The organism is Actinoplanes sp. NPDC026619 (assembly GCF_040638295.1).
Taxonomy (GTDB): Bacteria; Actinomycetota; Actinomycetes; order Mycobacteriales; family Micromonosporaceae; genus Actinoplanes.
The window spans coordinates 338121-393436 of the sequence record NZ_JBEZYA010000001.1 but is presented as its reverse complement, the minus strand read 5'-3'; the positions used below and the strand labels follow the sequence as shown (position 1 = coordinate 393436).

55 protein-coding genes and 2 pseudogenes (2 of these 57 cut by a window edge) are annotated in these 55316 nt (G+C 71.5%); 39 read left to right on the top strand and 18 right to left on the bottom strand.

What is annotated here, in order from left to right:
• The 7 genes from AB0E90_RS01925 to AB0E90_RS01895 form a co-directional block, all read left to right on the top strand.
• A protein-coding gene (locus AB0E90_RS01925) for an FGGY family carbohydrate kinase (RefSeq protein WP_360397943.1) crosses the window boundary here: on the top strand, positions 1–1220 show its 3' portion. 157 nt of this gene lie to the left of the window's left edge; only the last 1220 of its 1377 coding nucleotides appear in the window; its start codon lies beyond the left edge, outside the window; it ends in the stop codon at positions 1218–1220.
• Position 1221: 1 nt separating this feature from the next.
• Positions 1222–2208 carry a TIM barrel protein gene (locus tag AB0E90_RS01920; protein WP_360397941.1) on the top strand — a complete coding sequence of 329 codons (987 nt, stop codon included), beginning with the start codon at positions 1222–1224 and terminating at the stop codon, positions 2206–2208.
• A gap of 39 nt (positions 2209–2247) precedes the next feature.
• Positions 2248–3711 (top strand): ATP-binding protein, encoded by a 1464-nt coding sequence (locus AB0E90_RS01915; RefSeq protein ID WP_360397939.1) that lies wholly within the window; start codon positions 2248–2250, stop codon positions 3709–3711.
• 87 nt (positions 3712–3798) lie between these two features.
• Complete coding sequence (locus AB0E90_RS01910; protein WP_360397937.1) at positions 3799–4965, top strand: MFS transporter; 1167 nt, start codon at positions 3799–3801, stop codon at positions 4963–4965.
• A gap of 29 nt (positions 4966–4994) precedes the next feature.
• Positions 4995–6692 carry a hypothetical protein gene (locus AB0E90_RS01905; protein ID WP_360397935.1) on the top strand — a complete coding sequence of 566 codons (1698 nt, stop codon included), beginning with the start codon at positions 4995–4997 and terminating at the stop codon, positions 6690–6692.
• 79 nt (positions 6693–6771) lie between these two features.
• Entirely contained in the window at positions 6772–7980 is a 1209-nt protein-coding gene (locus AB0E90_RS01900; protein ID WP_360397933.1) for a chitinase, read from the top strand.
• 77 nt (positions 7981–8057) lie between these two features.
• A complete protein-coding gene (locus AB0E90_RS01895) occupies positions 8058–8429 on the top strand; it encodes a LiaF domain-containing protein (RefSeq protein WP_360397931.1) in 372 nt (123 codons plus the stop codon).
• On the opposite strand, the gene AB0E90_RS01890 is transcribed toward AB0E90_RS01895, so the two are convergent.
• The 5 genes from AB0E90_RS01890 to AB0E90_RS01870 form a co-directional block, all read right to left on the bottom strand.
• Positions 8426–10060, bottom strand: coding sequence for a glycosyl hydrolase family 28-related protein (locus AB0E90_RS01890; RefSeq protein ID WP_360397929.1), 1635 nt, complete (start codon positions 10058–10060; stop codon positions 8426–8428). The genes AB0E90_RS01895 and AB0E90_RS01890 overlap by 4 nt on opposite strands.
• A gap of 412 nt (positions 10061–10472) precedes the next feature.
• Positions 10473–11147, bottom strand: coding sequence for an SGNH/GDSL hydrolase family protein (locus tag AB0E90_RS01885; RefSeq protein ID WP_360397927.1), 675 nt, complete (start codon positions 11145–11147; stop codon positions 10473–10475).
• On the bottom strand, positions 11144–12091 hold the full coding sequence (locus AB0E90_RS01880; protein ID WP_360397925.1) for an alpha/beta hydrolase-fold protein: 948 nt from the start codon (positions 12089–12091) through the stop codon (positions 11144–11146). The genes AB0E90_RS01885 and AB0E90_RS01880 overlap by 4 nt, the downstream gene beginning before the upstream one ends.
• Positions 12088–12690: a hypothetical protein gene (locus tag AB0E90_RS01875; RefSeq protein WP_360397923.1), complete on the bottom strand. Its 603-nt coding sequence runs from the start codon at positions 12688–12690 to the stop codon at positions 12088–12090. Before AB0E90_RS01875 ends, AB0E90_RS01880 begins: the two co-directional genes overlap by 4 nt.
• Complete coding sequence (locus AB0E90_RS01870; protein WP_360397921.1) at positions 12687–14378, bottom strand: phosphatidylglycerol lysyltransferase domain-containing protein; 1692 nt, start codon at positions 14376–14378, stop codon at positions 12687–12689. The genes AB0E90_RS01875 and AB0E90_RS01870 overlap by 4 nt, the downstream gene beginning before the upstream one ends.
• Positions 14379–14499: 121 nt before the next feature.
• Between AB0E90_RS01870 and AB0E90_RS01865 the strand changes: the two genes are divergently transcribed.
• The gene (locus tag AB0E90_RS01865) at positions 14500–15291 is read left to right on the top strand and encodes an alpha/beta fold hydrolase (RefSeq protein ID WP_360397919.1); all 792 of its coding nucleotides are present in this window, start codon (positions 14500–14502) and stop codon (positions 15289–15291) included.
• Here AB0E90_RS01865 and AB0E90_RS01860 read toward each other — a convergent pair.
• Genes AB0E90_RS01860 through AB0E90_RS01845 form a run of 4 tightly spaced genes read right to left on the bottom strand, consistent with a single transcriptional unit; the run spans position 15258 to position 19553 of the window.
• A complete protein-coding gene (locus tag AB0E90_RS01860) occupies positions 15258–15845 on the bottom strand; it encodes a copper resistance CopC family protein (RefSeq protein WP_360397917.1) in 588 nt (195 codons plus the stop codon). The two genes, AB0E90_RS01865 and AB0E90_RS01860, sit on opposite strands and share 34 nt — an antisense overlap.
• Positions 15842–17023 carry a Dyp-type peroxidase gene (locus AB0E90_RS01855; protein WP_360397915.1) on the bottom strand — a complete coding sequence of 394 codons (1182 nt, stop codon included), beginning with the start codon at positions 17021–17023 and terminating at the stop codon, positions 15842–15844. The genes AB0E90_RS01860 and AB0E90_RS01855 overlap by 4 nt, the downstream gene beginning before the upstream one ends.
• Complete coding sequence (locus AB0E90_RS01850) at positions 17020–17532, bottom strand: copper chaperone PCu(A)C (protein WP_360397913.1); 513 nt, start codon at positions 17530–17532, stop codon at positions 17020–17022. The genes AB0E90_RS01855 and AB0E90_RS01850 overlap by 4 nt, the downstream gene beginning before the upstream one ends.
• Positions 17533–17585: 53 nt before the next feature.
• Positions 17586–19553 carry a cytochrome c oxidase assembly protein gene (locus tag AB0E90_RS01845; RefSeq protein WP_360397911.1) on the bottom strand — a complete coding sequence of 656 codons (1968 nt, stop codon included), beginning with the start codon at positions 19551–19553 and terminating at the stop codon, positions 17586–17588.
• Positions 19554–19766: 213 nt separating this feature from the next.
• On the opposite strand from AB0E90_RS01845, the gene AB0E90_RS01840 reads away from it, so the two are divergent.
• The 5 genes from AB0E90_RS01840 to AB0E90_RS01820 all read left to right on the top strand — a co-directional run bounded on the left by AB0E90_RS01840 (position 19767) and on the right by AB0E90_RS01820 (position 23867).
• Positions 19767–21146: a PepSY domain-containing protein gene (locus AB0E90_RS01840; RefSeq protein ID WP_360397909.1), complete on the top strand. Its 1380-nt coding sequence runs from the start codon at positions 19767–19769 to the stop codon at positions 21144–21146.
• 90 nt (positions 21147–21236) lie between these two features.
• The gene (locus tag AB0E90_RS01835; protein ID WP_360397907.1) at positions 21237–21935 is read left to right on the top strand and encodes an energy-coupling factor ABC transporter permease; all 699 of its coding nucleotides are present in this window, start codon (positions 21237–21239) and stop codon (positions 21933–21935) included.
• Entirely contained in the window at positions 21932–22282 is a 351-nt protein-coding gene (locus tag AB0E90_RS01830; RefSeq protein ID WP_360397905.1) for a PDGLE domain-containing protein, read from the top strand. The genes AB0E90_RS01835 and AB0E90_RS01830 overlap by 4 nt, the downstream gene beginning before the upstream one ends.
• A complete protein-coding gene (gene cbiQ / locus AB0E90_RS01825) occupies positions 22283–23044 on the top strand; it encodes a cobalt ECF transporter T component CbiQ (RefSeq protein ID WP_360397903.1) in 762 nt (253 codons plus the stop codon).
• 67 nt (positions 23045–23111) lie between these two features.
• On the top strand, positions 23112–23867 hold the full coding sequence (locus tag AB0E90_RS01820; protein ID WP_360397901.1) for an ABC transporter ATP-binding protein: 756 nt from the start codon (positions 23112–23114) through the stop codon (positions 23865–23867).
• Between the two features lie 304 nt (positions 23868–24171).
• Here the strand turns inward: AB0E90_RS01820 and AB0E90_RS01815 are convergent, their stop codons facing one another.
• The gene (locus AB0E90_RS01815) at positions 24172–24711 is read right to left on the bottom strand and encodes a helix-turn-helix domain-containing protein (protein WP_360397899.1); all 540 of its coding nucleotides are present in this window, start codon (positions 24709–24711) and stop codon (positions 24172–24174) included.
• A gap of 54 nt (positions 24712–24765) precedes the next feature.
• Between AB0E90_RS01815 and AB0E90_RS01810 the strand changes: the two genes are divergently transcribed.
• Complete coding sequence (locus tag AB0E90_RS01810; protein WP_360397897.1) at positions 24766–26892, top strand: glycoside hydrolase family 3 C-terminal domain-containing protein; 2127 nt, start codon at positions 24766–24768, stop codon at positions 26890–26892.
• Positions 26893–26994: 102 nt separating this feature from the next.
• Here the strand turns inward: AB0E90_RS01810 and AB0E90_RS01805 are convergent, their stop codons facing one another.
• Entirely contained in the window at positions 26995–28290 is a 1296-nt protein-coding gene (locus AB0E90_RS01805; RefSeq protein WP_360397895.1) for a sodium:proton exchanger, read from the bottom strand.
• Between the two features lie 81 nt (positions 28291–28371).
• Here AB0E90_RS01805 and AB0E90_RS01800 point away from each other — a divergent pair, with 81 nt between their 5' ends.
• Positions 28372–29151 (top strand): SDR family NAD(P)-dependent oxidoreductase, encoded by a 780-nt coding sequence (locus AB0E90_RS01800; RefSeq protein WP_360397893.1) that lies wholly within the window; start codon positions 28372–28374, stop codon positions 29149–29151.
• 21 nt (positions 29152–29172) lie between these two features.
• On the opposite strand, the pseudogene AB0E90_RS01795 reads toward AB0E90_RS01800, so the two are convergent.
• Positions 29173–29760, bottom strand: a pseudogene (locus AB0E90_RS01795) (zinc-binding dehydrogenase); the annotation flags it as partial.
• 131 nt (positions 29761–29891) lie between these two features.
• On the opposite strand from AB0E90_RS01795, the gene AB0E90_RS01790 reads away from it, so the two are divergent.
• From AB0E90_RS01790 to AB0E90_RS01730, 13 genes are all read left to right on the top strand, one after another.
• The gene (locus tag AB0E90_RS01790) at positions 29892–30392 is read left to right on the top strand and encodes a SigE family RNA polymerase sigma factor (protein WP_360397891.1); all 501 of its coding nucleotides are present in this window, start codon (positions 29892–29894) and stop codon (positions 30390–30392) included.
• Complete coding sequence (locus tag AB0E90_RS01785) at positions 30379–30972, top strand: LytR C-terminal domain-containing protein (protein WP_360397889.1); 594 nt, start codon at positions 30379–30381, stop codon at positions 30970–30972. Before AB0E90_RS01790 ends, AB0E90_RS01785 begins: the two co-directional genes overlap by 14 nt.
• Before the next feature lie 52 nt (positions 30973–31024).
• Positions 31025–31564: a TetR/AcrR family transcriptional regulator gene (locus AB0E90_RS01780; RefSeq protein ID WP_360397888.1), complete on the top strand. Its 540-nt coding sequence runs from the start codon at positions 31025–31027 to the stop codon at positions 31562–31564.
• A gap of 39 nt (positions 31565–31603) precedes the next feature.
• Entirely contained in the window at positions 31604–32629 is a 1026-nt protein-coding gene (locus AB0E90_RS01775; RefSeq protein ID WP_360397886.1) for an aldehyde reductase, read from the top strand.
• Positions 32630–32699: 70 nt separating this feature from the next.
• Positions 32700–33572, top strand: a complete 873-nt coding sequence (locus AB0E90_RS01770) for an aldo/keto reductase (RefSeq protein ID WP_360397884.1) — start codon at positions 32700–32702, stop codon at positions 33570–33572.
• A gap of 28 nt (positions 33573–33600) precedes the next feature.
• Positions 33601–34023: a YciI family protein gene (locus AB0E90_RS01765; protein WP_360397882.1), complete on the top strand. Its 423-nt coding sequence runs from the start codon at positions 33601–33603 to the stop codon at positions 34021–34023.
• 48 nt (positions 34024–34071) lie between these two features.
• On the top strand, positions 34072–35319 hold the full coding sequence (locus tag AB0E90_RS01760; protein ID WP_360397880.1) for an RNA polymerase sigma factor: 1248 nt from the start codon (positions 34072–34074) through the stop codon (positions 35317–35319).
• A 34-nt stretch (positions 35320–35353) separates the two neighbouring features.
• Positions 35354–35734 carry a PPOX class F420-dependent oxidoreductase gene (locus AB0E90_RS01755; protein WP_360397878.1) on the top strand — a complete coding sequence of 127 codons (381 nt, stop codon included), beginning with the start codon at positions 35354–35356 and terminating at the stop codon, positions 35732–35734.
• A 242-nt stretch (positions 35735–35976) separates the two neighbouring features.
• Positions 35977–36948, top strand: a complete 972-nt coding sequence (locus AB0E90_RS01750) for an AraC family transcriptional regulator (RefSeq protein WP_360397876.1) — start codon at positions 35977–35979, stop codon at positions 36946–36948.
• Between the two features lie 28 nt (positions 36949–36976).
• Positions 36977–37438 carry a DNA polymerase ligase N-terminal domain-containing protein gene (locus AB0E90_RS01745; protein WP_360397874.1) on the top strand — a complete coding sequence of 154 codons (462 nt, stop codon included), beginning with the start codon at positions 36977–36979 and terminating at the stop codon, positions 37436–37438.
• 9 nt (positions 37439–37447) lie between these two features.
• On the top strand, positions 37448–38326 hold the full coding sequence (locus AB0E90_RS01740; protein ID WP_360397872.1) for a Ku protein: 879 nt from the start codon (positions 37448–37450) through the stop codon (positions 38324–38326).
• An 88-nt stretch (positions 38327–38414) separates the two neighbouring features.
• On the top strand, positions 38415–38936 hold the full coding sequence (locus AB0E90_RS01735) for a DUF1360 domain-containing protein (protein ID WP_360397870.1): 522 nt from the start codon (positions 38415–38417) through the stop codon (positions 38934–38936).
• 70 nt (positions 38937–39006) lie between these two features.
• Positions 39007–39288, top strand: coding sequence for a hypothetical protein (locus AB0E90_RS01730; protein ID WP_360397868.1), 282 nt, complete (start codon positions 39007–39009; stop codon positions 39286–39288).
• 60 nt (positions 39289–39348) lie between these two features.
• On the opposite strand, the gene AB0E90_RS01725 is transcribed toward AB0E90_RS01730, so the two are convergent.
• Both AB0E90_RS01725 and AB0E90_RS01720 read right to left on the bottom strand, forming a co-directional pair.
• Entirely contained in the window at positions 39349–39729 is a 381-nt protein-coding gene (locus tag AB0E90_RS01725; RefSeq protein ID WP_360397866.1) for a hypothetical protein, read from the bottom strand.
• A gap of 53 nt (positions 39730–39782) precedes the next feature.
• On the bottom strand, positions 39783–40532 hold the full coding sequence (locus AB0E90_RS01720) for an SDR family oxidoreductase (RefSeq protein ID WP_360397864.1): 750 nt from the start codon (positions 40530–40532) through the stop codon (positions 39783–39785).
• Between the two features lie 90 nt (positions 40533–40622).
• Here AB0E90_RS01720 and AB0E90_RS01715 point away from each other — a divergent pair, with 90 nt between their 5' ends.
• Complete coding sequence (locus AB0E90_RS01715; protein WP_360397862.1) at positions 40623–41207, top strand: TetR/AcrR family transcriptional regulator; 585 nt, start codon at positions 40623–40625, stop codon at positions 41205–41207.
• Here the strand turns inward: AB0E90_RS01715 and AB0E90_RS01710 are convergent.
• Positions 41193–42086, bottom strand: a complete 894-nt coding sequence (locus tag AB0E90_RS01710) for an NADP-dependent oxidoreductase (RefSeq protein WP_360397860.1) — start codon at positions 42084–42086, stop codon at positions 41193–41195. The two genes, AB0E90_RS01715 and AB0E90_RS01710, sit on opposite strands and share 15 nt — an antisense overlap.
• A 110-nt stretch (positions 42087–42196) precedes the next feature.
• Here AB0E90_RS01710 and AB0E90_RS01705 point away from each other — a divergent pair, with 110 nt between their 5' ends.
• The 7 genes from AB0E90_RS01705 (at position 42197) to AB0E90_RS01675 (ending at position 50346) form a co-directional block, all read left to right on the top strand.
• On the top strand, positions 42197–43087 hold the full coding sequence (locus tag AB0E90_RS01705) for a helix-turn-helix transcriptional regulator (protein ID WP_360397858.1): 891 nt from the start codon (positions 42197–42199) through the stop codon (positions 43085–43087).
• Between the two features lie 27 nt (positions 43088–43114).
• Positions 43115–43885 (top strand): universal stress protein, encoded by a 771-nt coding sequence (locus tag AB0E90_RS01700; protein ID WP_360397854.1) that lies wholly within the window; start codon positions 43115–43117, stop codon positions 43883–43885.
• A gap of 118 nt (positions 43886–44003) precedes the next feature.
• Entirely contained in the window at positions 44004–46022 is a 2019-nt protein-coding gene (locus AB0E90_RS01695; RefSeq protein WP_360397852.1) for an alpha/beta fold hydrolase, read from the top strand.
• A gap of 33 nt (positions 46023–46055) precedes the next feature.
• Positions 46056–46817 (top strand): MerR family transcriptional regulator, encoded by a 762-nt coding sequence (locus AB0E90_RS01690; RefSeq protein WP_360397850.1) that lies wholly within the window; start codon positions 46056–46058, stop codon positions 46815–46817.
• Positions 46814–47656, top strand: coding sequence for an ATP-binding cassette domain-containing protein (locus tag AB0E90_RS01685; RefSeq protein ID WP_360397848.1), 843 nt, complete (start codon positions 46814–46816; stop codon positions 47654–47656). The genes AB0E90_RS01690 and AB0E90_RS01685 overlap by 4 nt, the downstream gene beginning before the upstream one ends.
• Positions 47657–47875: 219 nt before the next feature.
• The gene (locus AB0E90_RS01680; RefSeq protein ID WP_360397846.1) at positions 47876–48775 is read left to right on the top strand and encodes an ABC transporter ATP-binding protein; all 900 of its coding nucleotides are present in this window, start codon (positions 47876–47878) and stop codon (positions 48773–48775) included.
• Positions 48772–50346 carry an ABC transporter permease gene (locus AB0E90_RS01675; protein WP_360397844.1) on the top strand — a complete coding sequence of 525 codons (1575 nt, stop codon included), beginning with the start codon at positions 48772–48774 and terminating at the stop codon, positions 50344–50346. Before AB0E90_RS01680 ends, AB0E90_RS01675 begins: the two co-directional genes overlap by 4 nt.
• Positions 50347–50401: 55 nt before the next feature.
• Here AB0E90_RS01675 and AB0E90_RS01670 read toward each other — a convergent pair whose 3' ends face one another.
• Together AB0E90_RS01670 and AB0E90_RS01665 are read right to left on the bottom strand one after the other, a co-directional pair.
• A complete protein-coding gene (locus AB0E90_RS01670; RefSeq protein ID WP_360397842.1) occupies positions 50402–50965 on the bottom strand; it encodes a protein kinase in 564 nt (187 codons plus the stop codon).
• Positions 50966–51288: 323 nt separating this feature from the next.
• Complete coding sequence (locus AB0E90_RS01665) at positions 51289–52689, bottom strand: cellulase family glycosylhydrolase (protein WP_360397840.1); 1401 nt, start codon at positions 52687–52689, stop codon at positions 51289–51291.
• 465 nt (positions 52690–53154) lie between these two features.
• On the opposite strand from AB0E90_RS01665, the gene AB0E90_RS01660 reads away from it, so the two are divergent.
• The 3 genes from AB0E90_RS01660 (at position 53155) to AB0E90_RS01650 (ending at position 55182) form a co-directional block, all read left to right on the top strand.
• Complete coding sequence (locus AB0E90_RS01660; RefSeq protein WP_360397838.1) at positions 53155–53877, top strand: DUF4142 domain-containing protein; 723 nt, start codon at positions 53155–53157, stop codon at positions 53875–53877.
• 142 nt (positions 53878–54019) lie between these two features.
• Positions 54020–54562, top strand: coding sequence for a MarR family transcriptional regulator (locus AB0E90_RS01655; protein WP_360397836.1), 543 nt, complete (start codon positions 54020–54022; stop codon positions 54560–54562).
• Positions 54563–54690: 128 nt separating this feature from the next.
• Positions 54691–55182, top strand: a complete 492-nt coding sequence (locus tag AB0E90_RS01650) for a BON domain-containing protein (protein WP_360397834.1) — start codon at positions 54691–54693, stop codon at positions 55180–55182.
• 120 nt (positions 55183–55302) lie between these two features.
• On the opposite strand, the pseudogene AB0E90_RS01645 reads toward AB0E90_RS01650, so the two are convergent.
• Positions 55303–55316: pseudogene (locus tag AB0E90_RS01645) on the bottom strand (IS701 family transposase) (its annotated part continues 892 nt past the right edge of the window); the annotation flags it as partial.

Below are 55316 nucleotides of genomic sequence, written 5' to 3'. Positions count from 1 at the left end.
TCGACAGCGTCCTGACCGCCGCGACCCGGTGTCTTGCCGGCATTCCGCGCGGCGCGGTCAAGGCGGTCGGTTTCAGCACCCAGCGCGAGTCGGCGGTGATCTGGGACCGGCACACCGGCCTTCCGGCCGGACCGGTGCTGGGCTGGCAGGACCAGCGCGCGGTGGGCGTCTGCGAAGGCCTCCGGGAAGAAGCCGACGGTGTACGGGCGATCAGCGGGCTCCCGCTCGACCCGATGTTCAGCGCGGCCAAGTTTCGGTGGCTTCTCGACCGTGAGCTGCCGGCGCGGCACCGGCTCGCGGTCGGCACCGTCGACTCGTGGTTGCTGTTCGCGCTGACCGGCAGCCATCAGATCGAAGTCGGCAACGCCTCCCGTACCCAACTGCTCGACGTGCGGGCCGCCCGGTGGAGCGACGAGCTGCTCGACCTGTTCGGCATCCCGGCGGCGGTGCTGCCGGCCATCACCCCGTCGTCCGGCGAGCTCGGCACGGTCGGCGAGCTCGGGGGAGTGCTGGCCGGGCTGCCGATCACTGCGGTGCTCGGCGACTCGCATGCGGCGCTCTACGCGCACGGCGCCGGCGACGGCGACGTCAAGGCGACCTACGGCACCGGCTCGTCGATCATGCGGCTCGGCGAGGTGGCGGGCGACGCCGTCTGCCTCACCGTGGCCTGGAACGACCGGCTCGCCGCCGAGGGCAACATCCGCTCCTCGGGGGCCACCGTCGCGTGGCTGGCCGAATTCCTCGGCGTCTCGCCGGCGCGAATCGGCGAGATGGCCACGAAGGCGACGAGTGACGGCGTACACCTCGTGCCCGGTTTCGGGGGTTTGGCCGCGCCGTGGTGGGACGACACCGCAGTCGGCCTGATCAGCGGCCTCACCCTCGGCACCCGGCCGGAGCAACTGGCCGCCGCGGCCGTCGAGTCGATCGCCCACCAGGTCGCGGATGTGATCGACGCGATGAGCGGGGCGGAACGTCTTCTCGCCGACGGCGGTGCCAGCGAGAACGACCACCTCATGCAGATCCAGGCCGACCTCACCGGCCTGCCGGTCAAGCGGGCCCGCACCGCCAACCTCTCCGCCCTCGGCGCCGCCTACCTGGCCGGCGGCATCGACCGGCCGCTCGACTACGACGACTTCGCCCCCCGTCCCAGCGACCCGGCACTCCGCCACGCCTGGCGGGACGCGCTCGACCGGGCCCGCACCCCCTCAGCAAGGAGCTGACATGACCGACTACCCCCGCTTCGGCGCCGGCCTCTGGCACTTCGCCACCTACGTCGACCGCTACGCCTCCGACGGCTACGGCCCGGCGCGCACCACCCTCGAGGCGATCGAGCTGGCCGGCCAGGTCGAGGACCTGTCCGTGGTCGACCTCAACTACCCGTTCACCCCGGGCGTCGGCCTGTCCGAGGTCAAGGACGCGCTGACCGCGCAGGGCCTGACGGCCATCGGCATCACCCCCGAGATCTACCTGCGCCGGTTCAGCAAGGGCGCATTCACCAACCCCGACCCGGGTGTACGCAAGGCAGCACTCGACCTCATGCACGAGTCGGCCGGGATCGTCCGCGAGCTCGGCGCCGACTACGTGAAGATCTGGCCCGGCCAGGACGGCTGGGACTACCCCTTCCAGGTCGACCACCGCACCCTGTGGAAACTGGCCGTGGACGGCATGCGCGAGCTGGCCGGCGCCCACCCGGATCTGAAGTTCGCGATCGAGTACAAGCCGCGCGAACCCCGCGTGAAGATGACCTGGGACTCGGCCGCCCGCTCACTGCTCGGCATCCAGGAGATCGGCCTCGACAACGTCGGCATCCTGCTCGACTTCGGCCACAGCCTCTACGGCGGCGAGTCACCCGCCGACGCCGCCCAGCTGATCATCGACCACGGCCGCCTCTACGGCATGGACGTCAACGACAACCTGCGTGGCTGGGACGACGACCTGGTGGTCGGCACCATCCACCTCACCGAGATCTTCGAGTTCTTCCACACCCTGCGCAAGAACAACTGGGACGGCGTCTGGCAGCTCGACCAGTTCCCGTTCCGCGAGGACAGCGTCGACGCCGCCCGCACCTCGATCCAGATCCTCAAGCGCATCTACCGAGCCCTGGACCGCCTCGACGAGGTCGCCCTGGCCGAGGCCCAGGACCGCCAGGACGCGATGGCCGCCCAGCGCCTGGTCCAGGCCGCCCTCTTCGGCGAGGTCGCCGACTGATCCGGCCGGCACCGAGGTGAGGTAGATTCATCGACCCAGATGCGGTCTACCTCACGGGGTCCAGTGTTCGTCGGGCGGCAAACGGAACTGTCTCTTCTGACAAAGCGACTCGATCACATCGCGCGCAGCGGAAGAGGGCTCGCCGTCGCGGTTCGTGGCCGTCATCAGGTCGGCAAATCGCGTCTGGCCCAGGAACTCTGTAACCGCGCCGGCCTGCCCTACCTGTATTTCACCGCCGTCAAAGGCGCATCCGTCACCAAGTCGACAAGCCAGTTCCTTGCTGCTTTGACCGAGTCGGATCTGCCGAACGACCATGCGCTCCTCCCCGGCACGCCGCCGACCGGTGGCTGGGGAGACCTGCTGCGCGTCCTCGCCGGCTCGCTTCCGGACCAGCCGTGCATCGTCGTGCTCGACGAGCTGCCGTGGCTCAACGAGCAGGACGACACCTTCGACGGGCACCTGCAGGTCGTCTGGGACCGGCTGCTGTCACGCCGGCCGGTCCTGCTGCTGCTTCTCGGCAGCGACCTGCACATGATGCAACGCCTCACCGCATATGACCGGCCGTTCTACGGCCGCGCGGACAACCTCGTGCTCGGCCCGCTGAACCTCGGCGAGACGGCCACGGCGGCCGGGCTGACCGGGTCCGACGCCATCGATGCGCACCTGATCACCGGTGGCCTTCCCGGCATGCTGCTCCGCTGGCCCTCCGGGACCTCTGCGGACGACTACCTGCGTGAGGAGTGCGCCGACCCGGCATCTCCGCTGTTCATCGTGCCGGAGCAGTCGTTGGCGTCGGAGTTTCCCAACCCGGACGTCGCCCGGCGTGTCCTGGAAGGGGTCGGCGGTGACTCGCGGGCCTTCGCAAGCATCGCCGGCATCGCCGGCGGCCGTAGCGGGCCGATCAGCTCCGGCACGCTGTCTCCGTTGCTGCGGCAGCTCACCGATGACAAACAGGTTCTGGTGGCCGACCATCCGCTGTCCACCGTCAGCGGCAAACCGGTCCTGTACCGGGTCGCCGACAGCAACCTGCGCCTCTACCTTGCCGTCCTGCGCGATGTCTACAACCTGACCCAGCGTGGCCGCCCCGAGGCCGGGTATGCCCTGTTCCAAAATCGCTGGACCAGTTGGCGCGGCCGGGCCGTCGAGCCGCTGATTCGCATGTCGCTGGAACAGGCCACGGTCGCCGGTGGAATCCCTTGGCGGGAAGCCCAGTTCGTCGGCGGATGGTGGAACCGGCAGTTCAACCCGGAGATCGATCTGGTGGGCGCCGATCGGGCGCCGGTCGCCTCGCAGATCTACTTCTGCGGATCGCTGAAGTGGCTGGGAACCCCGTTCGGCGCGCATGACCTGCACAAGCTTCAGAACGGGGCCCGTCAGGTGCCCGGCTTCGATGCCTCGAGCACCGGACTCCTCGTCGTGTCTCGCTCCGGTGCGAATCTGCCGGCCGATGCGGTGGATGTGGTCTGGGGCCCCGGTGATGTCGTGGCGGCCTGGCAGTCCTGATCCGGCCGCTCGGGCGAGATGTGGCCCAGCCAACGCCGGGGGAGGGCGTGGCGGGCCGGTGCGGGTTCGGCGCGGAGGATGCGGGACATGTCGAACGAGACCTTCACCCTGCGGTCGGTGGCGGTCTCGGCGTACGGGCCGTCGTTGCTCTCCGGGTTTTCGCAGGGGGTCATCGCTCCGGTCATCGTGATCAGCGCTATCGAGCGGGGCGCCACCGTCGCTGCCGCTGGGCTGGTCGTGGCGCTGATGGGCGTCGGGGCGCTGGTGGCGAACATTCCGGCCGGGGCGCTGACCACCCGGTTCGGGGAGCGGCGGGCGATGGTCGCGGCGGCCGCGCTCAGTGTTGCCGCGATCGCGTTGTGCCTGGTCGACCTGGGGTTGTGGCTGTTCGCCGCGGCGGTGCTCGCGATGGGCACGGCCAGTGCGGTGTTTCAGCTGGCCCGGCAGTCGTACCTGACCGAGGTGGTGCCGGCCGGGATGCGGGCGCGGGCCATGTCGACCCTCGGCGGCGTCGCGCGGATCGGGGCGTTCATCGGGCCGTTCGCCGGCGCGGGGCTGATCAAGCTGGCCGGGCTGGACGGCGCGTACGGGATGTCGCTGGTCGCGATCGCCGGGGCCGGGGTCATCGCGTACACCGTGCCCGATCTTGCCGCCGCCCCGGCCGAAGCCCGTGGCATCTCGACCTGGACGATCACCCGGGAGCACTGGCGGACCCTGGCCACGCTCGGGGTCGCGGTGCTGTTGCTCTCCGCCATCCGGCAGACCCGGCAGGTGGTCGTCCCGCTCTGGGCGCACCACCTCGGTCTGGACGCCAGCACCTCGTCGATCCTGTTCGGTGTCTCCGGCGCGGTCGAGACGCTGGTCTTCTACCCGGCCGGCCTGGTCATGGACCGCTTCGGGCGGCGGGCCGTGGCCGTGCCCTGCACGCTGGTCATGGGGCTGTCGTTCCTGGCTCTGCCGCTGACCCACGGGGTGCTCTCGCTGGGCGCGGTGGCGATGGTGATCGGCCTGGGCAACGGGATCGGTTCGGGCATCGTGAACACGCTCGGCGCCGACGCGGCGCCGGCGCTGGGCCGGCCGACGTTCCTCGGGGTGTGGCGGGAACTGGCCGACAGCGGCGCCGCGCTCGGGCCGGTGCTGCTCTCCGCGGTCGCCGGCGTGGCCGGGCTGGCGTCGGGGGTGGTCGTGTCGGGTGTGGTGGGGCTGGCCGCCGCCGCAATGCTGTACCGATTCGTGCCGTCCTATCGCCGCTGATCCGGTTCGATTCCGGCCATGATGAGGCCATGGCGCGCCGGACCGCATGGGCAGATGCTGCGGCACTGACGAGCTATGCCCTGCTGGCCTGGTGGATCATGCGCGGTCTCTGGGCCGACCCGGCCGGACGCTGGCTGCACAACCCGGACGACCAGGGCTTCTTCCAGGCGATGATGGCGCACGGCGAGCGCGTGCTGTTCCACGGCGAGTCGCCGCTGTTCACCACCCGGCTGAACGCGCCGACCGGGGTGAACCTGATGGCCAACACCTCGGTGCTGGGCATCAGCCTGCCGTTCGCGCCGGTCACCCATTACCTCGGCCCGGCGGTCTCGGTCGCGCTGATGGCCACCGTGGGTCTGGCCGGGACGGCCGCCGCCTGGTGGTGGCTGCTCTCCCGGCATGTGGTCGCAAGTCGCGCCGGGGCCTGGGCCGGCGGCCTATGGGCCGGGTTCGCCCCCGGATTCGTGGCGCACGCCAACGGCCAGCCCAACTTCGCCAGCGGATTCGTGCTCCCGTTCATCGTCTGGCAGGTGATCCGGCTGCGCGAGCCCGGCCGGGTGTGGCGCAGCGGGGTGCTGCTCGGCCTGCTGATCGTCGTGCAGGCCTTCATCAACGAGGAGCTCCTGCTGCTGACGGCGATCACGCTGACGCTGGTCGGCCTCCTCCAGGCGGCGATCAGCCGGCGCCTGGTGGCCGGCCTCCTGGTTGCCGGGGCGGTGGCCGGAGCCCTGCTCGCGTACCCGCTGTATTTCCAGTTCTTCGGCCCGGGGCACTACCGCGGCCTGCCGTTCCGGCTCGATCTGTACGCCACCACGCTCGGCTCGATCCCGGCCTTCCCGCGGCGGTCGATCGCCGGCAGCGAGGCCATCGCCCGGTCGGTCACCGGCGGCAGCGTCACCGAGGACGCCACGTTCTGGGGGCCCGGCATCTGCCTGATGATCCTGGTGGCGGTCGTGCTGCTGCGGCGGTCGGCAGCCGCCCGGGCCGCCGCCGTCGCCGGCCTCATCCTGCTGGTGATGTCGTTCGGCGGCCGGCTGCGGCTCACCCGGACGACCGAGATCGGGCCCGCCCCGCTCGGCTGGACCGAGCACGTCCCGGTGCTCGACCTGGTGACCACGTCGCGATATGCCCTCGCCACCACGACGATCGCCGGGGTGCTCCTCGCGATGGCCGCCGACCGGGTGCGGGGGCGGGGTCGTGGCGTCTTCTGGGCCGGCATGGCACTCGCGCTGGTGCCGATGTTCCCGCTTGGGCTGCGCACGTCGCCGGCGCCGGTGGTGCCGGCGTTCTTCGTCCAGGGGACGTGGCGAAGCTACGTGCACGGTGATCAGAGCATCGTCATCGTGCCGCTGCCGGCCATGGTCGCCGGCCGCTACGGCATGCGCATCGCCGCGCTCAGCCACCTCGGCTTCCCGATCCCGCGCGGCTACTTCCTGGGGCCGGCGAACCCGCCGCTCGACGACACGGGAAGTTGGGCGCCGCCGATGCTCTACACAGTCAACCTGCTCACCGTGGTCGGCCGCACCAGCCACGTGCCGAAGCTGGGGCCGGCCGAGCGCCGGGCCGTTCGGGCCGACCTGAGGTACTGGCGGGCAGGGATCGTGGTCGTGCTGCCGAACGCGCCGAACCGGCTTTCGCTGCGCCGCCTGCTGTTCCAGGTGCTCGGGACACCCGTACCCGTGGGAGATGTCTTTGTCTTCAGGGTGCCGACCTTCATCGGCCCATGACAAATGTCATGGGTTATTAATTAGCTTTGTTAAATGATTCATGGCAGTCACTTCCTCCTCAATCCCCCCAGGAGGTCTCATGAAGAGACTGCTCTTCGCCGGGGCCGGCGTCCTCGCGCTCGCCGCGGCCGGCATCGCGGTGGCCACCCAGGCCGACGCGGCCACGCTCTCCAGCAACTGGTACGCCTCCGCGCCGTACCTGATGCCGTTCGACAACAGCCCGCCCGACCCGGTCGAGGTCATGAACGCCACCGGGCAGAAGGCGTTCCAGCTCGCGTTCATCCTCGCGCCCAGCGGCGGCGGCTGCACGCCCACCTGGGACGGCACCCGCGCCGTTTCCGGCGACACCGAGGCTTTGTCTCTCATCAACCGCATCCGGGACAACGGCGGTGACGTCAGCGTCTCGATCGGCGGCTACGGCGGCACCAAGCTCGGCCAGACCTGCGGCTCCCCGGAGGCGACCGCGGCTGCCTACCAGCAGGTCGTCACGAAGTACGGGCTCAAGGCGATGGATTTCGACCTGGAAGAGCCGGAGTACGAGAACACCGCGGCCGTGCACAACGAGGTCGGCGCCGCGAAGATCCTGCAACAGAACAACCCCGGCCTGTACGTCTCGATCACCACCGCGGGCACAGCGGCCGGCACCGGCTGGTTCGGCACGCAGATGCTGCTCGAGGCCAAGTCGCAAGGTCTCACCCCGGCCAACTTCTCGATCATGCCGTTCGACGGCGGGTTCAACGGCGGCAGCTCGCAGGTGTCGGCGCTCGAGGCCTTCCACACGCTGCTGATGAACACGTTCGGCTGGGACAGCGCCACGGCGTACGCGCACGAGGGCATTTCGCAGATGAACGGCCGCAGCGACGCCGGCGAATACTTCTACCAGGCCGACTTCCAGACCACGCTGGACTACGCGACCAGTCACAAGCTGGCCCGCTACACCAACTGGTCGGTCAACCGGGACCGGCAGTGCAGCGACCCCAACCAGAGCACCACCTCCGGTACGTGCAGCAGCGTGCCCCAGACGGCGTGGGAGTTCACGAAGTATTCCGCGCGCTTCGCCGGGGCGACCCCGCCCACCACCACGACCCCGCCCACCACCGCGCCGACCACCTCGCCCACCGGTGGTAGCTGCACGATCGTGGCCTGGAGCGCCACCACCGTCTACGTCGGCGGCAACCAGGCCGGCCAGAACGGCCACAAGTACACCGCGAAGTGGTGGACGCAGAACGAGTCACCCGCCACGCACAGCGGCCAGTGGGACGTCTGGACCGACATCGGAACCTGCTGAGGCATGACGGATGTCAGCGGCCGAGCCATGCCGGTCGGCAGGGAAGCACGCATCGATCGCCACCTAACCTCATGGTCATGGATGCGAACGAAGAACGACCCTTCCTGACCGGCCGCTCCGGGGCCACCTGGTATGTCACTGTGCTGGGTGGCCTCAAGCGCCGCGGCCCGTGGCGCGTGCCGCGGGACATGCGGACCATCAGCATCCTCGGCGGCGCGAACCTGGACCTGTGCGAGGCCGAGCTGCCCGAGGGCGCGGTGCTCACCAAGATCAGCCTGATCGGCGGGGTCTCGCTGAAGGTGCCGAACGATGTGGACGTCGAGGTCGAGGGCTTCCGGATCTTCGGCGGCGTACGCATCGAGGAGGCGCCGCGCTCCGGCGGACCGGTCCGCACGCTGAAGGTCCGCGACTACAGCCTGGTCGGCGGCGTCCACGTCGAGCGCTGCTAGGAGACGGCCTGCCAGTTGACGCCGTCGTAGATGAACTCGATGCAGGTGGTGGCGTTCGCCGTGGTCGCGAACGCCTTGCCGTTGAGGCGGAACCTGTCGCCGAGGGTCACCGCCTGGCCGGTGGCCCCCTGGGTGACCATCAATCGCAGCCGCATGCCGGGGATCAGGTAGATGCCGGGCGCCGTGGCCTTGCCGCCCAGCGAGGGGTTGTTGATGGTGGCGGCGCCGGCCAGCGCATGAGTCTCGGCCACATACGGGTTGGGCGTGTAGCTGCCGAGAGCGGATCTGACGAAACCGCCGCCCATCGCGCCGAACTGCACGAGGTTGCCGCCCATCACGGAGTCGGTGGTCATCAGCGGCATGAGCGGGTCGCCGGCGTCCAGGCCGAGCGTGCCGTCGGCATTCAGCTCGATCCGGTTGCCCTCGGCATGGGCGGACAGCCCGAGCGCGGCGGCCTGGTGCACCCGGTTGGCGCTGCGGTTCCAGGACAGGCCGCTGACGGTGTTGGCGCCGGCCCACCCGACCAGTTCGAAGCCGGGGAAACGGCCGCCGACCGGCACCCCGTTCGCCGTTCCGGTGTTGCTGTTGGAGTCGGCCTCGCAGCCCACCAGCGTCTGCCGGGCGCCGTCGATGCGGAAACCGGCGCGCGCGTTGTCCTGCGCGTTGCAGCCGACCGTGGTGCCGCCCGACCAGGCGCCGGCGATCGTGTTGCCGCTGATGTTCGTGTAGTGGAAGCCGTTGCCCCAGCCGCCCGCGAGCGTGAACTTCAGCCCGGAGACGTCGCCGCCGTCCCACGGGTTGTCCGGCGCGTTCACCGACAGCGCGGTGGCGGGCTCGGACTCCCGGCTCGAGGTCAGCGCGCTCCCGGAGAACCACGCCTTGCAGCCGGTCAGCTGGTTGTTGCCCTGGATCAGCCACCCGTCGATCCCGGACCCGCCCGCGTCGCAGTTGTGGTAGGCGGAGTCCATGTTGATGTTGAAGCCGAAGCCGTCGACCGCCCACACCTGGATGTCGCTCGCCTGCACGCCGCCGCGGTCGCGCTGGATGAACCCGTCACCGGTGAAGTGCTGGATCATGACGTGGTGGACCTGGTGCCGGCCGTCCGTCCACTCGGCGCTGTTGTCGCCGGGCGGCGTCGAGTTGTTGAGCATGATGCCGCTCTGCCAGGTGCCTTTGTTCTCCCACTTGTTGCCGTCCAGCAGCAGGTCGCGAATCGTGACGCCCTGGGCGTCGCTGGGGCCGGCGTAATTCTGGGCGTTCGTGATCAGCACGGCTCGCGGGCCGGCGCCGGCCTTGAACGTGAGCCGGGTGGCGAGTCCGGCGCCCTCCAGGGTGACCCGCTGCCCGATGACGAGCGGGCCGACCAGGTAATCGCCCGGTGGCAGATAGACGCGCCCGGCCCGGCCCCCGATCGGATTCGGCGCGGCCGCGTCGAGCGCGGCCTGGATGGCAGCCGTGTCGTCGGTCCTGCCGTCGCCGGCCGCGCCGTACTGCGGGTCCTTCACGTTGATCAGCAGCTCCGTCGTGACGCCGTCGGCGGCGAGGCCGGGCACGATGCGGCTCGCCGCCAGCGGCACACCGGCCGCCAGCATGCCGGCCAGGAAATCCCGTCTCCGGGAGGCTGAGGACAACGCCCGCTCCTCCGTACGCAAGTAGTGGCGACGAGTAGATCATGACTGGTGGGCGGCGTACTCAGCTGATCGCCTGTTTCACCAGCTTAACGAGGCGGGCCTCGGCGTCCGGAGTCAGCGCGGTCAGCGCGAAGTAGGCCGGCTCGCCCTCACCTTTCCGGGCAAAGGACGCCCCCACTCCCACGGCGACGACACCACCCCGGTCGAGCCGAATGCGGTGCCGGCGCCCATCGACTGACCGGCCGTCAACGGCGCGGGAGCCCGGTGGTCGGTCATGCGGCTGGAGCGAGCCGGCATTTCGCGCCGCCATGTGCCGATCATGGCGATTTGGCGTCAGCTCCGAACCGCAACTGCCCAAGATCGGGTTCCGGGCCGCCGCCGCCGCTACCGGCGGAGGAGGCGGGCGGGCGGTTCAGGCGAGGGTGGGCAGGAGGGCGGCTATCGCGGCCTGGCCGGCGGCGTTGGGGTGGTCGCCGTCGGGGGCCAGCAGGGCGGTCGGGTCCTGGTGGCCGTCGGGGCCGTGGAAGGCCGGCAGCGTCGCGATGTAGGTTGCGCCGGACCGGGCGGCGGCGGACTGCAAGGCCCGGTTGACGGCGACGGTGGCCTGGGTTGCCGCTCGGGTGCCGGCCGGGCCGTAACGGGCGGCGCCGACCTTGCCGTCGAGGACCACGTTCCAGTAGCCGAGGACGATCACCGGGACCGGGTGGAGCTGTTCGATCGCGGTCACCGACGCGGCCACCTCGGTCTCGATGCCGGTGGCGACGGCGGCATACGAGGACGGGTCGTCGAAGGACGCGGCCATGTCGTTGGCGCCGATCATGATGATCACCTCGGCGGCGGTGGCGAGCACGTCCCGGTCGGCGGGCACGGCGGTGCGCACGTCGGCGGCCGACGAGCCGGGTTCGGCCAGGTTGATGTCGATGGCTTGCTGGGCCCGGGCGTACACCGTCGGGAAGGGGTCGCAGCCGCAGGCGGTGCCGGCCGGGACCGAGTCGCCGAGCGTGACCACCGTGCGCAGCCGCGGCGGGCCGGCCGGTGGTGCGCAGGCGGCCAGCAGCAACGCGAGCAGCGGGAGGACGAGCCTCATGAGAGCGGGCGGGGCAGGTGGGCGGAGAGCCAGTCGAAGGCGGGCGGCTCCATCCGGGTCCAGACCGCGTCGCTGTGACCGCCGTGCGCGACCACCGCGGTGGTCAGGGACAGCGGGGGATGGCGGAGGGTGGCGAGCCGGCGGGAGTCGTGGGCGGACTCGCGGTCGTCGGCGGCCCAGCCCAGCCACAGGGCGATCGGTGGCTGGGGGAGGTGACGCAGGCGCCAGCCGGGGTTGTTCGTGGTGTTCTCCGAGCCGTCGCCGATCTTGATGCCGGGCGACGCGTAGCCCGACAGCGAGGCCGCCGCCTCGTAGAAACCAGGATGGCGCAGCGCCAGGTTGATCGCGCAGAACGCGCCGGCCGAGTAACCCGTCAATCCCCAGTCCGAGTGGCGGACGCGGTAGTGCGCCCGGGCGTAGGCGGGCACGTCCACGGTCAGGAACGTCTCGGTCTGCGGGCCGCCGCGCAGGTTGGTGCACTCGGTGTCGAGCAGGCGATTCGGGGTCTGGTAGGGGAACAGCACTACGGTCGGGGCCATCCGGCCGGCGGCGATCTCCCGGTCCAGGTAGGACTGGACGCCGAGGCGGCGCAGCCAGGTCTGCGGGGAGCCGGGATAGCCGTGCAGCGCCTCGATCACCGGGAACCGGTCGCGGCCGGTGCGGTAGGCGGCAGGCAGGTAGACGTACATCTGCAGGGTCAGTTGACTTGCCCGGCCCGGCACCGAGACGGTGAGCATCTGGCTGCCGGAGGCGGCCGCGGCGGGCGTGCCGCCGGTCGGATAGGCCTGCACCAGCTGATTGACCTGCAACGCGGCCGCGGCGACGACGCTGAGCACGGCCGCGAGGATCAGCCCGGAGCGGCCGGCCAGGCGCAGCCGGTTCCAGAAGGTCGCCAGGAGGACGGCGATCGCGAGCACGGCGGCCAGCGCCAGGGCGACGCTCATGCGGCCGGCAGCGTCATCGGCGCGGCCAGGGCGGGCGGCAGATCGGCGAGGGAACGCCCGGCGCCCATGACGACCCACCCGGTCGTGGCCACCCGCAGGTCGTGCCGGAGCTCGAACGGCAGGCTGCGCAGGGCGGATGTGGTGGTGCGCGGGGTGGGCGCGAGGGTCACGGTCACGGCCGACAGGATGCGCGGAACGGCCGAGCCCATCGACAGCACGACCGGAAAGGTGACGCCGGGCCGGCTCCGGTAGTCGGCCGGGAGGGTCACGAGCGGCGGCGCGGCCAGATGCCACGCGGCGAGCCCGGCGGGATGCCACCGGAAGGACGAGGCCGTCGTCGCGTCGAGCCGGCCGGCCGCGACCGGTGCGGTGACCGCGACCGTCCCGGTGTCGCCGCGCAGCGCCTGCCAGGACGGATAGAACATCTCGTGCCGGTTGACGGCCAGCCCGGCGGCGAACACGACCAGCGTCTCCAGCAGCAGCACCCCGGCGATGCGGGCGGCGATCCAGGCGCGCGACCACAGCCGGACCACGGCTGCTGCGGCCGCGACGGCGGCGGCCGCGGCGAACAGGAGCAGCGGCAGCCCGGTGAGCGTCACACCGCCACCTGCTCGGGCGTCCGGCGCAGCGGCGAAGCGGGCAGGAAGGCTTCGGCGCTCAGCGCGGCCACGGCGATGCGCGGCAGGTCGCGCGCCGTCGGGAAGCACAGGTAACGCGGCTGCCAGTCGGGCTGGTATTTCGCGTTCGCGCGGTACAGCGACTCGATCTGCCACAGCCGGGACGCGGCCTTGAGCAGCCGGTGCCACAGGCGCAGAACGGGACCGGCGCCGAGCTCCTCGGCACGGGCGAACACCGAGCGCAGCACCGCGAAATTCAGCGACACCCGGCGTACGCCCAGGGCCGGCGCCTCGGTCAGGACCTCCGTGATCATCAGCTCGGTGAGGCCGTTCTCGGCGGTGCGGTCGCCGCGCATCAGGTCGAGCGACAGCCCGTCGGCGCCCCACGGCACGAACTGCAGCAGGCCGCGCAGCCGTTGCTGCTCGTCGTGGCAGAGCACCAGCAGGCAGTCGGCGTCGGCCGGGTCGCCGAGCCGGGAGAGCGCCATCGAGAAGCCGCGCTCGACCGGCCCGTCCCGGAACAGGTCGGCGGCGCGCACGGCGCCGGCCAGCTCGGCGGCGGTGAGGTCACGCTGCCGGGCGACGCGACAGTGGTAACCCGCCCGCCGCACCCGGTTGACCGCCTGCCGCACCCCGCGCATCGGCCGGCCGTTCAGCGAGAACACGGCGGTGTCCACGACCGCTTCGTCACCGAGCTCAACAACATCAAGACCCGATTTGCGGTACGCCTTTCCGGCCGCATTGCCGCAGCCCAGGACCGCCGGCGTCCATCCGTGCCGGTCCGCGTCGGCCAGCCACGCGCCGATCGCCTCGGGCCAGGCCGACTCGGGGCCGATCGGGTCGCCGGCCGCCAGGCTCACGCCGTTGACCACCCGGTAGGCCACCACCGAGGCCTGGTTCGGGGCCCAGATCAGCGACTTGTCGGTGCGCAGCGCGAAATAGCCGAGCGAGTCGGCCTCGCCGTACCGCTGAAGGAGCTCGCGCAGACGCTCCTCGCTCGCGGCCTCGCGGTGTGGCCGGCGTGAGCCGGGCCGGAGCAGGATCACCAGCGCGACCCCGGCGGCGAGCAGGCCGCAGGCCCCGGTGGTCCAGGCGACCGCGTCGGCGCCGAAGCGGTAGCGGAACTCGACCGGCCCGTCGAGGCCGATCAGGCCGAGGGCGGCCTCCCGGGCCCAGTCGGCGACGCCGGGCGAGCCGACGAGCCGGTTGGCCCGGAACGCGATCTCGACGAACCCGAGGGCGAACCCGGCAACGGCGAAGCCTAGCAGCGCGCTGAGGGCCCGCCACCGGTGCGCCGGGTCGGCGATCGTGGTGAACCGGTCGCGGGTGACCAGCAGGATGATCAGCAGGACCGCGGCGACCGCGGCCGCATCGAAGTCGAGGCCCTTGACCAGGTGCCCGACGATCGAGGCGGCGGTCAGGCCGGCCGCGACCTGCCAGGCCCGGCGCTTGCCGCGGCGCAGGCCGGCCCCGAGATAGACCAGCAGCAGGCCGATCATGACGGTGCCGGCTCGCGCCGAGAGCACCCCGGCGGCCGGGACGAACTCCATCAGGGCGACCATCCGGCCGTGCCGGGGCGGTGCGATCGCGGTGACGGCGTCGAACAGGCCGGCCGCCTGAACGAGGCGGGCGATCGTGCGCCGGGGAAGCGGCGGCCGAGCGTGCATCATGCAGCCATCTTCTGTGCGCCGGCTGTGCCCAGCTCGACAACTTCCTGCCGGTTCGCTGTGTGCTTGGGTTAAGTCATCCGACCGATTCGGCCGGGGTGACTGCGCGTCGAGTGTTCCGGTCATGACTGACCCGCCGGTCCTCTTCGTCCACGGACTCTGGCTGCACGCCTCCTCCTGGCAGGCCTGGAGCGAGCTGTTCGCCGCGCGTGGCTTCGCCCCTCTCGCCCCGGGCTGGCCCGGTGAGCCGGGCACCGTCGAGGCCGCCCGCCGCGCCCCGCAGGCCGTCGCGGGTCTCGGCATCGACGACGTCACCGAGCACTACGCGCGGATCATCGCCGGCCTGCCCGCCGCCCCGGTCGTCATCGGTCACTCGTTCGGCGGCCTGATCACCCAGAAGCTGCTCGCCCGCGGCCTCGCCCGGGCCGGCGTCGCCATCGACCCGGCCCCGATCAAAGGCGTCAAACCGTTGCCGTTCGCGCAGTTGCGCTCCGGCTTCCCGGTTCTTTCCAACCCGGCGAATCGCCGCCGGGCCGTCTCGCTTTCTCCGACCCAGTTCCGGTACGCCTTCGGCAACGCGCTCGACGAGCGCGAGTCCGGCGACCTGTTCACCCGCTGGACCATCCCTTCGCCGGGCCGGCCGCTGTTCGAGGCCGCGTTCGCGAACTTCACGAAGAACTCGCCCGCGGCCGTCGACACCGCGAACACCGCCCGCGGCCCGCTGCTGCTGATCTCCGGCCAGCAGGACCACACCGTGCCCGACGTGGTCACCCGGGCCACCTACAAGCTGTACGGCGATGCGGCCGCGGTCACCGACCTGAAGCAGTTCCCGGACCGCGGCCATTCGCTGACCATCGACTCGGGGTGGCGGGCGGTGGCCAACTACGTCCTGGAGTGGCTGGCCCGGGTGAGCTGACCGGGACGGCGGCCACGCCGATAGAGGGCGGCGGCGAGCCCGGCCAGAATCACACCGAACGCAACGAGTCCGATGACGACCGGGCCGGGCAGGCCGCCGTCATCCCGCGGCTCCGATGATGCGGCGGCTGCCGCGCTGGTGGCTACCGTGCTGGTGGCGGCTGCGCTGGTAGAGGCGACGGCGGCTCGCGCGGCCGGGTCGGCGACGGTGAATGCGTACGAGCCCTGCACGACGTGGCCGTCGACCGAGACGGTGCGGTAGGCGACCGTGTAGCCGCCGTTGGCCAGCGCCCCGCTGATCGTGACGCGGCCGGTGGCGCCGTCGACGGCCGGCTCGCCGGTCGGCACCCGCTGCTTGGCGGCGTCGGAGACGACGATCGTGGTGAACTGCGGGTTGAGCTTCTGCAGGAAGCGCAGCCGCACCTCGCCCGGCGCGGCGGTCAGCGTGGCGCCGGCCGCCGGGCTGGATTCGGCGAGCGAGTTGTGCGCCCAGGCCGGCGCGCTCGGCAGCAGCATCGCGAGCAGGACGGCGAGCGCGGTGCACAGGCGTCTCATCCGAGCACCTCCGCGCCGATCCAGCCGCCCTCGGCACAGCCGGGCGGGATCGCGAAGACGGCCGAGCCGATCGGTGTTATCCATTCGTTGAGCAGGTCCTTCTCGGCGAGGCGGGACTGGATGGGAACGTACTGCCGGGTGATGTCGGCCTGAAAAGAGGCGAAGATCAGGCCGCTGTCGGGTTGCCCGGAGGCGTTGGGCGCGCCGTCGAAGTTGTACGGCCGGCGCAGAATCTTCAGGGCCGGGTCGATCACGTGGGCCCGGGTGACGTGGGCGTAGTCGGGCATCACCGGCAGCCCGCCGTCGCCGAGCTTGGCGAAGTCGGGCTCGTCGTGCTCCAGGTGGCCGGAGAGCGGGGCGCCGGTGGCCATCCGCCGGCCGGCCGCGTTCTCCTTGTCGGCGACGCTCAGCAGGTCCCACTTCTCGATTTCGGCGCGGATCCGCCGTACCACCAGGGTGGTGCTGCCGTCCCGGGCCCATACCGCGGTGTCCATGACCGCGCCGGTCGGGTTGGCCGTGCCGTCGAGCTGGCCGAGCACGTTGCGCTGGGTGAATCCGGCGGGCTGTGCGCCGGGGCTGCGGCGGAAGCCGGTCTGCACCCAGCGGACCGCGGCGAACGGCCGGGCGTCCTTGATCAGCATGCGCTGGGCGTGGGTGACGGTCAGCGGGTCGTCGGCGCAGATCTGCAGCAGCAGATCGCCGCCCGACCAGCGCGGCTCCAGCCGGTCGATCCGGAAGGCGGGCAGGTCGGCGATGGGCGGCCGCACACCGGCGGCGGTGTAGAGGCCCGGGCCGAAGCCGAACGTGATGGTCAGCCGGGCCGGCAGGGCAGCGAGGGCGGCGTCGGTGTCGCCGAGCGCCGGCTCGCCCCGGGTCAGCCGGGCCGCGTCGTCGGAGAGCAGCCGCATCATCCGGCCCAGGGCCCGCCGGTCGGTTCCGGCGGGCAGCGTGAAGGCGACGAAGGCGGCGTGTGCGGGCGGCTCGGTGGTCACGCCGGCCTGGCGTGGCCCGTGGAACGCGACGGTCCCGGAGCCGACGTCCCCGGCCGCTTTCCCGGCCGCTTGCTCGGACAGCGCCGCGGCCTTTTCAGGCAGCGCCACGACACCGCCCGCGCCGGCAGCGGCACCGACCACCGCGCCGGCGCCGCCGGTGATCAGGGTTCGGCGGTCGAGGGTCACGAAGCCATGCTCGGCATCGTCGAGGGCGCGTAGCTCTCGCCGGCGCCGGCGAACGGCTTGGCCACCGCGCTGAACGAGACCGTCCCGCCGTCGCCCAGGGTGAGCGTGAACCGCAGCTCGTCACCCGGCTTGATCGGCGCGGACGGCTGCATGAGCATCAGGTGATCGCCGCCGGGGGACAGCTCGTGCGTGCCGCCCGCCTTGATCACGAAGCCGCCCTCCTTGGGCCGCATCACCATCGCGCCGTCCTGCATCGCCATCTCGTGCAGCTCCATCGGCGAGGCCGGCGAGGCGGCGCTCACGACGGTGACATCCGCGGCGGTGTTGTTGACCAGGGTGCCGAACGCGGCGGTCATGCCGGAGTCGACGGCCTTGACCCAGGGGTCCTTGACGGTGAGCTCGGCGGCCGGCGGCGCCGCCGCTTCCGCTTTTTCCTCGCTGCCGCCGCAGGCGGACAGGCTCAGAGTGAGGGCGGCGGCGGCCAGGGCCGTGAGGGCGAAGCGTCGCATTATTCTCTTTCCGGTAACTTCTGGGATGAACGTGTCATTCCGGTAGTCGTCCGTTACCGCGATTCAGTTCCATTCGCGGCGAGAAATGCGTTGTACCGAGCCAGCTCGTCCTCTTCGCCGCTGGCCTCGGCGCGGTCGGCCGCCCGGTCGAGGCGGGCCTGTTCGCGCTCGTCGCTGCGGATCCACTGGCGCACCAGCACGAGCAGCACCGCGGCCGCCGGCAGCTCGCCGAAAGCCCACGCCAGCCCGGCGCCCAGCCGCTGATCGGTGATCAGCGACGAGGCCCAGGCCGGGTGCACCGAGGTGTACCAGTCGAGGCCGATGATCGTGGTCGACTGCAGCAGCACGAAGCCGAAGAACGCGTGCGCCGCCACCGCCAGGAAGTGCACGAGCGTCAGCAGCGCCGGGTGGATCCGCCGCCGCCCCGGATCCACCCCGACCAGCACCCAGAACAGCAGGTATCCGGCGAGGACGAAGTGCGTGAGCATCGCCAGGTGCCCGAGGTGGTAGCGCATCAGGGTGCCGAGCAGCCCACTGAAATACAGGCCGTAGAGGCTGGTCACGTAGATCGCGAGGGCCACCACCGGGTGGGTGAGCACGCGCAGGAAGCGGCTGTGCACCAGGACGAGCAGCCACTCGCGGGCGCCGCGCACCTGCGGGTCGGCCGGCCGGCGCAGGGTGCGCAGGGCCAGGGTCACCGGGGCGCCGGCCACGAGCAGGATCGGCACCACCATGGACAGCACCATGTGCTGCACCATGTGGACGCTGAACAGCACGTAGGCGTAGCGCGCCACCCCCAGGCCGGTGATCGCGGCGAGCAGCAGCAGGCCACCGACCCAGCTGACGGTGCGGCTGACCGGCCAGGCGTGCCCGGCCCGGCGCAGCCGCACGACACCGGCGAGGTAGGCGCCGATGCCGACGGCCGCGACCGTCAGGAAGAACAGGTCGGGCAGCGGATCGGCGAACATCCGCGCGGCGCTCGACACCGGCGGGGCGGCGAAACCCAGCAGGTCGACCAGTGGATCGGCGTCCTCCGGATTGGCCGGCACCGGCGTCGGGCTCCGCGACAGCGCCACCGCCAGCCCGATCGCCGCCCCGAGCAGCGCCAGCTCCCCGGCGGCCAGGCGCAGGAACGCATCCGGCCGGCCGGCGGCCAGCGCGGGCAGGGTCCGGGCGCGATGCCGGGCCCCGATCAGCCCGGCAGCGAGAAGAGCCACCACCTTCAGCAGCACGAGTACGCCGTAGCGAGAGGACCACAGCGGCGACCAGTCACCGAGCCGGACGGCCGCGTTGGCCGCCCCGGTGATCGCGGTCGCCACGAAGCAGCCCACCGCCAGTCGGCTGTATCGGCCCGCCGTCTCGGCGAACCGGCGCGTGCGGCGGACCACGAACAACCCGGCCAGCCCGCCCACCCAGAGCGTCGCGGCCAGCACGTGCAGGGCAAGGCTGGTCACCGCGACCTGATGGTTGCCGGCCGAGGCCGCGTGCCCGGTGAACGCGGGCGGCAGCAGCGCGGCCATCGCCACCAGGGCGGTCGCGGCCGCCGGTCCGCGCGCGACACCGCACCGGCTCAGCACCACGACCAGCGCCGCCAGGCCGGCCTGCGCCAGCAGCGCCTGACCCTGCGAGATCGACAACGCGAAGCCGTAAATGGCGTGCGAGCCCAGCTCGCCGACCGGCACGGCAAGCACGTCCGAGACGGTCAGCACGATCAGGGCGAGCGCGGCGACCGCCCACCCGGCCGCGAGCCACGTCGCCCGGCGCAGCAGCAGCCAGCCATGGGCGGACACGCTCCGGCCGTCACCCGGCAGCAGGAACGCCGCGGTCACGGTCGCGCCGACGGTCAGCACCCCGAGCAGGTTGGCGAGCAACGTCATCACCGGCAGCGCCCACTCGGTCGCCGCGCCCGGCGTCGGAATCCCCGGCAGCACCGCGTCGTCCACCCCGTGGCCGAAGATCAGCGCCGCCACCAGCGTCAGCGCGGCCGCCATCACCGGCCCGATCCGGGCTCCCCACTTCACGATCACCCCGGGTGGTCGCTCGCCGGGCCCGCCTGGTTCCCTGCATCCCCACTGAGTGCCAGGTCACAACTTCCTGGAACTTTCCGGTGCGGCCGCTCGACCAACCCGTGCGTGACCTTCCCCTGACGCCCGTGGACCCCGAGCGAGGAGCCCATGACCGCCGCACAGCTGTCACCGTCCCCGACCCCTGCCCCGCCTCGACCGGGGCGTTCCGTGAGCGGCTTCGGCCCCTTGCTGTTACGCCTGCACTTCTACGCCGGCCTCTTCGTCGCCCCGTTCGTGCTGCTCGCGGCGCTGACCGGGATCGCCTACGTGTTCACCCCGCAGTTGGAGCGGGCGGTCTACGCGGACGAGCTGGCCGTCTCGCCGGCCGGCCCGGCCCGGCCGCTGTCCGAGCAGCTCGCCGCGGCCCGCGCCACCCATCCGGCCGGCGACATCACCGCCGTGCGGCCGGGCAGCGGCGAGCGGACCACCCAGGTCGACTTCAGCTCGCCGGAGCTGGATTCCGAACACCAGCACACGGTGTACGTGAACCCCTACGACGCCCGGGTCACCGGGCAGCTGACCACCTGGTGGGCGAGCACCCCGCTGCGGACCTGGTTCGACGACATGCACACGCACCTGCATCTGGGCAGCGTCGGCTACTACTACTCGGAGTTCGCGGCGAGCTGGCTGTGGGTGCTCGCGCTGGGCGGGGTCGCGCTGTGGTGGCGCCGCCAGCGCGGCAAGCGGATGCTCCGGCCCGACCTGGCCGCGAAGAAGGGCGTGCGCCGCACCCGTGGCTGGCACGCCTCCACCGGCCTGTGGCTGTCGGTCGGCCTGCTCTTCCTGTCGGTCACCGGCCTGACCTGGTCGAACCTCGCGGGCGAGAACTTCAACGCGGCGGTCGACGCGCTGCGCGGCAGCCGGCCCGCGGTCTCGGCCGAGCTGAGTGGCGCGGCCGTGGCCCCGGCCGGCCACCACGGCGGCGGCGCCACCGCGCCGGCCGGCACGCCTGCCGACCCGGCCGTCATCGACCGGGTGATGCAGGTGGCCGGCGCCAACGGCCTGGACGGACCGATCTCGGTCACGCTGCCGGCCGACGCCACCACCGCGTGGACGGTCACCCAGGAGGACGGCCTCTGGCCGGTGCGACGGGACAGCATCGCGGTCGACGGCGCCACCGGCGCGATCACCGACCGGAGCGACTTCGCCGACTGGCCGCTGATGGCCAAGTTCACCCAGTGGGGCATCTACGCCCACATGGGTGACCTGTTCGGCCTGGCCAACCAGCTCCTGCTGGCCGCCCTCGCGCTCGGCCTGATCTGCGTGATCGTCTGGGGCTACCGCATGTGGTGGCAGCGCCGGCCCACCCGGGCCGACCGCCGCGCCCTGGTCGGCGCGCCGCCGGTCGGCCGGGGCGCGTGGCAGCAACTGCCCCCGTGGGCGATCGCGGTCGGCGTCCCGGTGATCTTCGCGATCGGCTGGGCGCTGCCGCTGTTCGGCCTGCCTCTGGCCGCGTTCCTGCTGGCCGACGTCGTGATCGGGGCGGTCCGGGGCCGCCGTGCAGACCGATCGGAGGTGCCGGTGTCGCCCGCACCCGCGGGCAGCTGACGCGCCGAGTTGGGCTATTGCAATTACTTGGCAATAGCCTAACGAGGCCCATATGCTCCCCGGAGAGCCGGTGACCTTCGGGAGGGCTTCATGGAGACAGTGGCGATGCACATCGCCAACGGCATCGTGAACGGGCCGGTTTCGGCGGTGTTCGCGGTGTTCGCGGCGGCGGCGCTGGCGTTCTGTGTGTACAAGGGACGCAACGACCTCGACGAGCGCCTGGCGCCGATGGCCGGCCTGGTCGCGGCGTTCATCTTCGCGGTGCAGATGCTCAACTTCCAGGTGCTGCCCGGTGTCTCCGGGCACCTGCTCGGCGGCACCCTGGCGGTGATCCTGGTCGGCCCGTGGGTGGGCGCGCTCTGCGTCTCGACGGTGCTGATCGTGCAGTGCCTGCTGTTCGCCGACGGCGGCCTCACCGCGCTCGGGCTGAACATCACGAACATGGCGCTGATCGGCACCGCCGCCGGATACCTGCTGGTGGCCGGCCTGCTGCGGGTGCTGCCGAAGAACCCGCGCGGGCTCGGCACCACCGCCCTGATCGCCTCGATCGTCAGCGTCGTGCTGGCGTCGCAGGGCTTCGTGCTGGAGTACGCGCTCGGCGGCACCACCGCGCTCTCGCTGCCCACGATCGCCGGCACCATGGCCGGCGTGCACGTCCTGATCGGCATCGGCGAGGGCCTGATCGCCGCGACCACGGTCGCCACCGTCGCCAAGGTCCGGCCCGATCTGGTGTACGCGTTGCGCCGGTTCCGTAAGCAGGCAGTCGCCGAGATCGGAGTGCCGGCATGACCTTCCTGAAGAAGAAGTGGTTCTGGTTCGCCGGCCTGTTCGTCGCGCTGCTCCTGGCCGGCGTGGTCAGCAACTTCGCCTCGGGCAGCCCCGACGGACTGGACGCGGCCGCCCGGCAGGGCTGCACGTTCGACGCGGCCGGCGAGATCACCGGCGGCACCTGCATGGCCCAGCGGGAGAAGGACCATCAGATGGCCGGCAGCCCGCTCGCCGACTACGGAATCAAGGGCATTTCCCACCCGTACGTCTCGACCGGCCTTTCCGGGGTTGCCGGTGTTCTGATCACGTTCGGACTCGGGGCCGGCCTGTTCCGGCTGGCCCGCCGCCGCAACCGGCAGGAAGCCTGAGTGGGCGCGGGCCACGCGCACCCGCTGCACCTCGACCGGGACAGCCCGGTCCACCGGCTGGCGCCCGAGGTGAAGATCCTCGCGGTGCTGCTGTTCACGATCGTGGTGGTGAGCACCCCGAGGGCGGAGTTCGCGGCGTTCGCCGGCTACGCCCTGCTGCTGGCGGTGGTCACCGTGCTGGCGCGGGTGCCGCCCGCGTGGCTGGCCAAGCGCTCCACGATCGAGCTGCCGTTCGTGCTGCTGGCGATCGCACTGCCGTTCGCCGGCCACGGCGCGCGCGTCGACTGGCTGGGGATGTCACTGTCGGTCGACGGCCTCTACGGCGCGTGGAACATCTTCGCCAAGGGCACCCTGGGCGTGCTGGCCTCGCTGCTGCTGGCCGCCACCACCACGATGCGCGACCTGATCCTCGGCCTGGACCGCCTGCGCTGCCCACAGGTGTTCACCCAGATCGCCACGTTCATGCTGCGCTACCTGGACGTCCTGGCCGACGACGCCCGCCGGATGCGCATAGCCCGGCTCTCGCGCGGCTACGACCCACGCTTCCTGTGGCAGGCCAAGGCGTTCGCGGTAGGCATAGGCGCCCTGTTCCTGCGCGCCTACGAACGAGGCGAACGCGTCTACTTGGCGATGGTGTCGCGCGGCTACACCGGCAGACTGCCCGCACCCGACCAGCGGCGCACCCCGCCCGCGCAGTGGGCCGCCGCCGCCGCACTGCCGCTCGCATCGGCCGGCATAGCGCTCGCTACGGTCCTCGCATGACCGCCCACACCGAGCCACACTTCCGCGAGTCGCCTCGCCGGAAGGGCATGCCAAAGGTGGTTCAGCCATGACGCCGTCGCTGCGTATCGCGGGCCTGACCTTCGCCTACCCGGACGGCAGCGCTGCCCTGCGCGGGGTCGACCTGACGGTGGCGGCGGGGGAGCGGGTCGCGCTGCTCGGCCCGAACGGCGCCGGCAAGACCACCCTGGTGCTGCACCTCAACGGCATCCTGCACGGCGGCGCCGGCACGATCGAGGTGGCCGGGATGCGCGTCGATCCGGCCGACCGGCCCGGCCTGGCCGAGATCCGCCGCCGGGTCGGCATCGTCTTCCAGGACCCGGACGACCAGCTCTTCATGCCGACGGTCGCGGAGGACGTCGCGTTCGGCCCGGCCAACCTGGGCCTGCGCGCCGACGAACTGCGGCAGCGGGTCGACGAGGCCCTCGAGGCGGTAGGCATGGCCGCCCACCGCGACCAGATCCCGCACCACCTGTCCTTCGGCCAGCGCCGGCGCGTCGCGGTAGCCACCGTGCTGGCGATGCGCCCGGAGATCCTGGTGCTGGACGAGCCGTCGTCCAACCTCGACCCGGCCAGCCGCCGCGAACTGGCCGAGATCCTGGAATCCCTCCCGGTAACGGTGCTCATGGTCACCCACGACCTGCCCTACGCCCTGCAGCTCTGCTCCCGCTCGGTAATCCTCGACACCGGCCGCATCGTCGCCGACGCCCCAACCCCGGACCTGCTGGCCGACCCGGACCTGCTCGCCCGCCACCGCCTGGAGCTGCCGTTCGGCTTCCAGCCCGCCGTCCGCGGCGACGCCTGACGACCTGCCGCCAGCGGCACCGCAGCTCGCCTATGACGATCCGTTTGTTTTTGCGATAGACAGAATGGCGCGCCCGGCCGGTATTTGTGGGCGATTTTCGGATATGCGGCGTCGCGGGTGGTGCGTTCCCGGCGTGCGCCGTGACGCGATGTCGGCGACCGCCGGCCGACCGTCGCGCTTCGGACGTCGGTGCCGGCGCCGCATTGCCGATCGCCTGTGTGCGGCCCGGGACAGCCGCTGGTTTAGGTGAAATCCGGCGGCGGCCAGGCTCGGACCGGAAAGGTGAACGGCATCGTTGGGACCGCTACTCGGTGTTGAAGAGGCGGTTGGCGAAACGGGTCCACTGGTGCCAGATGTCGATTGTCGGGTCGCGTAGCCAGTTGAGCTGGATGCCGTCCATGAAGGCGTAGATCTCGACCGCCGTTTCGTGGTCGCCCAGCAGCTCCGTGAAGAGGGTGGTGCCGGTGTGCAGGCGGTCGGCGAAGTAGGCGTGGGCCGGGTGGGCCGGGTCCAGGGCCTCGGCCGCGAGGACCGTGTAGAGGCGGACTATCTCCGGCTGCTCGATGTTGCGCCGCACGATGCGGTCGAGGATCTCGCGGGTCGGCATCGTGGGGTCGATGCCCTCGGTGTCGCGTTCGTCGCGCAGGGCCAGCACGTCCAGCAGCAACTGTTCCTTCGAGCCGACGTGGTGCAGCACGCCCGCCCGGGTCAGGCCGGTGGCCTCGGACAAGGCCTTGATCGAGAAGCGGTGGTAGCCGATCCGGGCGATCAGTGCGGTCGCCTCGGCGACGAGTTGCGCGCGGCGTACGTCGGCGGTCAGCCGCACCCTCTTCCCCGGAGCCATCGGGTGATCGTAAACTGCTGCTACCTACACTGGTGTCAGTAAGGGAGTGGCGGGATGACGGCCTTCGACGAAGCGGTCGCACGGGTGACGGGCGGGGCCGGCCTCGCTGCCGAGACCGACGCCCTGCTGGCGCGGCTCACCCTGGACGAGAAGCTGTGGCTGCTCGACGGCGACGACGAGTTCTGGCCGGGGATGGCCGAGATGGCGGCCGGCTACAACCTGCGGCCGATCGTGATGGGCGCGGTCGACCGGCTCGGCATCCCGGGGCTGCGGTTCAGCGACGGGCCGCGCGGCGTCGTGATGGGCGCCTCGACCGCCTTTCCGGTCTCGATGGCCCGCGGCGCCACCTGGGACCTCGGCCTCGAGGAGCGGGTCGGCGTCGCGATCGGGCGGGAGATGCGCGCCCAGGGCGCGAACTTCTTCGGCGGCGTCTGCATCAATCTGCCGCGGCATCCGGCCTGGGGGCGCGTTCAGGAGACGTACGGCGAGGACCCGATCCTGCTCGGCGAGTTCGGGGCCGCGCTGGTGCGCGGGGTGCGGCGCAACGCCATGGCGGTGGCCAAGCACTACGCGCTCAACAGCATGGAGAACGCCCGCTTCCAGGTGGACGTCACCGCCGACGAGGCGACCCTGCACGAAGTGTTCCTGCCGCACTTCCGCCGGGTCGTCGAGGAGGGTGTCGACGGCATCATGACCGCCTACAACTCGGTCGGCGGCGAGTGGGCCGGGCAGAACGAAGAGCTGATGGAGGGCATCCTGCGCGGCCGGTGGGGGTTCACCGGCGTGACCGTCTCCGACTTCATCTTCGGTCTGCGCGACGCGGGCGCCTCGTTGCGGGCCGGCCTCGACGTCGAGGAGCCGTTCCGCCAGCAGCGGGCGCAGCACCTGCCGGCCGCGCTGGCGGACGGGTCGGCCGGCGTCGAGCACGTCGACCGGGCCGCGCGCCGGATCCTGGCCACCCAGCTGGCGCACCATGCCCGCGATCTCGAGCCCGCGCCGGGCATCGAGGTCGTCTTCAGCGCCGAGCACCGGGCCCTCGCCCGCGAGGTGTCCCGCCGCTCGATCGTGCTGCTCAAGAACGAGAACGGGACGCTACCGCTGGCCGCCCCGGCGCTGACCAGCATCGTGGTGGCGGGCCGGCTGGCGGCGGCCCGCAACACCGGTGATCACGGTTCGTCGGACGTGCGGTCCCCGGCGGTGGTCACGGTTCTCGACGGCCTTTCGGCCGCGGTCCCAGGCGTACGCGTCAATCATGTCGCCGATGATGCGCAGGCCGCCGCTGAGGCCGCACGCACCGCCGACGCCGCGGTCGTGGTGGTCGGCTACACCGCCGTTGACGAGGGCGAATACCTCGGCGCTGACACGATGGCCGACCCGGCGCTGCAGGCGCTGTTCCCGCCGGTGCCGGACGGGGCGGCCGGGTTCGACCTGTCGCAGGCGGCCGCGACGATGGGCGGCGCCGCGGGTGGCGACCGGGCGAGCCTGCGGTTGTTGCCGGCCGACGTGGAGCTCATCCGGGCCGTCGCGGCGGCCAACCCGCGCACCGTCGTGGTCATCGTGACCGCGGGCGCCGTGATCACCGAGGAGTGGCGCGACGAGGTGCCGGCCGTGGTGATCGGCTGGTACAGCGGGGTCGAGGGCGGGCACGCGCTCGCCGACGTGCTGCTCGGCAAGGCCGACGCGGCCGGCCGGCTGCCCTATTCGATCCCGGTCAGCGAGGAGCACCTGCCGTTCTTCGACCGGAACGCGCGCAGCATCGTCTACGACCGGTGGTTCGGGCAGCGGCTGCTCGACCGGGACGGGCACGCGGCGGCGTTCCCGCTCGGCTTCGGCCTGTCCTACACCACGTTCGCCCTGGACCGGCTCGTGCTGTCACCGGTCGCGGGCGAGGGTTTCACGGCCACCGTCCGCGTCACCAACACCGGGGAGCGGGCCGGCCGGCATGTCGTTCAGCTGTACGGCGTGGTGGAGGCGGACGACTTCCCGCGCCGGGTGCTGCTCGGCTTCGCCCCGGTCGAGGTCGCGGCGGGGGAGAGCGTCGAGGTCGCGGTCACCGGCTCGACCCGGCCGCTGCAGCGGTGGGTTTCCGGCGGATTTGTCCCGGCGGCCGCCGACGTCACGATCGAGGCAGCCGCCTACTCCGGCGACCCGTCCGCGGTCAGCCAACTTCTCCGCCTCTGATCGCGCAGGGCTCGTTTGCCTTGAAGCGGCGTCTTACAAGCCCGCGCAGGGCCCGCTTCCTTGAAAGCGGCGTCTCGGAGTCCGGCGGGACGGCGGGGCAGGTCAGGCGGGGGCCGGCTGGTCGTCGAGCTGCTTCAGGTCGGCGGTCAGGCCGATGCGGAGCAGGTCGCGGCCCTGCCGGTGCTGGCGGACGAACAGCGCCACGGCCGACACCAGGTAGACGGCGGAGAGGGCCAGCATCACGATCCGGTTCGCGGCGTCGCCGAGCACGATGCTGGCCGCGAACTGGATCGCGAACAACGTGATCAGCGATGACGCGCCCCACATGCTCAGGCGCAGGTTGACCAGCAGGCTCACCGCGAACAGCGACTGGGCCGCGGTGATCAGCAGCTCGTAGCGCTGGTGCTCGTCCAGTGGCAGGCCGTGCAGGCTCGCCGAGGAGACCGCGAACACGATCGGGATCGTGCCGACCAGCAGCGTCCACTGGTTGACCTTGCTGGACAGCAGGGTGCCGAGCGCCTGCGAGGCCCGCAGCCGCCACGCGTAGAGGCAGGCCACGATCAGCTCCGGGGCCTCGCTGGCGACCGGCGCCGCCCACTGCACCAGCAGGAACTCGTCGATCTTCAGGCGCTGGCCGCTGTGCACGACCGCGTCGGCGAAGTGTTCCGCGGTCAGCACGATGATGGCCGCCGCGGCCAGGAACAGACCCAGCACCCACCAGCGCCTGGTCTTCTTGCCGTGGGAGGCGATCCAGGCCGCGGTGCCGGCGAGCTCGGGCTCCTCGACCGGGGCCTTGGACAGCCGCCACGCGTACAGGCCGAAGATCGCGAGCAGGACGGCGGCGTCGATCAGGGTCAGCGTGTGCCGCAGCGGCAGGGTCAGCGAGTAGATCGTGGCCGCGGCCAGGAACACCACCTCGACCGACATCGGTTTGTCCAGCTTGACGTGGCCGGGGGCGGGCACGCTCGGCTCCGACCGGGCGCGGCCGGGGTGGCGGCGGGCGACCACCGCGGCCAGCAGCACGACCAGTGGCCAGCCGATGCCGACCAGGACCCGGTTGGCGCCGGTCATGTTGGCCAGCGCCAGCGAGCAGGAGTCGCCGCACTGGCCCTGTTCGGCGACGGCCTGCCCGGCCCGCATGGTGAAGACGAAGTCGACGCCGTACTCCGGGAGAACGGCGAGGAACGCCAGGAAGGCGAGGGCGACGCCGGCGCTCACGTCCACCTCGGCGGTCTCCGCGGCCCAGGAGAGCAGGAACGCGGCGCCGATGATCGCCGCGCCGAACACGGCGGCGGCCAGGAACGGGCTCATGTCCAGGCCGGTCAGGACGGCATAGATCCCGGGGAGGGCGGCCGCGGCGGCGAAGGGGAGCGGCCACGGTCGTCGCGTGTTGGGCATGCGCGACGCATACCCGGCAGCACACCTTGAGTCACGCGAATCACACGAGTATTCACAGGTACCGCGGGGAAAGTTGATCTTATGGCTCGCGTACTCATCACCGGATCCAGCCAGGGCCTCGGGCTCCTGGCCGGCAAGCTGCTCGCCCGACAGGGACACCAGGTCGTCCTGCACGCCCGCAACGCGGAGCGGGCCGCGGACACCCGCGCGGCGCTGCCGGCCGCCGCGGACGTGCTGGTCGGCGACCTGTCCTCGCTGGCCGGGATGGAGGCGGTCGCCGAGCAGGCCAACGCGAGCGGGCGGTTCGACGCGGTCATCCACAACGCCGGGGTCGGCGACCGGGAGCGGCGGCGGACCACCGCGGACGGCATCAACCAGCTCTTCGCGATCAACGTGGTCGCGCCGTACCTGCTGACCGCGCTGATCACCCCACCGGAGCGGCTGGTCTACCTCTCCTCCGGCGTGCACCACCGCGGTTCGGTCGACCTGAGTGATCCGCAGTGGAAGAACCGGTTGTGGTGGCGCGGCCACCAGGCGTACGCGGACAGCAAGCTCTTCGATGTTCTGCTGGCCTTCGGCGTGGCCCGGCTCTGGCCGGGCGTGCGCTCCAACGCGCTGGAGCCCGGCTGGGTGCCGACCCGGATGGGTGGCGAGGGCGCGCCCGACGACATGAGCAAGGGGTACGTCACCCAGGCCTGGCTGGCCACCTCGGACGACCCGGCGGCCGACGTGACCGGCGAATATTTCTTCCATCAGCGGGCGCAGGCACCGGCCCCGATCACCCGCGACGTCGAGGTTCAGGAGGAGCTGCTGGACTACTGCGCCGGGCTGACCAGGACCCCGCTGCCGATAGTGGTGTGAGCCAGCCGATCAGCAGATGGGTCAGCCGACCAGCAGGACCAGCTTGCCCCGCACCTGGCCGGACTCGCTGACCCGGTGTGCCTCGGCGATCTCGCCGAGCGGGAAGGTCCGCACCGCCGGCAGGGCGAAGCGCCCCGACTCGATCAGCTCGCCGATCTCGGCCAGCACGTAGAGCGCCCGGCCGGAGTCGCCCCGGCTGAACCGGACGTCGTACTTCTGCGCGCCCAGGAAGTCGGCGACCGTCAGGACGTGCTCCGCGCCGCCGGCCAGCTCGATGAGCTCCGGCAGCACGCCGCTGCCGGCGACGTCGAGCGCGAGGTCGACGCCGTCCGGCGCGAGCGAGCGCACCCGCCCGGTCAGACCCTCGCCGTAGGTGACCGGCTCGGCGCCCAGCGAGCGCAGGTATTCCTGGTTGGCCGGGCCGCCGGTGCCGATCACCCGGGCGCCGCGGGCCACCGCGAGCTGGACCGCGGCGCTGCCGACACTGCCGGAGGCGCCGCTGATCAGCACCGTGCTGCCGCTGCGCACGCCGAGCTGGTCGAGCGCCCGCGCGGCGGTCTCGGTGGCGGCCGGCAGCGCGGCGGCGCCGGCGAAGTCGAGTGACGGCGGGCAGGTCCACGATCTCCAGGACCTCCGGGCCGCCGAACCGGCTGAACTGCGCCGCCTTCATCGTGTGCTCCCGTCGTCTGCCTTCTCCGAAAGTACGCAACCGAATCGCCGGGCGCGGTGTGTTAGTCAGTGTGCAAGCCGACTTCGATGCCTTCTACCTCGCGACCGTCCGGCGCGTCGTGCTCTATCTCTATGCCGCCTGCGGTGATCGGTCCGACGCCCAGGAGATCGCGCAGGAGGCTTTCGCCCGGGCCTGGCAGCACTGGCCCCGGGTCGCCCGGTACGACGATCCCGAGGCCTGGGTGCGCACGGTCGCCTGGCGGCTGATGGCGAACCGGTGGCGCAGCCTGCGCCGCCGGCTCGCCGCCCTGGCCCGGCTGGGGCCACCGGCCGGGCAGAGCGCCGGCCCGTCGCCGGACCGGGTGGCGGTCACCGGCGCGCTGCAGCGGCTGCCGAAGCCGCAGCGACAGGTCATCGCCCTGCATTACCTGCTGGACATGCCGGTCGGCGAGATCGCCGCGAGCCTCGGCGTGCCGGCCGGGACGGTCAAGGCGCGGCTCTCCAGGGCCCGAACCACGCTCGCCGGCCTGCTCGGCGAACACGATCAGGAGGTGGACGATGTCCGTTCATGAGCGGCTCCGCGAGTTGGTGGCCGAGGTCCAGGAGATCCAGGTCCGGCCGGCCGCCGCCGTCCGCGCCCGCGGCCGCCGCCGGGGGCGCCGCCAGTTGGCGGTCGTGACGGCGGGGGTCGCGGTGGTCGCGGCCACGTCCGGAGTCGCGGCCGTCCGGATCGGTTCCGCGCCGACCCGGACGGGCGCGCAGCCGTCGGCCGCCGTACCCCTCAAATGTGTGTTGACCCTGCCGGACGACCCGGCCGATGTCCGGGTGCGGGTGCTCGACGGGGGATCAGCCGGACTGGCCGACGTGACCGCCGTCCAGCTGCGGGAACGCCGCTTCGTCGTGCTGACCGGCGGCGCCGGCGGGACGGCCGGCGACGCGACCATGCTGAGCTACGGGCCGGCGGCGATCGGGGCGGCGACCCTGTTGCGGGCCGAGCTGCGCGGCGCCACCACCATGTCGTTCGACCCCGGCCGCCCGGACGACATCGTCGACCTGACGCTCGGGACGACCTTCGGCCGGCTCGCCTCCCCGACCGAGGTCAACGAGGCGCTCGTCGCCGTCGGGGAGCCGTCCGCGCCGCCGCAGTGCTGAACCGGCTATCGTCGCGGAGAGGTCTCCACTAAATCGGATCGCAGGGACTTGCATGGTTCGCTCAGATGCTCGCGAGAATCGCGCCCGGATCCTGGCGGCGGCCCGGCTGGCCTTCGCCGAGGACGGCGACACCTCGATGAATCAGATCGCGCAGCGGGCCGGCGTCGGCCCCGGCACGCTGTACCGCAACTATCCGTCGCGCGAGGCACTCATCCTGGACATTTACCAGGACGAGGTCGATCTGCTCATCGGCTCGGTGCCTGAACTGCTGGCCACGCTGACGCCCCGGGAGGCGCTCCGGAGCTGGACGACCGAGCTGGTGGATGCGATGCGCAAGAAGCACGCTCTCGGCGCCGCCCTCAGCCCGGACGCGCACCGGTCGATCACCGAGCATACCTACGGCCCGGTGATCGCCGCGATCACCCAGCTGCTCGACGCCGGCAAGCGGGCCGGCGGCATTCGCGCCGATGCCGAGCCCGGCGACTTCCTGCAGCTCACCGGGGCCATGTGGCGAGCCGCACCGGACCGGACGCAACCGATGTTGCAGCTGATCCTCGACGGCCTCGGAGTATCTGGAGATCTCTCCGCTTAATCCTTGCATAAGTGGAGAGGTCTCCATTACCGTCGAGTCATGACTGAAGTTCTGGTGACTGGCGGTTCGGGTTACATCGGCAGCTGGTGCACGCTGGCGTTGCTCAGCGCCGGGCACTCGGTGCGCACGACCGTGCGCGACCTGGCCCGGGAGCCGCAGGTGCGGGCGATGCTGCGAAGCGGCGGGACCGATCCCGGCGGGCGGCTCCGGGTGGTGCGCGCCGACCTGCGGAGCGACGAGGGCTGGCGGGCGGCGGCGGCCGGCTGCGACGCGGTGCTGCACGTCGCGTCGCCCACGCTGACCCGGGTGCCGCGCAACGACGACGAGATGGTCCGCCCGGCCATCGACGGCACGCTGCGGGTGCTGCGCGCGGCCGGTGAGGCGGGCGTGCGCCGGGTGGTGATGACCTCCGCGATCGGCGCGATCGCCTACGGCCACCCGCCGCGCGACACCCCGTTCACCGAGCGGGACTGGACGGATGTCGACGCCGGCATCGCGCCCTATCAGAAGTCCAAGACGCTGGCCGAGCGGGCGGCCTGGGACTTCGTCGCCGGCGAGGGCCGCGGGCTGGAGCTGGCCACGGTCAACCCGACCGCGGTGCTCGGCCCGGTCCTCGGCCCGGACTACTCGCCGTCGCTCGGCGGCATCGCCCGGATGCTCGACGGGTCGATGCCGCGGCTGCTGAAGTTCGCTACCGGCTTCGTCGACGTGCGCGACGTGGCGTCCCTGCACCTGCTGGCGATGACCGAGCCGGCCGCGGCGGGCGAACGGTTCATCGCCACCGCCGGCCACAGCCTGTGGCAGCGGGACGTCGCGGCCGCGCTGCGCGAGCGGCTCGGCGATCGGGCGGCCAAGGTGCCGACCCGGGAGATGCCGCTGTGGGTCGCGCGCGGGCTGGCCCGGGTCAACCCGCAGATGGGCTCGCTGCGTATGCTGCTGGGCCGCAACCTGGACGCGACGTCCGCGAAGGCCGAGCGCCTGCTCGGCTGGAAAGCCCGCCCGATCGAAGACACCATCGTCGAGACGGCGGAGAGCCTGCTCGCTCTGGCGAGGAAAGGGTCCTGACCGTGGAGCTGGACGACTACCGCACCCTGGGCCGCTCCGGCCTGCGGTCAGCCCGCTGGCTCTCAGCACCATGACGTTCGGCGACCCGAACGGTGGCGGCGCGAGCCGCAAGGCCATCCTCGGGCAGGTCGACGCGTCGCTGAGCCGCCTCGGCGTCGATTATCTCGACATCTACTGGCAGCACTGCCTCGACCGGCACACCCCGATCAAGGAGTCCATCGCGACGCTCAACGACCTGGTCCGGGCCGGCAAGATCCGGTACATCGGCATCTCCAACACCCCGGCTTGGGTGGTGGCGCGCATGGCCACCATCGCCGAGCTGCGCGGATGGGCGCCGATCGTGGCCCTGCAGGTGGAGTACCCGCTGGTGTGCCGCACCGTCGAGGGCGAGCTCTTCGGCGTCGCCGCGGAGCTGGGCCTGGGCGTGACGCCGTACAGCCCCCTGGCCGGCGGCGTGTTGTCGGGCAAGTACTCGCGGGACAACCGAACACCGGCAGGCTCCGGGCGCGGCCCGCCGGCCCAGGCGCAGCTGGACGGCACCAACGCGTTCGCGGTGCTCGACGTGCTCCGCGAACTGGCGAAGACGCTGGACGCATCGGTCGCCGCCGTCGCCCTGGCCTGGGTGCGGCAGCAGGCGCCGGTGACCTCCACGCTGATCGGCGCCCGCTCGGTGGAGCAGCTCGACGCCAACCTCGAATCCCTGCGGGTGACCATCCCGGCCGAGGGCCTGCGCGAGCTCGACGAGGTCTCCGCGCCCGATCTCGACTACCCCTACCCGTGGCTGGCCTCGATCGCGGTGCCGCTGACCCAGTCGGGAACGCGGATCAACGGCGTGGGCTCGGCGAGCTACCGCAGGCAGGTTTGCCGGGCCGGCGAAAATACTTCTGGCAGGGTGTCGAATGGGCCGCCCGCCGATCGACGCGTAAGTGAAACGCGTAGGTGAAAAGGCACCCTGACTCAAGGAGAAAACGATGCGCTTCATGGTGATCACCAAGGCCACCGCGAACAGCGAAGCCGGCGTGCAGCCTGCCACCGAGGAGTTCGAGACGGTGGGCAAGTTCATCGAGGAGATGGTCGACGCCGGCGTGCTGCTGGCCGCCGAGGGCATCACGCCCAGCAGCCAGGGCGTCCGGATCTACTTCGACGGCGAGAAGAAGACGGTGGTGGACGGTCCGTTCACCGAGACCAAGGAGCTCATCGCCGGCTTCTTCCTGGTCGAGGTGAAGTCGCTCGAGGAGTGCGTCGAGTGGTTCAAGCGCTTCCCGCAGATGGACAAGGGCGAGCCCACCAACATCGAGATCCGGCGGGTGTACGGCGCTGAGGACTTCGGCGACAACATGACCGCCGAGCAGCGCGAGGCCGTGGTGGAGCGGGACGCGAAGGGCATCTGGTAACAGGCGGGCGAAGTTGCGTCCGATCGCGCGGTGGAGTAGACGGAGGCCGTGGCCACTGACACTCACCGCGCGATCGAGGCGGTCTGGCGGATCGAAGCGCCCCGGCTCGTCGCCGGGCTGACCAGGCTCGTCCGCGACCTCGGCACGGCCGAGGAGCTCGCGCAGGACGCGCTGGTCGCGGCGCTGGAGCAGTGGCCGGCGGAGGGCGTGCCGGGCAATCCGGGCGCCTGGCTGATGACCACCGCCAAGCGCCGGGCCATCGACCAGATCCGGCGCAACGAGACCTTCCGCCGCAAGGTCGACGAGATCGGCCGGACGCTGGAGGACTCCACCCCGGACATCGGCGTAGCCGTCGCCGAGGACGACGGCATCGGCGACGACCTGCTGCGGCTGGTGTTCGTGGCCTGCCACCCGGTGCTGTCCACCGAGGCCCGCGCCGCGCTGACCCTGCGGCTGCTCGGCGGCCTGACCACCGACGAGATCGCCCGGGCCTTCCTGGTGCCGGAGCCGACCGTGGCGCAGCGGATCGTGCGGGCCAAGAAGACCCTGGCCAACGCCCGGGTGCCGTTCGAGGTGCCGCAGGGCGGCGAGCTGGCGGCCCGGCTCGGCTCCGTTCTCGAGGTCGTCTACCTGATCTTCAACGAGGGCTACTCGGCCACCGCCGGCGACGACTGGATGCGGCCGGCGCTGTGCGAGGACGCCCTGCGGCTGGGCCGGATCCTGGCCCGGCTGGCCCCACGCGAGCCCGAGGTGCACGGCCTGGTGGCGCTGATGGAGATCCAGGCCTCCCGGGCGGCCGCCCGCACCGGACCGGGCGGCGAGCCGATCCTGCTGGCCGACCAGAACCGGGCCCGCTGGGACCAACTGCTGATCCGCCGGGGCCTGGCCGCGCTGGAGCGGGCCGAGGCGGTGGGCGACAAACCCGGCCCGTACGTGCTGCAGGCGGCCATCGCCGCCGTCCATGCCCGCGCCCGGCGCTTCGAGGACACCGACTGGGAGCGCATCGCCCAGCTCTACGAGCAGCTGGCCCAGGCGATGCCGTCGCCGGTGGTCGAGCTGAATCGCGCGGTGGCGCTGTCCATGGCGTTCGGGCCGGAGACCGGGCTGGAGCTGCTCGACCAGCTGATGGCCGTGCCGGCCCTGCAGAACTACCACCTGCTGCCCAGCGTGCGCGGCGACTTCCTGGCCCGGCTGGGCCGGGCCGACGAGGCGCGGCTGGAGTTCGAGCGGGCGGCGTCGCTGACCCGCAACGAGCGGGAGCGGAAACTGCTGCTGGACCGCGCCGCCGCGATGTGATCGCCGAGCGCGGCGGATCGACGAGAATGGGGCCATGACCGTTCCCGCGGATATTGCCGCGAGCAAGCAGATCAGCCTGACGACCTACCGCAAGGACGGCACTCCGGTTCCGACCCCGGTCTGGCACGTCGCCGAGGGCAACACCGTCACCACCGTCTCGGCCGCCGGCGCCGGGAAGGTCAAGCGCCTGCGCCGCAACCCCGAGGTCGAGATCGTCGCCTGCGACCTCCGTGGCAAGGTCGCCCCCGGCGCCCGCCCGGTCCGGGGCACCGCCACTCTTCTTCCGTCCACCGAGACCGAGAACGCACGCCGTCTGCTGGAGCGGCGGTACGTCACCGCGCGCATCGGCGGATGGTTCTCCCGGCTCCTCCGCATCAAGCGCCCGCCGGGCATCGGCATCGTCATCACTCTCTGAGCGGACGCGACCGGCCACGCCCAGGACGAGGCCGGACGGACAGCTCGTCAGCGTTCGACTTCGTGATGACGACGTCACTCCGGACGGTGAAGTTGAGATCGCCCAGACGCACCGTGGCGGCCCGCGCCCGGGGCCGCTAGCTCCGGAAACGTGCTTCCTCCACCGCCTTGTGCGCAGAACGGGAGCCTTCGTCCGACCGGCTGCGATGCGTACGGTGGGCCCACCACTCCGGGGAGGTGCTCATGTCCGTGGACGAGGTGCGGAGAGTCCGGGTCTCGACGCGAGACGCGGCGGAGGCCGAGGAGTTCGTCCGGCAGATGTATGTCGGCAACCGTCTCGAGTTTCTCGGCGCCGCGGGGAACGCCGGGTTCACCGCGACGGCGGCGGTGTCCGGCAGGATCGCCGCCAGCCGGCTTCGCTCCACCGTCGGCTACCGCGCCACGACCGAGCCGTTCGACCACTTCTTCTCGTTCGCGATCAGCAGTGGCCGGCTGCATGTCCGCAACGGCGGCGACGAGCAGATCGTGGTGGCCGGGGAGACCGCGTTCTATCCGACCGGCGTCCCACTCGAGGTGGATGTGTTCGATCTCGGCGCGCAGATCCTGCAGCTGCCGCTGACCCGGCTGGCCGCGGAGGCCGAGCGGACCGCCGGCATCCGTGCCGAGGACCTCCGCTTCTCGTCGACCAGGCCGGTGTCGGCGGCGATGGCACGGCAGTGGTTCGCCCTGCAGGAACTGGCCGGCACCCTGCTGTTGACCGAGGGCTTGCCGGCGGCGTGCCCGCTGGTGGCCGAGGAGATGACCCGTACGGTCGCGATCGTCGCGCTGCACACGTTCCCGAACAATGCCCTGGACGTCTCCTACCGGCCCGGTCCGGGCTGGGTGGCGCCGGCCGCGGTGCGCCGCGCGGCCGCGTTCCTGCACGCGCACGCCGACCAGGCCATCACCCTGGCGCAGATCGCCGAGGCGGCCGGAGTGAGCGGCCGGGCCTTGCAGTACGCGTTCCGCCGGCACTTCGACACCACCCCGGTCGGCTACCTGCGCCGGATCCGGCTGGAACGGGCCGATCAGGAGCTTCGGGCCGCCGACCCGGCCGGGACGCTCACGGTGGCCGATGTGGCGTACCGATGGGGCTGGTTCAGCCCGAGCCGGTTCATCGAGGACTACCAGCGTCGATTCGGAATTCTGCCCGGCACGCTGTGCCGGAACCAATAACGGCGCAGTTGGTGGTATGTGTAGGGGTATGGCGCTCAGCTTCGTGGTGCAGCGGCACCGGGCCCGGCGGCTGCACTACGACTTCCGGCTCGAGCTCGGCGGGGTGCTGGTCAGCTGGGCGGTGCCGAAGGGGCCGACGCTCGACGCGAAGGTGCGCCGCGGGGCCTACCACGTCGAGGACCACGCGCTCGACCATGCCGGCTTCGAGGGCCGGATCCCGGCCGGGCGGTACGGCGGCGGCGACGTGATCGTCTGGGACAACGGCACCTGGGAACCGCACGACACGGACGATCCGGCCGCGGCGCTCGAGGCCGGCGAACTGCACTTCGACCTGTACGGCGTGAAGCTGCGCGGCCGGTTCGTGCTGGTGCGCACGAGGGGCGACGACTGGCTGCTCGTGCACAAGCGCGACGAACACGCGGTCGACGGCTGGGACCCGGAGGAGCACCCGAAGTCCGTGCTGACCGGCCGCACCAACGACGAAGTCTGAGGGGGAGCCATGGCACGGCCGATCTGGACCGGGTCGATCACGTTCGGGCTGGTGTCGGTGCCGGTCGCGATGTACTCGGCGACGCACGACCACGAGGTGTCCTTCCACCAGTTCGAGAAGGACTCGGCCGACCGCATCCGGTACAAGCGCGTCAACGAGCGCACCGGCAAGGAGGTCGACTTCGACGGCATCGTCAAGGGCGCCGACGTGGGCGGCGGCGATTACGTCATGCTCGACCGCGACGAGCTCGACTCGGTCGCGCCCGGCCGGTCCAAGAGCCTGGAGATCGACCGTTTCGTCGAGCTCGGCGACATCGACCCGATCTATTACCAGCGCACCTATTACCTCGGCCCCGGCGGCAAGGACACGGCCAAGGTGTACGGCCTGCTGCGGGACGCGATGGCCGACGCCGGCCGGGCCGCGGTCGGCACGCTCGTCATGCGGGGCAAGGAGTATCTGGCCGCCGTCCGGGCCGAGAACGACCTGCTCATCCTGCAGACCATGTACTTCGCGGACGAGGTGCGCGATCCCAAGGAGGAGATCGACGGGCTGCCGCGGCGCGGGGCGGCGAAGAAGGCCGAGCTCGCGATGGCGCAGCAGTTGATCGACTCGATGGCCGGGAAGTGGAAGCCGGCCGACTTCCGGGACACCTACACCGACCGAGTCAACGATCTGATCAAGCAGAAGAAGGCCGGCAAGGAGATCACGGCGGCCGAGCCGGCGCCCGAGCCGACCAATGTGACCGACCTGTTCGAGGTGCTCAAGCGCAGCGTGGAGAACGCCCAGAAGCGGCGGTCGGCCCCCGCGAAGAAGACGACGGCAAAGAAGAAGGCGCCGGCGAAAAAGGCGACAGCGAAGAAGACCACGGCAAAGAAGAAGGCTTCCTGAGGCGTACGTCTCCGGATCGCGCTTTCGGATTTGCGGTTCGGGTTTGGGGGTAGACCGCAAGCCACCCCCCGACCCGAGGAGGACGCGGATGCTCGACACCGTCCGTGCCAAGTTGACGCGCGCGACCCGCGGCTACTCCCCGCACGAGCACCGGCCGATGGACGGTTACCTGGTCGCGATGACCGCGTTCGGTGGTCTGGCGGCCACTCTCGTGGCGGCGGCCAGGATCAGCGGGCGGCCGGTCCCGGAGCGCCCGTCCCTCGGTGACGTCGCGCTGATCTCGATCGCCACCCACAAGCTCAGCCGGCTGCTGGCCAAGGACGCGGTCACGAGTCCGCTGCGGGCGCCGTTCACCCGTTACGCCGAGCCGGCCGGGGCGGCCGAGCTCAACGAGGAGGTCCGCGACCACGGCAGCAGCGTCCGGCACGGCATCGGCGAGCTGGTCACCTGCCCGTTCTGCCTGGCGGTCTGGGTGGCCACCGGCCTCACCGGCGGCCTGGTGCTGGCGCCCCGGCTGACCCGGCTCGCCGCGACCACGCTGACCGCCACGGCCGTCTCCGACTTCCTGCAGTTCGCCTACGACGCGGCCAAGCGGAGCACCGAGGGGTGAACGCGTTTTGGGCGGCCGGACCGGGGGCATCCACTGTAGGGCCGAACCTAGAACACGGAGTGGATACCTGATGAAGATGCTGAAGCTTGCTGCCGGATTCGCCGCGGGTTACGTCCTTGGTTCCCGCGCCGGGCGCGAGAAGTACGAGCAGATCGCCGCGACCGCCCGCAAGTTGCAGGCGAACCCGACGGTGATCCAGGCGCAGGAAAAGGCCAAGACCCTGCTGGGTGCGGCCTCCGACAAGGCGGCCGGCCTGACCGGAACCACCCCTCGGCCGCGTGCGCCGAAGCCGCCGACGACCGAGCCGGTGAGCGTCACGACGCCGGCCGTGGTGGGCGACCCGCTGGTCTGACTCACTCGCACGACAGCTGGACGGCAGTGCCACCGAGCGGTGGCGCTGCCGTTCGGCTGTTCAGTCCTTGGCCCGGACTATCAGCTGGGTGACGCCGTTGCTGACGGCGAAGCCGGCCATCGCCCACGGCATCGCGATGGTGACCAGGACGGCGCAGACCACGGCCAGGGCGCCGCTCGCGAACTGCCGGTGGGCGCCCTCGATCGCGCCGAGGACAAGGCCGATGACGAAGGTGAGCAGCACCCACAGGGCCAAGAAGAACATGCCGGCCAGCCAGGTCAGGCCCTCCCGCGGGCAGCCGGCCGGCACCACGTCCGGCTGGCCCGGCGGCGAGGCGCAGTCCCGCCCGAACCCGGTCGGCCACAGCGTGCAGAACAGCACTGCCGGATTGAGCGTCCACGCCAGTGCCGTCGCGATGATCCATCCGATCTTTCTCCCCATGGTGATCAGACTCATCGACGAAGGTCTCCGCCCGGCCTCGGCCCGATCACGCCTCAGACCTGGCTGGCGCCGCCGTCGACGTAGATCTCGGCGCCGGTCATGAAGCTGCTGGCGCTCGAGGCCAGGAAGAGCACCGCGTCGGCGATCTCCTCGGGGCGGCCCAGCCGGTTCATCGGCACGCCCTCGGCGAGGCCCTTGAGCAGCTGCTGGGCCGACTCCGGGTCGGGCGCGAGGCCGCTGAGCCCGGGGGTTTCGATCGGGCCGGGGGCGATGCTGTTGACCCGGATGCCGCGGCCGACGAGCTCGGCCGCCCAACTGCGGGTGAACGAGCGCAGCGCCGCCTTGGTGGCCGCGTAGACGCTGAACGACGCCGCGCCCTTGGTGTCGATGTTCGAGCTGGTCAGCACGATCGAGGCGGCCGGGTTGAGCAGCGGCAGCACGGCCTGCACGGTGAACAGGGTGCCGCCGACGTTGGTGTTGAACGTGTCGGCGTAGTGCTGCCAGGTGATCGCGCCGAGGGCGGCGAACTCGCCCCCGCCGGCGTTGGCGAACACGACGTCGAGCCCGGCGCCGCGCTCCCGGATGGCGGCCGCCACCCGCTCCAGGTCGCCGAGGTCGGCGACGTCGGCGCGGACACCGGTGGCGTTCGCGCCGATCGCGGCGACGGCCTCGTCGAGCGCGTCCTGGCGGCGGCCGGTCAGGAAGACGTGCGCCCCCTCGGCGGCCAGTCGCTTGGCGGCCGCGAGGCCGATTCCCGAGGTGGCGCCGGTGACGAGGGCGGTCCTGCCGTCGAGCTGTCCCATGATCGTGAACCTTTCCGTACTGTTCGGTACGTAACTCGTTCACGCTAACACCGCCGAGGGCATTTCTGTACCGATCGGTTAGGATGAGGTGTGTCACTCAAAGGACGGCCACGCGAGTTCGACGCCGACGCGGCGCTCGACCGGGCCACCGAGGTGTTCTGGCGGCAGGGCTACGAGGGGGCCTCGCTCAGCGACCTCACCGCCGCGATGGGGATCAACCGCCCGAGCATGTACGCCGCGTACGGCAACAAGGAGCAGTTGTTCCGGCAGGCGGTCGCGCGCTACGCGGAACTGGACATGGCGTACGCCCGGGAGGCGCTGGGGGCGCCCACGGCGTACGCGGTCATCGAGAAGTTTCTGCGGTCGAACGCCGACGCGATCACCCGGCCGGACCGGCCGCCGGGGTGTTTGTCCATCCAGGGCGGGTTGGCCGGCGGCAGCTCGGCCGAGTTCCTGGCGGCGAGCCGGCTGGCCGGCGAGAAAGCCCTGGCCGACCGTCTGGCCCAGGCGGTCGGCGTGGATCTGCCGGCCGGGACCGACGCGGCGGCGCTCGCCCGTTACGTGATGGTGGTCAGCGAGGGCAACGCGGTGCACGCCGCGGCCGGTGTCGACCGGGCGAGCCTGCACGCCACGGTCGACCTCGCCCTGCGGGCCGTGCCGTCACAGCTGCAGTAACGCCTTGCCGCGCAGCTCGCCGCTCGCCAGCCGGGCGTGCACGGCGGCCGCGTCGGCCAGCGGCGACACTGTCTGCGGCTGGAGCGCAAGCTCTCCCGCGGCGAGCCGGTCCATCACCAGCTTCAGGGCCGGGACGACGCCGTCGGTGACGATGTCGGAGAGCAGCACGCCGAGCTCGCGGGCCCGGTGGTCGGAGAGCGTGATGACCCGCTTCGTCCCGCCGGCGAGCGCGATCGCGGCCGGCAGATCGCTGCGGCCGGACGCGTCGAACACCGCGTCGACCTTCTGGTCCGACCCGATGGCGGCGTAGTCGACCGGGGTCGCGCCGAGGCCCTCGACCAGGGCGAAGTCGGCCGGCCGCACCGCCGCCACGACGTGCACGCCGCGGGCGGCGGCGAGCTGGGTCGCGATCCGGCCGACCGAGCCGGCCGCCCCGAGCAGCAGCATCGTCTCGCCGGAGCCGACCGCCAGCTGGTCGAGCACCCGCACGGCGGCCTCGCCGGAGGCGGGCAGCGCGGCCGCGTCCGCCCACGACACCGACGCCGGCTTGGGCGCCCAGAAGTCGGCGACGACCAGGCCGGCATAGCCACCCAGCCGGGGGAGGAGGACCGCGACCTCGTCACCGGCCGACACGTCGGTGACCCCCTCGCCGACGCTCTCCACGACACCCGCCGCCTCGAAGCCGAGGACCGTGCCCGGCCCGGCCGGGAAGACCGCGGCCAGATGCCCGGCCCGGATCGCCAGGTCGGTGGGGCCGACGCCGGCGTAGCGCACCGCCACCCGGATCTGCCCCGCGGCCGGCGATGCCACTTCGGTCTCGCCGAGTCGCAACACGTCCGGCGCCCCGTATCCGCTCAGCACAACTGCCGTAGTTTTCATGATCACAAGGTTAGGCAGCGAAACCAGGAACGGCTTTCAGAAATGAGGGGTATCGCTCGGCGTGACCGGAGGGCCACGATAGCGCCGTGGGCCGAGATGCGGAGGACCCAGTGCGGTGGGCTCTGGTCGAGAGTGACTTCGCGGCCGCGCGCGGCCATCTGCACGCCGCCGAGCGCGACCTTCTCCATGCCCAGCTCGCGTTCGCCACCGGCGCGGGCATGTCGGCGCTGCTGAACGGGGCGGCCTGCGTCGCCGCGCTGCGCGGGCGGGAAGAGGAGGCCACGGTCCTGATCCGGGCGGTGGCCGAGCACGCGGGCGGTCTCGCCCACTGGTGTGCGGCCGTCCTCTACAACGGGCTGGGCCGCTACGACCAGGCCGCCGCCGAAGCCGGGGCGGCGGTGCGGATCGCCGAGCCGCTGATCGTCCGGTGGGCGTTGCCCGAGCTGGCCGAGGCCGCGGCGCGGATCGGCGACGACGAGCTGGCGCGCGACGCGATCGACCGGATGGACGCCGGGACCGAGGCGGGCATCCGGGCCCGCTGCCGGGCCCTGGTCAGCGACGACGCCGACCGGCTCTACGCCGAGGCGATCGACCGGCTCGGCCTGCGCCCGGAACTGGCCCGGGCCCATTTGCTGTACGGCGAATGGTTGCGCCGGGAACGGCGGCGGCTCGACGCGCGGGCTCAGCTGCGTACGGCGTACAAAATGTTCGTCTCGGCCGGCATGGAGGCCTTCGCCGAGCGGGCCCGCCGGGAGCTTCTCGCCACCGGCGAGACCGTGCGCAAGCGGACCGCCGAGGCCGCGGCCGACGCCGCCCTGACCTCGCAGGAGGAGCAGATCGCCCTGCTGGTACGCGACGGTCTGTCCAATCCGGAGATCGGCGCGCGGCTGTTCCTCAGCCCGCGCACGGTCGAGTGGCACCTGCGCAAGGTCTTCACCAAGCTGTCCATCACCTCCCGTCGCCAGCTGCGCGAAGGTGGCCTTGCCATCCGCCAGACCTAGGACGACTCTGGAATCCGGAGGCGCGCCATGGACAAGACACGGATAGTGGTCGGTGCCAGTGGCTCAACCGGATCTCTGGCGGCGGTGCGCTGGGCCGCCGCGGAGGCTCGGCTGCGCGACAGCGAGTTGCGGGTGGTGGTGGCCTACCAGCGCCGCCCTTCGGGCGTCATCGCTTCGAGCCAGGCTGCCAACCAGGCGGAAACCGCCAAAATCATGCATGAGGCGGTGGCCGCGGCGCGTGCGATCGCGCCGGCTTGCGAGGTGCGCGGGGTGGCATTGCCGGGGTACGCCGTTCCGGCGCTCCTGCACGCCGCCGAGGAGGCCGCCCTGCTCGTGGTCGGCGATCACGGCGGCGGCCGGATGTTCGGCGCGCCCACCGACTCGGTCGCGGCTCAGGTGGCCACCCAGGCGCGCTGCTCGGTCGTGGTGGTGCGGGGCACGACCGACCGCGCTGACGGACCGGTGGTGGTCGGCGTCGACGACGATCCGGCCGCCGACGCGATCATCGGCCGCGCCTTCGAGGAGGCAGCCCTGCGCGGCGCCCCGGTGGTGGCGGTGACGGCCGGCCCGGCGTCGCCGGACACTCGGCTCGAGCAATGGCAAGCGAAGTTCCGGTCGGTGCCGGCCCAGCACGAATATGTCGACGGCCGCCCCGACAAGGTGATGGTCGACAGCTGCCGGCAGGCCCGGCTCGCGGTCGTCGGCCCGCGCCGGCACGGCTATCAGGGCGTGTTGCTCGGCGCGGTCGGCACCCGCCTGCTGCGCCGCTCCGACTGCCCGGTGCTGATCGCCCGCTAGTTTCGGCCGGCGTTTCGCCCGCGCCGACCTGACCACCGATGATCCCGGCGTCGTGCAGCGGTAGGTCCGGTGGGCCTCGGGGGCAACGGGGAAGGCGGCCCGGTGATAGAAAAGTCCGATGAGTGGCGATCCCTTCCTCGACCTGGACGCGTACGTTCGCCTGCCCCGGCTCGCCGGGCTGTGGCTTTCGCCGGACGGGGGGCGGCTCGTCGTCGGCGTCGGCACCCCGGACAAGGACAACTCCCGCTATGCGACCGCGTTGTGGGAGGTCGATCCGGCCGGTGAGCGGCCGGCGCGGCGGCTGACCCGCAGCGTCAAGGGGGAGGCGGCGGCCGCGTTCACGCCCGCCGGCGATCTGTTGTTCACCTCGGCCCGGCCGGCCCCGGAGCCGGACGACGACGACAAGGCGCCGGCGCTGTGGCTGCAACCGGCCGGCGGCGGCGACGCGCGGGTGATCGCGCGGCTGCCCGGCGGAGTGCACGGGGTGGCGGTCAGCGCGAGCGGCACGGTCGTGGCCGGCTCGTCACTGCTGCCCTGGTCCGCCGACGCGACGGCCGACAAGGAGGCCCGCAAGCAGCGCAAGGAGGCGGGCGTCTCGGCGATCCTGCACGAGGGATACCCGGTCCGGCACTGGGACCACGACCTCGGCCCGGACCGGCCGCGCCTGCTGGCCGGCGCCCTCGCGGCCGGCGACGACGCCCAGCTCGAGCTGCACGATCTCACCGGGCACGCCGGGCGGGCGCTCGACAGCGAGGGCGACTGGGACGTCGCGCCGGACGGCCGCACCGTCGTCGCGAGCTGGATGGTCGCCGAGCGCGGCGGGTCGGAGCGGCCCATCCTGGTCGCGATCGACGTCGCCTCCGGGGAGCGCCGGGTGCTCGCCGACGACCCCGCCCACGACTACGGGTCGCCGCGGATCTCGCCGGACGGGGCCCGGGTGGCGTTCGTCGTCCACCGGCGGTCCTCGCTCGACGACCCCGGCCACGTCTGGCTGGCCGTGGTTCCACTCGACGGCGGTCCGGCCGTCGCCCTCACCGAGAGCTGGGACCGCTGGCCGGCGGGCGCCCGGTGGACGCCGGACGGCGCCGCGCTGATCGTGGTGGCCGACGACAACGGGCGGGCGCCGCTGTGGCGGGTGGACGCCGGCACCGGCGAGGTCACCCGGCTGACCACCGACGACGGCGCGTACAGCGACATCCGGGTCGCGCCGGACGGGCGCTGGGTCTATGCGCTGCGCAGCACCGTCGACAGCCCACCGGCGCCGGTGCGGGTCGCGCCGGACGGCGGCGCCGCGGTGGAGCACCTGCGGGGCCCGGCTGACGCCGTACACCTGCCGGGAAAGCTGGTGGAAGTCACCGCGACCGCCGCTGACGGAAGCCCGCTCCGTTCCTGGCTGGCGCTGCCGGGCGAAGCCGCGGCCGACGCGCCGGCGCCCCTCGTGGTGTTCATCCACGGTGGCCCGCTCGGCTCGTGGAACATGTGGCACTGGCGCTGGAACCCGTGGATCCTGACGGCGCAGGGCTATGCGGTGCTGATGCCCGACCCGGCCCTCTCCACCGGGTACGGCTACGACTTCATCAAGCGCGGCTGGGGAGCGTGGGGCGACGCGCCGTTCACCGACCTGATGGCGCTCACCGACGCCGCCGAGCAGCGCCCCGACATCGACGCCTCACGCACGGCGGCGATGGGCGGCTCGTTCGGCGGATACATGGCGAACTGGGTCGCCGGGCACACCGACCGGTTCGACGCGATCGTCACGCACGCGTCGGTGTGGGCGATGGACCAGATGTGGGCGACGACCGACGCGGCCTTCTACTGGGCACGCGAACTGGACGCCGACCGCCGCGAGGCCAACTCGCCGCACCGGTTCGCCGACGCGATCACCACGCCGATGCTGGTCATCCACGGCGACAAGGACTACCGCGTGCCGATCGGCGAGGGCCTGCGGCTGTGGTGGGACCTGCTGTCCCGGTCCACCGCGGAGGACGGGTCGAGCCCGCACAAGTTCCTCTACTACCCGGACGAGAACCACTGGATCCTCAAACCCGGAAACGCCAAGATTTGGTACGCCACGGTGCTCGCGTTCCTCGACCACCACGTACGCGGCGAGAAGTGGCAGCGCCCGGAGCTCATTTGACAGTGACGTAACGGCACAGTCGAGACTGGCCCGGTGCGGATAAAGGAGTTGTCCGACCTCGCCGGCTCGACCGTGCGAACCGTCCGCTACTACCACCAGGTGGGCCTGCTGCCCGTGCCGCCGACGCGGGACGGGGCGCGCGACTACGACATGTCGCATCTGGCCCGCCTGGTGCGGGTGCGGTGGCTCGCCCAGGCCGGGGTGCCGCTCGCCGCCATCGCGGCCATGCTGGCCTCCGGCCCGGGCTCCGCGCTCGTCGATCTCAAAGCGACCGTGGTGGCGCTCGACGAACACCTCGCCGAGCTCCAGGCGCAGCGTGACCGGATGACCGCGCTGATCGCGGCGGTCGAGCAGGACGGCCGGCTCTCGCCGCTGCCACCGGTCATCGCCCGGTTCTACGACCGGCTCGAGGAGAAGTCCGACGGCGCGGCCCGCCGGGAGATCCGGGACGAGCGCGACTTCATGGAGCTGGCGTTCTACCGCGGTGACATGCCCGCCGAGGCGGCGCTGTTCTACCAGGGTCTGGCCGAGTCGGGGCTGGACCGCAGCCTCGATGCGTTCCAGGCGATGGGCGAACGCGACGACAACCTCACCGAGGACGAGATGCGAGGGATCGCCGCGACCGCGGCCACGCGTCTCGCCGAACTGCCCGCCGCGCTGAAGGACATCGACATCGCTGTCGCCCGCCGCGCCGCCGACCTCTATATCCGGCTTGCCGAGCCGCACCGGCGACAACTCGGCCGGATCATCGCGGACGCCCTGCTGACCGTCATCGAGAAGGGCAAAACTTCATGATCGAGATCGACGGCCTGGTCAAACGGTTCGGCGCCTTCACCGCCGTGGACCACCTCGACATGCGCGTCGAGCCGGGCGCCGTGCACGGCTTCCTCGGCCCGAACGGCGCCGGCAAGTCCACCACCATCCGGGTGCTGCTCGGGCTCTATCGCGCGACCGCGGGCCGGGTGCGGGTTCTCGGGCTCGACCCGCTCGAGGCGACCAGGCGGATCTCGTACGTTCCCGGCGAAGTGACCCTCTGGCGCAACCTGACCGGCCAGGAGGTGCTCGACGCCCTGGCCGGCCTGCGCGGATCGCGCGACGCCGCCGCCGAGAAACGCCTGGCCGCCGACTTCGCGCTGGACACCCGCCGGCGGGTGCGCACCTATTCCAAGGGCAACCGGCAGAAGGTCGCGCTGGTCGCCGCGTTCGCCGCGCCCACCGACCTGCTCGTGCTCGACGAGCCGACCTCCGGCCTCGACCCGCTGATGGAGGAGCTGTTCCAGCGTTGCGTGCGCGACGCTGTGTCGGCCGGCCGCACCGTGCTGCTCTCCAGCCACCTTCTCGGCGAGGTCGAGGACCTGTGCGACTCGGTGACGATCATCAAGGACGGCCGCCTGGTCGAACCGGACACCAATTCGTGGATCGCCGACCGGACCGCGGTGGCGCTGCGGAGGGATCCTCGTGTCCATGGCCGTTACGTGCAGATCCTCGTCCAGAACCGGGTGGTCATCCTGCTCGGCGAGGTCGGATCGGCCCGTGCCAGGGTCGCCGCAAGCCAAGCCACCTGGACCGTCCCCGGCGTATACGACGTCTGTAACCGGTTGGATGTCGTGAGCGGACCGCCGGCCGGCCGCTGAGTGCGAGTACCCGGCGCACGGTCGAAGGACGAAACCGCGTACGATGCCGGTCGGAGTGCCGGGAAGCCTGGTCGGCGATTGAGTCGACCGTGGAGGCGTCATGATTGCCCGCCCGTGCATCCATCTCTCTCACTTCGGCGCGTGCCGTCCGGCTGCCGCGTGTCAATCGCGCGCCCGCCGCCCGGTTCCACCGCTCATCGCATTGCGGATGGAGCTGTCATGACCATGTCCACCGACACCGCGATCTCGATCCAGGGCCTGAACAAGTCGTTCGGACCGGTCAAAGCGCTAGACGAGCTCGACCTGACCGTGACCCGTGGGGAGGTGCACGGCTTCCTCGGGCCGAACGGCAGCGGAAAAACCACGGCCATCCGGGTACTGCTCGGAATTCTGCGCGCCGATTCCGGTGACGTGCGCCTGCTCGGCGGCGATCCCTGGCGCGACGCGGCCGACCTGCACGCCAGGCTCGCGTACGTCCCGGGTGATGTCACGCTGTGGCCGGGCATCACCGGCGGCGAGGTCATCGACCTGCTCGGCCGGCTCCGGGGCGGCCTCGACCGGCGCCGCCGGGACGAGCTGCTCGACCGTTTCGACCTGGATCCGCGTAAGAAAGCACGCACCTATTCCAAGGGCAACCGGCAGAAGGTCGCCCTCGTGGCCGCGTTGGCCTCGGATGCCGAGCTGCTGTTGCTGGACGAGCCCACGTCCGGTCTGGACCCGCTGATGGAGTCGGTGTTCCAGAGTTGCGTGCTGGCGGTGAAACGGCAGGGACGTACCGTGCTGCTGTCCAGCCACATCCTGGCCGAGGTCGAAGCCTTGTGCGATCGGGTGAGCATCATCCGGGCCGGCCGCACGGTCGAGACCGGCACGCTCGGCGAATTGCGGCACCTGACCCGCACCTCGATCGCGGTGGAGACCGACCGGCCGCCGGCGGGCATCGAGGTCCTGCCGGGCGTGCACGATCTGGTCGTGACCGGCCACCACGCGCGGTTCGACGTTGACACCATCAACCTCGACGAGATCCTGCGTCATCTGGTCCCGCTCGGCGTTCGCAGCCTGACCAGCACCCCGCCGACCCTGGAGGAGCTTTTCCTGCGCCACTACGGGGTGACCGCGTGACTGGCACGCGGCTCCTGCTGCGATTCATGCTCCGTCGCGAGCGGTTCGGCCTGCCCTGGTGGCTGCTCGGCGCGACCCTGCTCGTGCTGATCCAGTCCGGACAGAGCCAGAATCTCTACGACACTCCGGAGAAGCTGCAACGGCTGCGCGAGACTCTCGGCGGCAACACGGCGGTGATCGCGATGAGCGGACCGACCCAGTTGCTCGACTCGATCGGCGGCGAGATCGTCTTCGAGATGTTCGCCTTCGTGTCGATCGTGGTCGCGTTGATGAACATGTTCCTGGTGGGCCGGCACACCCGGGCGGACGAGGAGTCGGGCCGCGCCGAACTGATCCGCTCGGCCCAGGTGGGCCGGTTCGCACCGCTGGCGGCAGCGCTGACGCTGGCCGTCCTCGCGGACCTGGCAGTCGGTGGGCTGGTCTTCGGCACGGCCGCCGGGACCGGCCTGCCGGCCGGCGGATCCGCCCTGTTCGGCGCGGCGGTAGCAGCGGTGGGGATGACCTTCGCCGCGTTGACCGCGGTGGCCGTTCAGATCTTCGAGAACACCCGATCGGCGTACGGGTCGGTCGGTCTCCTGCTCGGCGCTGCGTTCGCGCTGCGCGCCGCCGGTGATGTCGGCAGCGGTGCGCTCTCGTGGGCCTCGCCGATCGGCTGGGGGCAGCGTACCTTCCCGTACGCCGGTGATCGGTGGTGGCCGTTGATCCTTTCGCTCGGGGTGTCCGCGTTGCTGATCGGCTCGGCGGTGGCCGTGATGGGCCGCCGTGACCTCGGCGCCGGGCTGGTGCCGCCGCGGCTCGGCCGCGCGGCCGCTTCGCGATCGCTGCGCAATGTGTACGCGCTTGCCTGGCGCCTGCAACGGAGCGCGTTGATCGGCTGGGCGTCCGGGCTGGCGCTGCTCGGTGTCGCGTACGGGTCGATCGGCGACAGCATCGAGCAGTACGTCCGGGAAAATCCGCAGATCGCAGACTTCCTTCCCGGCGGGGCCGCCGACGTTCTCGATGCGTATCTGGCGTTGACCGTCGGGGTGTCGGCGGTGATCGTGGCCTCGTACGGCGTCGCCAGTGTCCTGCGGGCCCGGGCCGAGGAGACATCCGGCCGGGCGGAACCGGTGCTGGCCACCGCCACCAGCCGGCTGACCTGGCTGGCCGGGAACCTGAGCGTCGCCCTGGCCGGCAGCGCCCTGGTACTGATCAGTTACGGGCTGGGCGAAGGCGTCGCGTACGGGCTGACCGTCGCCGACCCGAGTCAGGTGCCGCGCCTGATCGGTGTGGCGCTCACCTACCTCCCGGCGGTCTGGCTGATCGTCGCGGTCGCGGTGCTGGCACTCGGCTGGCTGCCGCGGGCTTGCGCAGCGCTGGCCTGGATCGTGGTCGCCTACTGTGCGGTCATCACCCTGTTCGCCGACTCGTTCGACCTGCCCGGCTGGGCGTGGCGGGCCTCACCGTTCGCCCACACGCCGCAGGTGCCTGCCGACGATCTCGCCGGCACACCACTGGTGGTCATCGGACTGGTCGCCGTCACCGTCATGATCACTGGATATGCCGGGCTGCGCCGACGTGACATCGGCTGAGCCGGAGGTGCTTACGTGCCGCGGTATCTTTCCCGCAGCTCGGCGTCGAGTCCCGTCAGGCGGTTTGCTCGGCCATGTGCGGGGTGACCGGCTGCGCCGACACCGGGTTCGCGTCGCTGAGGAAGGAGGTGAGCAGCAGGAAGCCGATCACCAGCGCGACGGCTGCGAACCCGGCGGCGGCCAGGATCAAGGCCGGGCTCCGGGCAACCCGCGGATTGCCGACTGCCGCATGTGCCGTACGGCTGGCGATGGGCAGGGAAGTGTTCCGGCGTAGCGTGGCCGCCGCTGTGCGGGCGGATGGCCTTTTTGCGGGGCGCGGTGCCACGCAGCGCTCGTAGAGGCGAAGCAGGTCCGCGGGAAGGCCGAGCCGGCCGGGCAGCGACCGGACCGGCTTCAGGTGGCGGGCCGCCAGTACCGCTTCCGACGTGGTCCCGGTCCACGCCGGTGTCCCGGTCAGGCACTCGTGCAGCAGCAGGCCGAGCCCGAAAATATCCGCAGGTGGGAAGGACCGCTCCCCGCGCAGTTGTTCGGGCGCGAGGTAGAGCGGAGTACCGCAGATCGTTCCGTCGGCGTCGGTGGATCCCTGGCCGGCCTCGGCGGCCAGCCCGAAGTCGAGCATTCGATGCCTGAAGCTGTGGACCGGATCTTGATGGCCACCTCTCGTTGGAGGGCACGGTCGAAACCGCGGTACACCACTGCGGTGCCACCACGTTCCACCGGCTCTTCCAGCCGATATCGGCCGGCCAGTAACCGCATGTCTCACCTCCGAAGTTCGTGCCGCAGCGGCCTCGCCCCGAGGTTGGCAATGTGGTGTGACATGGCATCCGCGGAGCGATGACGATTCTGCGACGGTGACGGCGCGACTAACGGTCCGCCCGGGCGGCGTCGCCGGATCGTGCGGAGAATGTCATGGACCTGTGAGTTCTGTGCCGGTCGCCGTTGTCAGGAGACGGCTACGTCGTCGAAGTAGACCGTGCCGGTGTTGTCGCCGGATTTGAGGTGCAGTTGGACGCTGGCGGCTCGGGCCGGGGCGACGGTTTCCACGACGAGTTTGGTCCAGCTGGTGTTCCCGTTGGGAAGTCGGTTGGAGGTGCTCTGGCTGATCCATTTGCCGTTGGTGTCGAACCAGCTCAGGGCGATCTCGGTGGTGCCGGTGGCATTGATGCCGCGGGCGTATGCCTCGGCTCGCCACCGGTAGCCCGGTTGCACGGGGGTGATGGGGGAGGTGCGCAGTGACGGCAGGCCGGCGCTGGTGCGGCTGGTGCGGGTGAATCGGGCCGAGTATTTGCCGGTGCGCGCCAGGCCGGTGGTGATTACGGCGGCGCCGGCTTGGGGCAGGTTCTGCCGCCATGGCGAGTTGGTCGCGGCGGCTTCGAAGCCGAGGTTCAGCACGCTGTTGGGTGTTGCTCCGGTGGTCCAGGCGGTGCGGACGACGGAGGCGGCCGGTTTTGCGGTGCCGTCGACCCGGTAGAGGCCGTAACGGTACTGGGCGGGGTTGGCGGCGACCGCCGAGTGACCGGGGATGGCGTCGTCGGCGAAGTCGTTGAGAGTCCACGGCGCGACCGAGGCTACACCGGCCTCCTTGGCGGCCCGGAAAACCCGCGCCAGGTAGGCAGCCTGTTCGCCTTCGTTGTTGGTAGCGCTGCTCAGACCGGTCTCACCGATGACCACCGGGGCGGGTGCGGCGGCGGCCTGGGCCTTGCGGATCTCGGCCAGGGCGGCTTCCGAGGCGCCGTAGAAGTGCAGGTCGTAGTAGTCCAAGGGGGTGCTTGTCAGCTTGCTCTTGATCTTCGCGATGCCGGCCGAGCTGGTCTGCCCGTCGACCGACAGGGTGAGAGGCATGGCGGGAACGACGGATCGGATCGCGGGGATGACCTTGCGGACCCAGGTGACGGCGGCGTCGTCGTCAGGCTGGAATTCGTTCTTGATGCCGACGGCGATGACGCGGCTGTCGTTGGCGTACGGCGCGAGGATGGTCTTGGCCCAGCTGATGCTGCCGGCGGTGTCGCTGTAGCCGTCCCACCAGTCGAAGAGGGTGAGTTTGACGGTGAGGCGGTGCGTATCGGCCATGGTGATGAACGTGCGCAGCCGTTCGGTGTAGGTGCTCTTCGGCTGGGGGTAGCCGAAGGTCTGCGGGAAGACGATGACCCGCACGTTGTTCGCGCCCAGGTCGGCGGCCCTGGCCAGGTCGGCGTCGATGCGGGTGGTGTTGAACTCGGTCCACATCGTCGACCATCCGGCGTCCGACGGGTAGTAGTTGATCGATTTCGCGATCGGGGTGGCGGTCAGCCGGCTTGCCATCGTCGGTGCGGTGGCGGCGGCCTGGGCGGGAGCCGAGGACATCGGCAACGCCATGCTTAGCGCGAGTGCGGAGGCCAGAACGGAGGCGCGGACACGGGTGCTGTTCATGGAGATGTCGGAGGCCTCTCGGGACGGGTTGTTTCGGATTGGCCTCCCATTCGGTTTCTTGACCTGCCAAGGGCAGGGATCGGCGCAGGGTAAAGGTGTTGCTAGTCGGGTGCCGAACTGCTCCCCGCTCCGCGATCGGGCGTCGCCGGGCCAGCAGTCTCGACCTGATCCGGGTCACGCAGCATGAGGGTGTCGCCGTCGTGACGAGCCGCAGCGGTATCGACGGGCATCGCGGGATTCTGGGAACGGAAGGGTCCGCCGGCGGCTGACGGGACCTCGGCGTGGCCGCGGATCGTCGAAGAGCACCAGTCGTTAATCCAAAATTACGTGCACTAGTGAACCTTTCTGTGGACTGCGCCGTACTCATCGACGTCGGTGCCGCGTTTCCCGGAGGTTGCCATGTTCCGTACGCCCGCAGTGTGCCGTCGCGGCGGCATCGCCGCCGCCGTCGTGATTGCCGGCCTTGCCCTGCTGCCGGCACCGGCCCGAGCCGAGGGCGGTGTGCCGACCCAGCTGAACGCGGCCGATATGACCCTGCTCAACGGGGTGCGCACGGCCGGGCTGTGGGAGATGCCAGCCGGGCAGATGGCCGCGCAGAAGGGCAGCACGGCGAAGGTGCGGCAGGTCGGTCAGATGATCGCCGACCAGCACGTGCAGCTTGACGAGTTGGTCGTGGCCGCGGCCAACAAGCTGGGCGCCACCATCCCGTCCACCCCGACCGCCCAGCAGCAGGGCTGGCTCAACGAGATGCAGAACGCCAAGGGCGGGCAGTTCGACCAGACGTTCGTCACGCGACTGCGGGCCGCGCACGGCAAGATCTTCCCGATCATCGGGGCGGTGCGATCCGGCACCCGTAACCCGGTCGTGCGTGAACTGGCCGACCAGGCCAACACGTTCGTGATGAACCACATGAAGATGCTGGAGAGCACCGGTCTGGTGCAATACGAGCGGCTGCCCCCGGCCGCGATGCCGCCCGCCGAGGACCTTTCCGCGATGGGTATTGCCACGGCGAACGCCAGCTTGACGCCGCCGGTCAGCCCGCTTGTGCTGTGGATGTTGCTGATCGCGGCGCTGGGCGTCGCGGCAGTCACCGTCATCCGCTTGCGCCGCCCCCGCTCCTGAGACCGGCGCGCCCGCCCGGGCGGGCGGCAGAGGGGAGGGCTGTGGTGCGTCTCGCATGCTCGGCCGTGGTCGTGGCAATCGGACCGCGGTCGCATGACAGTTCCATGACGATGATCGCCAACGGCCATGTCACAGTGGGCGCGTGATTACGCAGACGACGCTCACGGTGGACGAGAACGAGGTGGTCGGCGGTTTGCTGGCGTTGAGCCGGGTCTTCGTCGGCCTGGCCGCCCGGTCGCTGGCGGATCTCGACGAGGACGTGACGCTGCCGCAGTTCCGCACTCTGGTCGTGCTGGTCTCCCGCGGGCCGCAGCGCATCGTGGACCTCGCCGACGAACTCGGCGTCACCTCCTCGACGGCCACCCGCATGTGCAACCGGCTGGTCCGCAAAGGGCTGGCGGCGCGGCAGGAACGCGCGGACGATCGGCGCGCCGCATGGGTCACGTTGACCCCGGCCGGCCGTGATCTCGTGGGCGGGGTCATGAGCCGGCGCCGCGACATGATCGCTGCTCTGGTCGGTGACCTGTCGCTGACACGCCCGCTGGCGTTCGCCGCGATGCTCAACGCACTGGTCGAAGCGGCCGGCGAGGCGTCCGACGCCGAATGGCGGCGCCGGTGGGCGCAACTGACCGACGAGGCGAACCCGGCCGGACCTCAGGATGCGCTGTCTCCGTTAGACGGCTGACTACGTGTAGCAATGCACCCTTCCCTGCTGGTGCAGGTCGAGCCCGCGGACGAGATTTCCGTGCGCGACGACTTCACGGCGCACAAGGTGGCCGACCGGGCGTCAGCCCCACGGATGTGCCGTCGGCCATGGCCGACCTGGACGGCGATGCTGACGGCGCCTGTCATGGAATCGTCATGTTCTCGCCGGGCGGTTGCCACAATGCTCGCCGAGTCTTGCCCGATGATGTTCTGGCCTCCCTCGCGAAGGAGCTGATCATGAGGTTCCCGGACTGGCTGTCGCCCGACGGGGACGACGCCGCCGACGGGCGGCTGCCTGCCGATCCCGGTCAGGACGACGAGTACGAGTCCGTCGTCGAGTGGATGGATGAAGGCGATGGGGTGGCGCGCGGGAGCGCCGACGAGTGGCTCGCCGGACGGACGGCGCAGGCATTGGCATTCGACCCGCTCATCTACGGCCGCCGCCTGGAGATTCTGGTCCAGAACGGCGTGGTCATCCTTCTCGGAGAGCTGGCTTCGGCGGAGTCGCGGGCGGCGGCGAGCAGCCGGGCGTGGACCGTCGAGGGCGTCGTCGACGTCAGCAACCAGCTCGCCGTCAGTGAGGCCGACGCGGACGACTGATAGTTCGCTGAGCTTGTTGAAATGTGCGTTCACAGCGGCCGGCGGAAAGGCCGGGCCGGACTCGACAGGTGCCGCCTTGCCGCCGGATTGCCTGTAGGCTAGTACTCCAGCAGGAGATCTTTAGGGCTCGCTGA

Excerpts from the sequence above, each read along its gene's own strand:
- AB0E90_RS01910 (WP_360397937.1), top strand. The coding sequence starts at position 3,799 with ATGTCGAACGAGACCTTCACCCTGCGGTCGGTGGCGGTCTCGGCGTAC.
- AB0E90_RS01735 (WP_360397870.1), top strand. The coding sequence starts at position 38,415 with ATGCTCGACACCGTCCGTGCCAAGTTGACGCGCGCGACCCGCGGCTAC.
- AB0E90_RS01895 (WP_360397931.1), top strand. The coding sequence starts at position 8,058 with ATGGATGCGAACGAAGAACGACCCTTCCTGACCGGCCGCTCCGGGGCC.
- AB0E90_RS01695 (WP_360397852.1), top strand. The coding sequence starts at position 44,004 with ATGAGTGGCGATCCCTTCCTCGACCTGGACGCGTACGTTCGCCTGCCC.
- AB0E90_RS01770 (WP_360397884.1), top strand. The coding sequence starts at position 32,700 with ATGACGTTCGGCGACCCGAACGGTGGCGGCGCGAGCCGCAAGGCCATC.
- AB0E90_RS01725 (WP_360397866.1), bottom strand. The coding sequence starts at position 39,729 with ATGGGGAGAAAGATCGGATGGATCATCGCGACGGCACTGGCGTGGACG.
- AB0E90_RS01710 (WP_360397860.1), bottom strand. The coding sequence starts at position 42,086 with ATGAAAACTACGGCAGTTGTGCTGAGCGGATACGGGGCGCCGGACGTG.
- AB0E90_RS01820 (WP_360397901.1), top strand. The coding sequence starts at position 23,112 with ATGACGCCGTCGCTGCGTATCGCGGGCCTGACCTTCGCCTACCCGGAC.
- AB0E90_RS01730 (WP_360397868.1), top strand. The coding sequence starts at position 39,007 with ATGAAGATGCTGAAGCTTGCTGCCGGATTCGCCGCGGGTTACGTCCTT.
- AB0E90_RS01720 (WP_360397864.1), bottom strand. The coding sequence starts at position 40,532 with ATGGGACAGCTCGACGGCAGGACCGCCCTCGTCACCGGCGCCACCTCG.
- AB0E90_RS01830 (WP_360397905.1), top strand. The coding sequence starts at position 21,932 with ATGACCTTCCTGAAGAAGAAGTGGTTCTGGTTCGCCGGCCTGTTCGTC.
- AB0E90_RS01745 (WP_360397874.1), top strand. The coding sequence starts at position 36,977 with ATGGCGCTCAGCTTCGTGGTGCAGCGGCACCGGGCCCGGCGGCTGCAC.
- AB0E90_RS01740 (WP_360397872.1), top strand. The coding sequence starts at position 37,448 with ATGGCACGGCCGATCTGGACCGGGTCGATCACGTTCGGGCTGGTGTCG.
- AB0E90_RS01660 (WP_360397838.1), top strand. The coding sequence starts at position 53,155 with ATGTTCCGTACGCCCGCAGTGTGCCGTCGCGGCGGCATCGCCGCCGCC.
- AB0E90_RS01665 (WP_360397840.1), bottom strand. The coding sequence starts at position 52,689 with ATGTCCTCGGCTCCCGCCCAGGCCGCCGCCACCGCACCGACGATGGCA.
- AB0E90_RS01920 (WP_360397941.1), top strand. The coding sequence starts at position 1,222 with ATGACCGACTACCCCCGCTTCGGCGCCGGCCTCTGGCACTTCGCCACC.
- AB0E90_RS01670 (WP_360397842.1), bottom strand. The coding sequence starts at position 50,965 with ATGCTCGACTTCGGGCTGGCCGCCGAGGCCGGCCAGGGATCCACCGAC.
- AB0E90_RS01865 (WP_360397919.1), top strand. The coding sequence starts at position 14,500 with ATGACTGACCCGCCGGTCCTCTTCGTCCACGGACTCTGGCTGCACGCC.
- AB0E90_RS01780 (WP_360397888.1), top strand. The coding sequence starts at position 31,025 with ATGGTTCGCTCAGATGCTCGCGAGAATCGCGCCCGGATCCTGGCGGCG.
- AB0E90_RS01900 (WP_360397933.1), top strand. The coding sequence starts at position 6,772 with ATGAAGAGACTGCTCTTCGCCGGGGCCGGCGTCCTCGCGCTCGCCGCG.
- AB0E90_RS01860 (WP_360397917.1), bottom strand. The coding sequence starts at position 15,845 with ATGAGACGCCTGTGCACCGCGCTCGCCGTCCTGCTCGCGATGCTGCTG.
- AB0E90_RS01680 (WP_360397846.1), top strand. The coding sequence starts at position 47,876 with ATGACCATGTCCACCGACACCGCGATCTCGATCCAGGGCCTGAACAAG.
- AB0E90_RS01815 (WP_360397899.1), bottom strand. The coding sequence starts at position 24,711 with ATGGCTCCGGGGAAGAGGGTGCGGCTGACCGCCGACGTACGCCGCGCG.
- AB0E90_RS01750 (WP_360397876.1), top strand. The coding sequence starts at position 35,977 with ATGTCCGTGGACGAGGTGCGGAGAGTCCGGGTCTCGACGCGAGACGCG.
- AB0E90_RS01885 (WP_360397927.1), bottom strand. The coding sequence starts at position 11,147 with ATGAGGCTCGTCCTCCCGCTGCTCGCGTTGCTGCTGGCCGCCTGCGCA.
- AB0E90_RS01805 (WP_360397895.1), bottom strand. The coding sequence starts at position 28,290 with ATGCCCAACACGCGACGACCGTGGCCGCTCCCCTTCGCCGCCGCGGCC.
- AB0E90_RS01785 (WP_360397889.1), top strand. The coding sequence starts at position 30,379 with ATGTCCGTTCATGAGCGGCTCCGCGAGTTGGTGGCCGAGGTCCAGGAG.
- AB0E90_RS01755 (WP_360397878.1), top strand. The coding sequence starts at position 35,354 with ATGACCGTTCCCGCGGATATTGCCGCGAGCAAGCAGATCAGCCTGACG.
- AB0E90_RS01870 (WP_360397921.1), bottom strand. The coding sequence starts at position 14,378 with ATGATGCACGCTCGGCCGCCGCTTCCCCGGCGCACGATCGCCCGCCTC.
- AB0E90_RS01650 (WP_360397834.1), top strand. The coding sequence starts at position 54,691 with ATGGCCGACCTGGACGGCGATGCTGACGGCGCCTGTCATGGAATCGTC.
- AB0E90_RS01850 (WP_360397913.1), bottom strand. The coding sequence starts at position 17,532 with ATGCGACGCTTCGCCCTCACGGCCCTGGCCGCCGCCGCCCTCACTCTG.
- AB0E90_RS01800 (WP_360397893.1), top strand. The coding sequence starts at position 28,372 with ATGGCTCGCGTACTCATCACCGGATCCAGCCAGGGCCTCGGGCTCCTG.
- AB0E90_RS01700 (WP_360397854.1), top strand. The coding sequence starts at position 43,115 with ATGGACAAGACACGGATAGTGGTCGGTGCCAGTGGCTCAACCGGATCT.
- AB0E90_RS01775 (WP_360397886.1), top strand. The coding sequence starts at position 31,604 with ATGACTGAAGTTCTGGTGACTGGCGGTTCGGGTTACATCGGCAGCTGG.
- AB0E90_RS01810 (WP_360397897.1), top strand. The coding sequence starts at position 24,766 with ATGACGGCCTTCGACGAAGCGGTCGCACGGGTGACGGGCGGGGCCGGC.
- AB0E90_RS01835 (WP_360397907.1), top strand. The coding sequence starts at position 21,237 with ATGGAGACAGTGGCGATGCACATCGCCAACGGCATCGTGAACGGGCCG.
- AB0E90_RS01765 (WP_360397882.1), top strand. The coding sequence starts at position 33,601 with ATGCGCTTCATGGTGATCACCAAGGCCACCGCGAACAGCGAAGCCGGC.
- AB0E90_RS01685 (WP_360397848.1), top strand. The coding sequence starts at position 46,814 with ATGATCGAGATCGACGGCCTGGTCAAACGGTTCGGCGCCTTCACCGCC.
- AB0E90_RS01915 (WP_360397939.1), top strand. The coding sequence starts at position 2,248 with ATGCGGTCTACCTCACGGGGTCCAGTGTTCGTCGGGCGGCAAACGGAA.
- AB0E90_RS01880 (WP_360397925.1), bottom strand. The coding sequence starts at position 12,091 with ATGAGCGTCGCCCTGGCGCTGGCCGCCGTGCTCGCGATCGCCGTCCTC.
- AB0E90_RS01905 (WP_360397935.1), top strand. The coding sequence starts at position 4,995 with ATGGCGCGCCGGACCGCATGGGCAGATGCTGCGGCACTGACGAGCTAT.